This is a genomic window from Embleya sp. AB8 (genome assembly GCF_049739465.1).
In the GTDB taxonomy this organism is placed as follows: Bacteria; Actinomycetota; Actinomycetes; order Streptomycetales; family Streptomycetaceae; genus Embleya.
Map to the genome: position 1 here is coordinate 56,834 of NZ_JBMHHY010000035.1, position 57,319 is coordinate 114,152.

Sequence of the window (57,319 nt, forward strand, 5' to 3'; positions counted from 1 at the left end):
CAGGACCCGCACGTGCTCAACTACGGCCCGGGCGGCCGGGGTCCGCGCCTGGAGGTCGGGGTGTGCCTGGCGATCGAGCCGATGGTCACCCTCGGCAAGCCGGACACGTACACGCTGCCCGACGAGTGGACGGTCAAGACCACGGCGGGCGGCTTCGCGGCGCACTGGGAGCACTCGATCGCGATCACCGAGAACGGCCCCGTGGTGCTGACCCGGCCCTGAGGACAGACCCCCGCCAATGGTGGGGCTGGCCCCATGTACGCGGCGACCGGGCCTGCCTAGTGTCGAAGGCATGGTGAGGCACCCGACGATGCGGGCATCCGACGTGGACCGTGAGGCGGCGGTGACGCTGCTGCGTGACCACCACCTGGTCGGACGGCTGACGCTCGCAGAGTTCAACGAGCGCATGGGGGCCGCCTTCGGGGCGGTCACGCTGGGGGAGTTGGCCCGGCTGATCTCCGATCTGCCGCCGCCCGAACACCTCGAGGCGGACGTCGAGGTGATCCGCGCGCGGATGGCCTACGAGGAGGCGCGCACCCGGGCGGCGCTGGCGCGCGCGGGCGGCCGGGCCGGTCCGCTCGCGGAGGTCGAGCCGGAGCCGGCGGTGCCCGCGTGGCCGGTGCCGAGCGCGGCGCCGGGGCCGACCCCGGCGGAGGTGTACTGGGAGGCCGAGCCGGTGCGCCGCCGGGGCGACGGGTGGGCGGCGACCGCGCGGGGGCTGCGGGCGGCCTGGACGGTGTTGAACGCGGTCACCGCGCTCAACGTGGTGATCTGGCTGCTGGTCGCGGTGGCCGGCACCGGGGTGGTCTACTTCTGGCCGGTGTGGGTCTTCGGCCCGGCCGCCGCGGTGCTCGGGTCGATCCACATGGTCGTGTGGCGGCACGGGCGCTCGTCGCCCTGACCACACCCGGCGCGGCCCGCCAGGGCCTACGCTCGACACATGGACCGTGATCCGAACTCTCCCGCGACCCACGCGGACCGCGAACGTGTGACCGCCGGGCTGCGCGAGCACCTCGCCTCGGGCCGCTTGGCGCTGTCCGAATACCGGGCGTGCCTGGACGCGGTCCGGCGAGCGGGTACGGTGGGGGAGCTCGACGCGGTCTCGGCGAACCTGCCGGGCCGCGAGGATCGGGACGACGCGGCGGGTGCGACGCCGCCGCGGGATTACGCTCGACACGTCGACGCGCCTTCGCGAGCCGGTGCCTATGGCCCGGCGAAGGAGCGGCGTTCGCGGGTTTCCGACGCGACGTTGAACAAGGTCTGGTTGGTCGTGATGTCACTCGGCGTGCTGGTGTGGGCGCTGGTCTACTTCGTGAAGTAGGTCCGGATGGCCCGGCGGGCGCGGAACCTGTGGTTCCGGGCCCGGTTTCGCTTTCATCGGCCGAGTGCCTTAGACTGACTCGTCGGCTCACATGTAGCCAGGTTTGGCGCGCCCGTCGTCCGGGTGCCAAAAATTTGAGCTTCGTCATGTGCGCCGGGTAACGGTAGCTGATCCCGAGATACGAAGCGCGGAGGACATGCCCAAGAAGCAAGGGGCCATCGAAATCGAGGGCACCGTCATCGAGTCGCTCCCCAACGCCATGTTTCGCGTGGAGCTTCAGAACGGGCACAAAGTCCTCGCGCACATCAGTGGGAAGATGCGGATGCACTACATCCGGATCCTCCCGGACGACCGGGTCGTCGTCGAGCTGAGCCCGTACGACCTGACCCGCGGCCGGATCGTCTACCGCTACAAGTAGGCGAGCCCCAGCCCTGCCCACGCCGTGCGTGGTGTGCGGGGCTTGGACGCAAACCGATAACCGACTCGGCGACGGCGGCGTGCCCGCACGCCTTCGTCACACGTACCGGAGAAATCATGAAGGTCAAGCCGAGCGTCAAGAAGATCTGCGACAAGTGCAAGGTGATCCGCCGTCACGGCCGGGTCATGGTGATCTGCGAGAACCTGCGCCACAAGCAGCGCCAGGGCTGAGCAGCACCCCCTTCGCACAACGAGCGATCGACGCGCGACGCACCACGTAAGAGCCACAGCACCCGACCCCCGCCTCGTGCGGGACGCCACCCTCGGCCGGAGGCCGAGGACCGAGGACATCCCTGGTGGGTGTTCCGGACCGGTGCTGGGCCAGACCTCCGACTAAACCAGGAGCCACACATATGGCACGCCTCGTCGGCGTCGACCTCCCCCGTGAGAAGCGGGTCGAGGTCGCTCTGACCTACATCTTCGGCGTCGGGCGCACTCGTGCGCTGGACACGCTGAAGAACACCGGTGTCAACCCCGACACCCGCGTCCGCGATCTCGCCGAGGACGACCTGATCAAGCTTCGCGACTGGATCGAGGCGAACTACCGCGTCGAGGGTGACCTCCGACGCGAGGTTCAGGCCGACATCCGCCGCAAGGTCGAGATCGGTTGCTACGAAGGTCTGCGTCACCGTCGCGGTCTTCCCGTCCGCGGTCAGCGCACCCACACCAACGCGCGTACCCGCAAGGGCCCGCGTCGCGCGATCGCCGGCAAGAAGAAGCCGGGCAAGAAGTAGTCCGCGTACGACGGATCACGCGGTCCTCAATTCGTAGCGGACCGACGACCTCAGGAGTTTCCAGCAGATGCCTCCCAAGAGCCGCGCGGGCGCCAAGAAGGTGCGCCGCAAGGAAAAGAAGAACGTCGCTCACGGGCACGCCCACATCAAGAGCACGTTCAACAACACGATCGTTTCGATCACGGACCCCAGCGGCAATGTGATCTCGTGGGCCTCCGCCGGCCACGTCGGCTTCAAGGGCTCGCGCAAGTCGACCCCCTTCGCCGCGCAGATGGCCGCCGAGTCCGCCGCGCGCCGTGCCCAGGAGCACGGCATGCGCAAGGTCGACGTTTTCGTCAAGGGCCCGGGCTCCGGTCGTGAGACCGCCATTCGTTCGCTGCAGGCCACCGGCCTGGAGGTGGGCTCCATTCAGGACGTCACCCCCGTGCCGCACAACGGCTGCCGCCCCCCCAAGCGCCGCCGCGTCTGACCAGCAGCTGACTAGGAGTTAAAGAACAATGGCGCGTTACACCGGCGCGGACTGCAAGCGCTGCCGTCGCGAGAAGATGAAGCTGTTCCTCAAGGGCAGCAAGTGCGAGGGCCCGAAGTGCCCGATCGAGATTCGCCCCTACCCGCCGGGCGAGCACGGTCGTGGCCGGACCAAGGACAGCGAGTACCTGCTGCAGATGCGCGAGAAGCAGAAGTGCGCGCGCATCTACGGCGTTCTCGAGAAGCAGTTCAAGGGCTACTACGAGGAAGCGAACCGTCGCCAGGGCAAGACCGGCGAGAACCTGCTTCGCATCCTCGAGTCGCGCCTGGACAACGTGGTCTACCGCGCGGGCTTCGCCAAGTCGCGTGACCACGCCCGTCAGCTGGTGCGCCACGGCCACATCGTGGTCAACGGCGTCAAGACGGACATCCCGTCGTTCCGGGTCTCCGACAACGACATCATCGAGGTCCGCAAGGACTCGGTCGAGCTGACCCCGTTCGTGGTCGCCCGTGCCGAGGCCGGCGAGCGCACCGTCCCGGCCTGGCTCGAGGTCATCCCGGGCAAGATGCGCATCCTCGTGCACTCCCTCCCGGCGCGTCAGGTCATCGACACGCAGGTGCAGGAGCAGCTCATCGTCGAGCTCTACTCCAAGTAGTAGCGCTCTTCGGAACGGGCGGACCGGCCTTGTGCCGGTCCGCCCGTATCCTTGTTCTCACTGGCGTCATATAGCGGACGTCAATGACATGGAGGCATCCACATGCTTATCGCCCAGCGGCCGACCCTCACCGAGGACGTCGTCGACGAATACCGTTCGCGGTTCGTCATCGAGCCCCTCGAGCCCGGCTTCGGCTACACGCTCGGCAACTCGCTTCGTCGCACGCTCCTCTCCTCGATCCCGGGCGCGGCTGTCACCAGCATCCGGATCGACGGCGTCCTGCACGAGTTCACCACCGTGCCGGGGGTCAAGGAGGACGTCACCGACCTCATCCTCAACATCAAGCAGCTGGTCGTCTCCTCGGAGCACGACGAGCCGGTCGTGATGTACCTGCGCAAGCAGGGCCCGGGTGTGGTCACCGCCGGCGACATCGCGCCGCCGGCCGGCGTCGAGGTGCACAACCCCGACCTGGTCCTGGCCACGCTGAACGCCAAGGGCAAGCTGGAGATGGAGCTGACCGTCGAGCGCGGTCGCGGCTACGTCTCCGCGGTGCAGAACAAGCAGGCGGGCCAGGAGATCGGCCGGGTTCCGGTCGACTCGATCTACTCGCCGGTGCTCAAGGTCACGTACAAGGTCGAGGCCACCCGTGTCGAGCAGCGCACGGACTTCGACAAGCTGATCGTCGACGTCGAGACCAAGCAGTCCATGCGTCCGCGTGACGCGATGGCCTCCGCGGGCAAGACGCTGGTCGAGCTGTTCGGTCTCGCGCGCGAGCTGAACATCGACGCCGAGGGCATCGACATGGGCCCGTCGCCGACCGACGCCGCGCTCGCGGCCGATCTGGCGCTGCCGATCGAGGAGCTCGAGCTCACGGTCCGCTCCTACAACTGCCTCAAGCGCGAGGGCATCCACACCGTGGGTGAACTGGTCGCGCGCAGCGAGGCCGACCTGTTGGACATCCGCAACTTCGGTGCGAAGTCCATCGACGAGGTCAAGGCGAAGCTCAACGGGATGGGCCTGGCCCTCAAGGACAGCCCGCCCGGGTTCGACCCGACCGCCGCCGCGGACAGCTTCGGCGACGAGGACGACCACGGCTTCGCCGAGACCGAGCAGTACTGAGCGACTTCCCTCAGGGGGAGTTGCCACCACCCGGGTCGACCGGCCCGGGTGGACTGACGTCGGTACCTGATACGGCCGGCGCAGGAGATATCTAGGAGAGAACATGCCCAGGCCCACCAAGGGTCCGCGCCTCGGCGGCGGCCCGTCCCACGAGCGGCTGATCCTGGCCGGTCTCGCGACGGCGCTGTTCGAGCACGGTCGGATCACCACGACCGAGGCCAAGGCGCGTCGGCTGCGTCCCGTCGCCGAGCGACTGATCACCAAGGCGAAGAAGGGCGACCTGCACAACCGTCGCCAGGTGCTCACCATCGTTCGGGACAAGAGCGTCGTGCACACGCTCTTCGAGGAGCTCGGTCCGCGCTACGCGAACCGTCCCGGCGGCTACACGCGCATCACCAAGATCGGCAACCGCAAGGGCGACAACGCCCCGATGGCCGTGATCGAGCTGGTCGAGGCGCTGACCGTGGCGCAGACCGCGGTCGGTGAGGCCGAGGCCGCCACGAAGCGTTCGGTCAAGGAGCAGGAGACCGCCAAGGTCGAGACGGCGAAGGCCGCCCCGACCGAGGAGGCGCCCGCCGCCGAGGCCGAGTCGGCCGAGGAGAGCAAGGACGCCGACAAGGCCTGACGGTCTTCTCGGACGCTCATGCGTTCTGCATCACCGTGCGAGCCCGCCCTCCGTATTCGTACGGAGGGCGGGCTCGCGCCATGTCCGGAGGTGGTTGACGTGGTGCGCTTGCGCATCGATCTGTCGTACGACGGCACCGAGTTCGCGGGCTGGGCCCGCCAGCGCGAGCTGCGTACCGTGCAGGGGACGCTGGAGAGCGCCCTGACCACGGTGTTGCGCCTGGCCGAGCCCGCCCAGCTGACCGTGGCCGGCCGGACCGACGCGGGGGTGCACGCGCGGGGCCAGGTGGCCCACCTGGACGTGCCCGACGAGGTCTGGGCGGCGCTGGGCGACGTGGCCCTGCGGCGGGTCACCGGGGCGCTTCCGCGCGATCTGCGGGTGCGCGACATCACCGTGGCGCCGGCCGGGTTCGATGCCCGATTCGGCGCGATCTGGCGGCGCTACGCGTATCGGGTGTGCGACGCGCCGGGCGGGGTGGATCCGCTGCGCCGGGGCAGCGTGGTGTGGCACGACCGGCCGTTGAGCGAGAGCCGGATGCACGCGGCGGCGCAACTGGTGTTGGGCGAGCACGACTTCGCGTCGTTTTGTCGGCGGCGCGAGGGGGCCACGACGGTGCGCTGCCTGCAGGACTTCTCCTGGGCCCGGGAGACGCCGACCGGGGCCGATGTGGGGCCGGCGTTTCGGCCGGTGATCGTGGCCACCGTGCGGGCCGACGCGTTCTGCCACAACATGGTGCGCTCGCTGGTGGGCGCGATGCTCGCGGTGGGCACCGGGCGCAAGCCGGTGGACTGGCCTCGGGAGGTGCTCGGGCGCGCGGTGCGCGACTCGGGTGTGCATGTGGCGCCCGCGCACGGGCTCACCCTGGAGGAGGTGGCCTACCCGGCGGACGAGTTGCTCGCGGACCGGGTGACCGCCACCCGGCGGCGGCGCGACGGTAGTTGAGCCGGAGTCGGGGCGGGGCGGTGCGCCGGTGGTGCGGCCCGCACCGGCCCCGGCCCCGGCCGGGCTTCAGCCCTGGATCTGTTCCAGTGCCTTGCGCCTGTTCGTCTCGTCGATCTGCTTCGAGGTCGCCTCGCCGCGCGCGATCAGCGAGTTCCACAGGAACTTGTCCACGTCGTCCTGGGCCTGCGCCATGGTCTTGTCGTCGGCCGAGGGGTCCTTGCCGTTCGCGTACCAGTCCAGGGTGAACAGGCCGTAGCGGCCGACCGAGTTGCGCAGCTTGCCGTGCTTTTGCTTCTTGGCGTCCAGGACCTTGACCCCGGGGCCGGCCAGCGGGAGCAACTCGCCGCCGTCCTTGCCGTTCTTGACCGCGGTCGCCTGGTCCGGCGACGCGAACGCGGCGACCGCCGCAGTGGACAACGTGCCGTCGGGGCCGAGCACCGCGAGCCGGATCAGCTGGGTGCACTGCTGGTCGCGGGCGGCCGGACCGAGCTTGGCGTCCATGCCGTCCGAGCAGGTGTTGTCCAGCTTGCTCGCGAGCACCGAGTACTGCCGCCCGTTGACGGTGAACTTCTGACCGGGGAACAGCGCCTCGACGGTGAAGGGCGCGGTGTCCAGGGCCGGGTCGGCCAGCACGCTCTGCGCCGGGGGCGGCGGTGGCACGGTCGGCGCCGGCCGGAAGGTCGGCTTGGCCGGTGCGAAGGTCGCCGAGGCGGGGCCGGTCGCCGGACCGGCCTTCTTCTTGTCGTCACCGCCGGACATCGACATGACCGCCGCGACCACGCCGCCGACCAGGGCCAGGCCGAGCACGGTGCCGCCGACGGTGAACAACATCCGGCGGCGCCGGGCGGCCGAGTCGCGTTCCTCGGCCAGCCGGGTCCAGTCGGGACCGGCGGAGCCGGCGAACTGCTGTTGCTGGGTTGGCTGTTCGTGCGGGGAGGGGGGTTGCGCGAAGGGCTGCTGGGGCTGCTGGGGCGGTTGTTGTCCCGCGTCGTGCGCGTGCGAGGGGAACGGGTCCCATGGGTGTTGCGGCTGCCCCGGCGTGCCGGGCCCGCCCGGGCGTACGCTCCACGGCTGTTGCCCGTCGTCCCCCGGTGTACCGACCCCCGACATACCCGCCCCCTGCAAGGAATGACCGCCTCGGCTCCCCGGGTGCCGACGCGCCGACCGTTCGGCGCATCGTACCCATCCGCCGATGTGGTGACCGGCCGGCGTGGCACGGTAGGAGCACCTCCGGCGATGGCTTACGCTGGGGAGGGGCGTGAGACAGATCATCGCCCCATTGCTCGTTTTGACCGGCACCCCCTTGACCCGGTATTGTGCCGGTTCGTTGTGCGTATTGGCTTGCTTGAGTGGAGTCGGTACGCCGGGCCGCCGGCCACCGGAGTCCGCATTCGGTTCGGAATCATCTCCCGGACAGCCAGTCGGCATCCGTCAGCACACACTCACGAAGAAGCGAAGGCTATCGACCGTGCGCACGTACAGCCCCAAGCCCGGCGACGTCCAGCGTCAGTGGCACGTCATCGACGCGACCGATGTCGTGCTCGGCCGTCTGTCCACCCAGGCTGCTGCCCTGCTCCGGGGTAAGCACAAGCCGGTGTACGCGCCGCACGTCGACACCGGCGATTTCGTCATCATTGTGAACGCCGACAAGGTCCACCTGTCGGGCAACAAGCGCAGCCAGAAGATGGCCTACCGCCACTCCGGCTACCCGGGTGGCCTCCGCGCCGTCCGCTACGACGAGCTGCTGGAGAAGAACCCCGAGAAGGCCGTGGAGAAGGCCATCAAGGGCATGCTCCCGAAGAACACCCTGGGCCGGGCGATGTTGTCCAAGCTCAAGGTGTACCGCGGTTCCGAGCACCCGCACTCGGCGCAGCAGCCGGTTCCGTTCGAGATCACCCAGGTCGCGCAGTAGTCACGGCCACCGCCTGACGAACGAATAGTTTGAGGAGAACAGTGGCCGAGACCATTGCAGAAACCCCGATCGAGGAGACCGAGGGTCTTCCGCTCGAGAGCTACACGTCCGAGTCGCTCGCGTCGCGCTTCAGCGAGCCGCAGGCCGGCGCGGCCACCGGTCGCCGCAAGGAAGCCGTCGCGCGGGTGCGGATCGTGCCGGGCACCGGCAAGTGGAAGATCAACGGGCGCACGCTCGAGGAGTACTTCCCGAACAAGGTGCACCAGCAGCTGGTCAACGAGCCCTTCAAGGTGCTCGAGCTGGACGACCGCTACGACGTGCACGCCCGCATCCACGGCGGCGGTGTCTCCGGCCAGGCCGGCGCGCTGCGCCTGGGTGTCGCCCGTTCGCTGAACGAGGCGGACGTCGAGGCGAACCGCCCGGCGCTGAAGAAGGCCGGCTTCCTCACCCGTGACCCGCGGGCCACGGAGCGCAAGAAGTACGGTCTGAAGAAGGCGCGCAAGGCGCCGCAGTACAGCAAGCGCTAAACAGCCCGCAGCACCCTCTGCGGCTGTTCGCAGCGTCATCAGGCCCCGGGGGCACGGTTCGTGCCCCCGGGGCCTGATGCTTTTTTCGGCGCCACTCCTGGGGGAGTGACGCCGCGAGGTAGTGTCCGAGACATCCGGAATGTATGCGGGAGATCCAACTGTGGGACGACTCTTCGGTACGGACGGCGTGCGTGGCCTGGCGAATGGCCGGCTGACCGCGGAACTGGCGCTCGACCTGGCGGTTGCCGCCGCGCGGGTGCTCGGCTCGCGCGGCCGGGACGGTATTCCGCAATCAGGGCACGGCCGCAGGCCGTTCGCCGTGGTCGGTCGCGACCCGCGGGCCTCCGGAGAGTTCCTCGAAGCCGCCGTGGTCGCGGGTCTCGCGGGTGCGGGAGTGGATGTCTACCGCGCCGGTGTGTTGCCGACGCCGGCCATCGCCTACCTGACCGGGCTGCTCGGCGCGGACCTGGGCGTGATGCTCTCGGCGAGCCACAACGCGATGCCGGACAACGGGATCAAGTTCTTCGCGCGCGGCGGCCACAAGCTGCCCGACGACGTGGAGAACGAGATCGAGGGGCTGCTCGGCACCGAGTGGCAGCGGCCCACCGGGTCCGGTGTGGGCCGGGTGCAGGACCATCCCGAGGGGCACGAGCGTTACGTCGAGCACCTGCTGTCCGCGCTGCCGCACCGGCTGGACGGGCTCAAGGTGGTGGTGGACTGCGCGAACGGCGCCTCCTCGGCGGTGGCGCCGGACGCGCTGCGCCGGGCCGGCGCCGAGGTGATCGCGATCCACGCGGAGCCGGACGGCCTCAACATCAACGACGACTGCGGTTCCACGCACATGGACGCGCTCGCCGCGGCCGTGGTCGAGCACGGCGCGGACGCGGGGATCGCGCACGACGGCGACGCGGACCGGTGCCTGGCGGTGGACGCGCGCGGCGAACTGGTCGACGGCGACGCGATTTTGGCGGTGCTCGCGCTGGCCATGCGCGACGGCGGGCAGCTGGTGGAGAACACCCTGGTCGCCACCGTGATGTCCAACCTGGGGCTCAAGCTGGCCATGCAGGCCGCGGGCATCAAGATGGTGGAGACCGCGGTCGGGGACCGCTACGTGCTTGAGGCCATGCAGGCCGCCGGACTCTCGCTGGGCGGTGAGCAGTCCGGCCACGTGGTGCTGCTCGACCACGCGACCACGGGCGACGGCACGCTGACCGCGTTGCGCCTGCTCGCGCGCGTCGCGGAGACCGGCCGGCCGCTGCACGAGCTGGCCTCGGTGATGACCCGGCTGCCGCAGATGTTGATCAACGTCTCCGGCGTGGACCGCACCCGGGTGCACTCGACCCCCGAACTGGCCCGCGCGGTGGCGCTGGTGGAGGAGCGGCTCGGCGACACCGGCCGGGTGCTGCTGCGTCCCTCGGGCACCGAGCCGTTGGTCCGGGTGATGGTCGAGGCGCAGACCCACGACCAGGCCAACGACGAGGCCGAGCACCTGGCCGAGATCGTTCGTACGCTGCTCGCACTGGAGCAGTAGGGACCCGACGCCCGCCGGCTCACCGGGACTTCGCGGCTCCCGCCCCTTCGGGCGGGAGCCGTTGCCGTGCTGCGCCGGCGGCGGGAATCACAACTTGCGCAGCCGCAGTCGGCTCACCGCGTGGTCCGCGTCCTTTTGCAGCACCAGGGTGGCCCGGGCCCGGGTGGGGCGGATGTTCTGCACCAGGTTGGTCTCGTTGATCGTCGCCCAGGTGTTCTCCGCGTAGCGCAGCGCGTCGTCCGGGGTCAGCACCGCGTACTTGCGAAAGTACGAGGCCGGGTCGCGGAACGCGGTCTGGCGCAGCTTGAGGAAACGTTCCAGGTACCAGCGGCGGATGTCCTGGGTGCGGGCGTCCACGTAGACGCTGAAGTCGAAGAAGTCGGACAGCGCGAGTCGGGGTCGGCCGTCGGCGGTGGGCGAGGCGGGTTGCAGGACGTTGAGGCCCTCGACGATCAGGATGTCGGGGCGATGGATGGTCAGTCGCTCGTTCGGCACGATGTTGTAGGTCAGGTGCGAGTAGACCGGCGCGGTGACCTCGGGCTTGCCCGCCTTGACGTCCGCGACGAAGCGCACCAGGGCGCGGCGGTCGTAGGACTCGGGGAAGCCCTTGCGGTGCATGATGCCGCGGCGCTCCAGCTCCTCGTTGGGGTAGAGGAAGCCGTCGGTGGTCAGCAGTTCCACGTGCGGGTGGTCGGGCCAGCGGGCGAGCAGTTCGCGCAGGATGCGGGCGGTGGTGCTCTTGCCGACCGCGACGCTGCCCGCGACGCCGATCACGAACGGTATCCCCGGGTTCTCGCCGCTGCCCAGGAACGTGGTGAGCGCGCGGCCCAGGCCCCGGGTGGCGCCGACGTAGAGGTTGAGCAGTCGGGACAGCGGCAGGTAGACGTCGGAGACCTCGTCCAGGTCGACCACGTCACCCAGGCCGCGCAGACGTTCGAGTTCGTCGGCGGTCAGCGGCAACGGGGTGCCGGCCCGAAGCCGGGTCCAGGCGGCGCGGTCGAGTTCGACGAAGGGGGACAGATCACGAGCCGGTCCCTGAGCCGCGAAGGAATGCACGTGCTTATTGTCCCGAGTGCCCGCCCGCGCCCTGCCGCCGGGCCGTCGAACGTGTTTCCGCCGCCCGGATCAAGACCCCGTAGGCTGGCCCCCATGTGCGGGATTGTGGGATATGTGGGCGCTCAATCGGCGCTGGACGTGGTCATCGGCGGGCTCAAGCGGTTGGAGTACCGCGGCTACGACTCGGCCGGGGTGGCCGTGCTCTCGGCCGGGGCGCTGGTGAGCGATAAGCGGGCCGGGAAACTGGCCAACCTGGTCGGCGCGCTGGGCGAGTCGCCGCTGCCGGTGGGGACGTGTGGCCTGGGCCATACGCGGTGGGCCACGCACGGTGCGCCCAACGATGTGAACGCGCATCCGCACCTGGACAACGCGAGCCGGGTCGCCGTGGTGCACAACGGGATCATCGAGAACTTCGCGGCGCTGCGGGCCGAGTTGGCCGAGCGCGGGCACAAGCTGGTCTCGGACACCGACACCGAGGTGGTCGCCCACCTGCTCGCCGAGGAGTTCCCGGGCGCGGGCGAGGACCTGGCCGAGGCGATGCGCCGGGTCTGCCGCCGGCTCGAGGGCGCGTTCACCCTGGTCGCGGTGCACGCGGACGCCCCGGACGTGGTGGTCGGCGCGCGCCGCAACTCGCCGCTCGTGGTCGGTCGCGGCGTCGGCGAGAACTTCCTCGCCTCGGATGTGGCCGCGTTCATCGAGCACACGCGCGAGGCGATCGAGCTGGGCCAGGACCAGGTCGTGGAGTTGCGCCGGGACACGATCACGGTGACCGACTTCCACGGCGCGCCGGCGGACTACCGCGAGTACCACGTGGATTGGGACGTCTCGGCCGCCGAGAAGGACGGCTACGACTACTTCATGCTCAAGGAGATCGCCGAGCAGCCCAAGGCGGTCGCCGACACGCTGCTCGGCCGGATCGGCACCGACGGGCGCCTGGTGCTCGACGAGGTGCGGATCGCGGACGAGGTGCTGCGCGAGATCGACAAGGTGGTGATCATCGCCTGCGGTACGTCCTTCCACGCCGGGCTGATCGCCAAGTACGCGATCGAGCACTGGACCCGGGTGCCCTGCGAGGTCGAACTCGCCAGCGAGTTCCGCTACCGCGACCCGATCCTGGACCGGCAGACGCTGGTGGTCACCATCTCCCAGTCCGGCGAGACGATGGACACCCTGATGGCCCAGCGGCACGCCCGCGAGCAGGGCGCCAAGGTGCTGGTGATCTGCAACACCAACGGCTCGACCATGCCGCGTGAGGCGGATGCCGTGCTCTACACGCACGCCGGCCCCGAGGTCGCGGTCGCCTCCACCAAGGCGTTCCTGACCCAGCTGGTCGCGTGCTACCTGGTCGCGCTCTACCTGGGCCAGGTGCGCGGCACCAAGTGGGGCGACGAGATCACCGAGGTGATCGAGCAGCTCGCGGCGATGCCGGAGATGGTGGACAAGGTCCTGGACACGATGGAGCCGGTGCGCGAGCTGGCCCGCTCGCTCAAGGACGCCGGTTCGGTGTTGTTCCTGGGTCGGCATGTGGGCTACCCGGTCGCTCTCGAAGGCGCGCTCAAGCTCAAGGAACTGGCGTACATGCACGCCGAGGGCTTCGCCGCGGGCGAGCTCAAGCACGGCCCGATCGCGCTGATCGAGGAGGGGCTGCCGGTCGTGGTGGTGGTGCCCTCGCCGCGCGGGCGTTCGGTGCTGCACGACAAGATCGTGTCCAACATCCAGGAGATCCGGGCCCGCGGCGCGCGCACGATCGTGATCGCCGAGGAGGGCGACGAGGCGGTCGTGCCGTATGCCGACCACCTGGTGCGGATCCCGGCCACGCCGGTGCTGTTGCAGCCGCTGGTGTCCACGGTCCCGCTGCAGGTGTTCGCGTGCGAGCTGGCCACGGCCAAGGGCCACGAGGTGGACCAGCCGCGCAACCTGGCGAAGTCGGTCACCGTCGAGTAGCCCGACCCCGCTCACCGGCCGCCCCGCATCCCCTCGACCGAGGGGGCGCGGGGCGGCTTTCGTGGTGGGGGATCGGCCGGTTCGGCTCAGCCCAGGTGGGTGTCGCCCTGGGCGACCAGGAGTTTGCGCAGCAGGCCGTTGAGTTGGTCGCGCTCGGTGTCGTCCAGGACCGCGAGGAAGCGGGCCTCGTTCTCGATGTGGCCGAGCAGGATGGCGTCCACCAGGCGAGCGCCCTCCGGCGTCAGTTTGACCAGCACCGAGCGCCGGTCGTCCACACTGGTCGAACGCTCGACCAGGCCCTTTTGGGTGAGCTTGTCCACCCGGTTGGTGATCGCCCCCGAGGTCACCATCGCCGAACGCAGCAGGGTGCCCGCGCTGACCCCCTCGACGCCGCCGGCGCGGCGCAGCGTGGCCAGTACGTCGAACTCGGAGGAATCCAGCCCGTAGTCGGCGAAATAGCCGCGCAGTGTCTGGTCGATGTAGCGACGCAGTCGGTTCAGCCGCCCGACGGCGGCCATGACGTCGAGGTATTCGGGGCTGATCTCAGGGCGCTCGCGGTGCCATTGGTCCCATACGTCATCGATGGCGTCGCGGGTCTCACGTTCGGTCATGTCGCCAAGTTATCTCAACGCTCATCTACTTGACGCTCGCAGATCCTGGGTATTTACTTATCTCAACGTTCAGATAGTCAGTGCTCATAAAACCAACGTTGAGGTGAATGTCATGGCGGTTCAGGGTGGCGGCAAGGGACTCGGTCGGGTCGGGATGCTCCTGGCGACCGCCGTGGCCCCGGCCACGTGGGGGACCACCTACCTGGTGACCACCCAGCTGCTCCCGGCGGACCGGCCGCTTTTGGCCGCCGGCGTGCGGGCGTTGCCCGCCGGGCTGCTCCTGGTGGCGATGTCGAGACGGTTGCCCACCGGGATCTGGTGGTGGCGGTCGTTCGTGCTCGGGATGCTCAACGTCGGCCTGTTCTTCCCGCTGATCTTCGCCGGTGCCTACCGGCTGCCGGGCGGCGTCGCGGCCACGATCGGCTCGGTGACGCCGCTCCTGGTCGCGGGCCTGTCCCTGCTGATCCTCAAGGTGCGGACGTCGCCGCGCGTGTTGCTCGCCGGAGTCGGCGGGGTGATCGGGGTCGGTCTGCTCGTGCTCAGCTCGCAGGCGAGGATCGACCCGATCGGGGTCGGGCTGATGTTGCTCGCCACCGGCCTGATGGCGATGGGCGTGGTCATGTCGGCCCGCTGGGGTCGGCCCGAGGGTGTCTCGCTGCTCGCCACCACCGGCTGGCAGCTCACCGTCGGCGGTCTGGTGATCGTGCCGCTGATGTTCGCGATCGAGGGCCTGCCGCCGGTACCCACCGGCCGCAATCTGCTCGGGTTCGGCTACCTGGTGCTGATCGGCACCGCGCTGGCCTACGTGTTGTGGTTCCGCGGCATCGAGCGGCTCGGCGCCGGCGTCGCCTCCTTCCTCGGCCTGGTCAACCCGGTGGTGGCCACGCTGGGCGGGCTGCTCGTCCTGAGCCAGACGCTCACCCCGCTCCAGGTGCTCGGGCTGCTGATCGCGTTGGGCGCGATGTTGCTCGGCCAGCGGCAGCCCGGGCAGCCCGGACAGTCCGGGCGGCCCGGGCGGCCCGGGCGGCCCGGGCCCGGGCGGGGCACCGAGGTGCGTGTCGAGCCGCCGGTGACGGTGGTCGGCGAGCGCGGCCGGGCGCACGTCGTCGAGGTCTCGTGAACCGCCTTCCGCACCGCGAGTCGTCCGGGCCGCATCCCCTCGGGGGTGCGGCCCGGATCTCGTACGTGCGCGCGGACGGTCGCGGGTGGGGCGGGCGGGCCGTGGCCGTGGGCGGTGTCCGCAGGCGGTGTTCGCAGGCGGTGTTTATAGGCTCTGGGGGTGATCATCGGTGTGGGTATCGACGTCGCGGACATCGCGCGGTTCGGGCAATCCCTGGAGCGGACGCCGGGGTTGGCCGATCGGCTGTTCACCCCGGGCGAGCGCTTCGTCCGGCCCGGCCACGAGCGCGGGGTCGCCTCGCTGGCCGCCAGGTTCGCCGCGAAGGAGGCGCTGGCCAAGGCCCTCGGCGCACCCGGCGGGCTGCACTGGCTGGACGCCGAGGTGACCACCGAGGACTCGGGCCGGCCACTGCTCACGGTCTGCGGCACGGTCGCCGCGCGGGCCGCCGAACTGGGCGTACGGCACTGGCATGTGTCGCTCAGCCACGACGCGGGCATTGCCTCCGCTGTCGTGATCGCCGAGGGCTGAGGGGACGTCGGATGCGCGCCGCACACGAGGTCGAGCAGGTACGCGGCGCGGAGGCCGCGTTGTTGGCCGAGCTGCCCGAGGGCGCGCTGATGCGCCGTGCCGCGAACGGGCTCGCGGGTATCTGCGCGCGACTGCTCGGCCGGGTCTACGGCGCTCGGATCGCCCTCCTGGTCGGCAGCGGCGACAACGGCGGGGACGCGCTGTACGCGGGCGGCATGCTGGCTCGGCGCGGGGCCCGGGTGGATGCGCTGCTGCTCGCGCCGGACCGGGCCCACGCCGCCGCGCTCGGCTGGGCGAAGGCGGCGGGCGTGCGGGTGTGGGACGCGCGCGAGCCGGACCGGCCGGGCCTTGGGGAACTGCTCGGGCGGGCCGACCTGGTGCTCGACGGGATCGTGGGGATCGGCGGCCGAGGCGCGCTGCGCCCGCCTGCCATCGAACTGCTCGGCCGGGTGCGGGACGCGATCGTGGTCGCGGTCGACGTGCCCAGCGGGGTGGACGCGGACACCGGGCGGGTCGAGGGCGCGGCGGTCCGGGCCGATGTGACGGTGACCTTCGGTACGTACAAGCCGGGTCTGCTGGTCGATCCCGGCGCGGCGTACGCGGGGGTGCGGCACCTGGTGGACATCGGGCTCGCTCCGCAGCTGCCCGAGCCCGCCCTGACCGTGCTGCAACACGCCGATGTGGCCCGGCTGTTGCCCGCGCCGACGGGGGAGAGCGACAAGTATTCGCGCGGCGTGCTCGGGGTGGCCGCGGGCTCGCCGCGCTATCCCGGCGCCGCGGTCCTGGTGGTCGGCGCGGCGGTGCGCGGCGGGGTGGGCGCGGTGCGCTGTACCGGACCCGCCGACGTGCTGGGCCCCGTGCTCGCCGCCTGGCCGGAGACGCTGGCGAGCACGGCGGCCCCCGCCCGGGCCGGTCGGGTGCAGGCGTGGGTGGTCGGCCCGGGCCTGGACACCGACCCGGACGCCGAGGCGCGCTGGGCGAGCGCGCTGGGCGCGGGGGTGCCGGTGCTCGTGGACGCGGACGGGCTGACCCTGCTGGCTCGGGCCGGGCCGGGCACCTGGCCCGCCCCCGCGCTGCTGACCCCACACGCCGGGGAGGCGGTCCGGCTGTTCGCCGCCGCCGGCATCGAGGTCACCCGGGAGCGGATCGAGGCCGACCGGCTCACCCACGCCCGCCGACTCGCCGAGCTGTACGCGTGCGTGGTCCTGCTCAAGGGCGGCACCACGGTGATCGCCGCGCCCGACGGCCGGGCCCGGGTCAACCCCACCGGCACCCCGTGGCTGGCCACCGCGGGCAGCGGCGACGTGCTCTCCGGCCTGGCCGGCGCGTTGCTCGCGGCGGGCCTGAGTGCGCTCGACGCCGGTTCGGTGGCCGCCTACCTGCATGGCCTGGCCGCCCGCACCCGGCCCGGTCCGGTGACCGCGCCGGACCTGGTCAGGGCGCTGCCGCGGGTCTGGGCGGACGTCGCCGGCGGCTGACGGGGGACACCGGGCCGGCCCGGGCCTGCCACACTGGGAGTCTTGGAGTCGCGGATTCCGGAAGTCTCGAAGTCTCGAGTGGAAGTCGAGAAGTCTCGAGTGCCGGAAGTCTCGGAGTCTCGGATTCCGGGCCGATCCGGACCCGGATGCGTCCGGACCCGGGATCCGTTTCGGGGCCGAGGTCCGTTCGGGCCCGGGTCCGGGCTCTCGTCGATGACCGCCGTCGGAAGGACCACCAGCCACATGCGTGCCGAAGCGCGGGTCGATCTCGATGCGATTCGGGGCAACATCGCGGCCGTCCGGGCCCGGGTGGGCTCGGCCGCGGTGATGAGCGTGGTCAAGTCGGACGCCTACGGGCACGGCATGGTCCCCTGCGCGCGAGCGGCCCGCGAGGGCGGCGCGACCTGGCTGGGCACCGCGGTGGTCGAGGAGGCGCTCGCGCTGCGCGCGGCGGGCGACACCGGGCGGGTGCTCACCTGGCTGTGGGCCCCCGGGGACGCCTTCGAGGACGCGGTGCGCGCCGACGTGGACATCTCGGTGAGCGGGCTGTGGGCGCTGCGCGAGGTCGAGGCCGCCGCACTGGCGGCCGGGCGGCCGGCCCGCGTGCACCTCAAGGCGGACACCGGCCTGGGTCGCAACGGCTGCACGCCGGCGGACTGGCCGGCCCTGGTCGACGCCGCGCTCAAGGCCCAGATCGACGGCACGGTGGAGGTGGTCGGCCTGTGGTCGCACTTCGCCTGCGCGGACGAGCCCGGGCACCCCTCGGTGCCCGCCCAACTGGCCGAGTTCACCGCGATGCTGGACTTCGCCGAGGGCTGCGGGGCCACCCCCGAGGTGCGGCACATGGCCAACTCGCCGGCGACCCTGCTGCTGCCCGAGGCGTACTTCGACCTGGTCCGGGTGGGCCTGGCCGGCTACGGCCTCTCCCCGGTGCCGGAGGTCGGCGACCCGGCCCACTTCGGACTGCGCCCGGCGATGACGCTGGCGGCGCGCCTGGCCGGGGTCAAGCGGGTGCCGGCCGGACACGGCGTGTCCTATGGGCATGCCTGGATCGCGCCGCGCGAGACCACGCTGGCGCTCGTCCCCACCGGCTACGCGGACGGCATCCCGCGCCACGCGAGCAACGTCGGCCCGGTCCTGGTGGCCGGCCGCCGGCGCACCATCGTGGGCCGGGTGGCGATGGACCAGTTCGTGGTCGACCTCGGCGACGACGAGGCGAGCGCGGGCGACGAGGCGATCCTGTTCGGTCCCGGCGACCGGGGCGAGCCCACCGCCGAGGACTGGGCGGTGGCGATCGGCACGATCAGCTACGAGATCGTCACCCGGATCGGCGCCCGGGTACCGAGGGTGTACACCGGGACGGCGGCCGGCGCGTGAGCACTCCCGGGTCGGCGCCGTCCGCCGGCGGACGGGCGCTCGGCCGCCGGGCGGGCATCGTGGGCGCCGCGGTCGGCGTGCTCGCGGCCGGCGCGGCGGCGGGGGTGGCGATCGAGCGGATGACCGTCGGGCGCGCCTTCCGGCGGCGCACCGAGGCCCAGTTGGACGCGCTCGCCGAATTCGGCACGCTGCGCGGCGAACCGCGGTCGGTCAGCACCGAGGACGGCGTCGAACTGTACGCCGAATTGGACGGCAAGCGGGACGCGGCGGTGACCGTGGTGTTGTGTCACGGCTACTGCCTGGACATGGACTGCTGGCACTACCAGCGGGCCGAACTGCGCGACGAATACCGCCTGGTGCTCTACGACCAGCGCAGCCACGGCCGGTCCGGGCGCGGCGCGCCGGAGACCTCGACGATCGACCACCTCGGTGCGGACCTGTACACGGTGCTGAGCGAACTCGCGCCCGAGGGACCGCTCGTGCTGCTCGGCCACTCGATGGGTGGGATGACCATCATGGCGCTCGCCGACCGGCATCCCGAGCTGTTCGGGGACCGGGTGGTCGGCGTCGCGCTGATGAACACGTCGGCGGGCCGCTGGGCGACGGTGACGCTGGGCATCCCGGCGGCGGGTGCGCGGCTGGTGCACCGGATCGCGCCGGGCCTGCTGCGCACCCTCGGCCGGCGGGCCGCGCTGGTGGAGGCGGGGCGGCGGGCGGCGCGCGATCTGGTGTACCTGTTCACCGAGCGGTACGCGTTCGACTCCGAGGTGGACCCGACCCTGGTGCGGTTCACCGACCGGATGATCTCCGGCACGCCGATCGACGTGATCGCCGAGTTCTTCCCCGCCTTCGAGGCGCACGACAAGCTGGCCGCGCTCGGCGCGCTCACCGACGTCGAGACGCTGGTGGTGGGCGGCGAGGGCGACCTGATCGCGCCGGCTTCGCACAGCGAGGCGATCAAGGAGGCGTTGCCCGACGCCGAGTTGCTGATCGTGCCGCAGTCGGGACACCTGACTCCGCTGGAGCATCCGGAGGTGGTGAACGCGGCGCTGCGCGGACTGCTCGCGCGCGTCGCGGCGGTGTTGGCTGGGGCGGCGCGGGGCGAGTCGTCCGCGTAGGTTGCGTCGGGCGCGGGGTTTCGACGAATGGTGATCCCGATGTGGTGGGAGTGTTGAAGTGGTGCGAAGTGTGACCGTGACGGTCGCCGGCGGCGCGGACACGCGCGCGCTCGGCGCGCGGTTGGCGAAGCTGCTGCGGGCGGGCGATCTGATCGTGCTCTCCGGCGGGCTGGGCGCGGGCAAGACGACGCTGACCCAGGGCATCGGGGTCGGGTTGGGCGTGCGCGGCGCGGTGACCTCGCCGACGTTCGTGATCGCGCGGGTACATCCGTCCGAGGTCGGCGGGCCGGCCCTGGTGCACGTGGACGCGTATCGGCTCGGCGGCTCGGCGGACGTCACCGCGGAGATCGACGGCCTCGACCTGGACGCCTCGCTCGACGAGTCGGTGACGGTGGTCGAGTGGGGCGAGGGCATGGTCGAGGAACTCACCGAGGACCGGCTGGAGATCGCCATCGCGCGCGACCCGGCCGAGACCGAGGCGCTTACCGAGAGCGCGACCGACTTCGCCGGCGACGAGGTCCGGGCGATCCACGTGAGCGCGATCGGCGCGCGCTGGGCGGCGGTTGACCTGGGTGCGGTTGCGGGTTGACCTGCGGCCTGCTTGTCCTCAAGCGCCGGACGGGCTGAGTGGGGTGTCGGCCTGCCCGGTTGTGGTGGTGTCCGCGTTCTGCTGATCCGGCCTGCGGCCCGCTGTCCTCAAGCGCCGGACGGGCTGGGGGTGTCGGCCTGCCCGGTCGTGGTGGTGTCCGCGTCCCGCCCAGTCGTGGTGGCGTCCACGGTCCGCTGATCCGGCCTGCGGCCCGCTGTCCTCAAGCGCCGGACGGGCTGGGGGTGTCGGCCTGCCCAGTCGTGGTGGTGTCCAGGGCCCGTCCAGTTGTGATGGTGTCCACGGCCCGCTGATTTGGCCTGCGGCCTGCCGTCCTCAAACGCCGGACGGGCTGGGAGGGTCGGCTCGTCCATTTGTGGTGGTGTCCACGGTCCGCCGATCCGGCCTGCGGCCCGCTGTCCTCAAGCGCCGGACGGGCTGGCAGAGTCGGCCCGCCCAGTTGTTGTGGCGTCTTCGGCCGGCCCAGTTGTGGTGGTGCCCTCGGCCTGCCCAGTCGTTGCGCGCCCTCGGCTCGCCCAGTCGTGGTGGTGGCCGCGTTTTGCCGTGCCGGGCTGTGGCTCGCCGGGCTTGTGCGTCGGGTGGGCCGACACCCCCAGCCCGTCCGGCGTTTGAGGACGGTTCGGTTGGGCTCTGGGCTCAGGGCGCGGTTGTCGCCGGTGTGTTGGGGGTGCTTGGCGGGACCACGGAGGTTGAAGGGCGGGTGGGTGGGCGGGTTGTCTGGCCGCCGCCGATGGTGGCTGTGGGTGGGGCCGGGGTGGTCGGGCGGGTGCCGGTGGGTTGTGGGGTGGGCGTGGGGGGTGCGCCGGATGCGGGGGTGGTCGGCGGTGTGGTGCTCGGCGGGACCAGGCTGGTGTCCGGGCCGCCGAGGCCGCCGGTGGTGTCGTCCGGGAAGTCGGTGGCCTTTTGGCCGGCCAGCGCGGCGCGCATGTACGTGGTCCACATTCGGGTCGGCAGGTTGCCGCCGTCCACCCGGGGCAGTCCGGCGACCCCGGCCATGGACAGGAACGCGTGCGTCCTGGCGTCCTCCCGGAACATGCCCATCGAGGTGGCCAGGTCCGGGGTGTACCCGACGAACCAGGCCGAGCGGTTGTCGTCGGTGGTACCGGTCTTGCCCGCCGCCGGGCGGTTCAGCGCCTGCGCGCGGGCCCCGGTGCCGCCGTCCACGACGCCGCGCAGGACCTGGGTGACGGCGTCCGCCTGCTGGCTGTCGTACGCGTCCTTGGCGCCGTGTTCGGGCAGATCGATCGGGTCACCACCGCGGCTGAGCTTGTCCACCGGGTAGGCGTCACGGTGCTTGCCCGCGGCGGCGAACGTGGCGTAGGCCGAGGCCATGTCCAGCGCGCTCGGCGTCGAGGTGCCGAGGGAGACCGACGGGATCGGTTGCAGGCCCGGCGTGGTCGTGGCCAGCCCCGCGTCGACCGCGGCCCGGACCACCCGATCGGGGCCGACGTCCATGCCGAGCTGGGTGTAGACGGTGTTCACCGACTTGTCCATCGCCCGGGCCAGGGTGATCTGCCCGTAGCTGACGCCGTCCTCGTTGCCGGGCTGCCAGGGCGCGCCGTTCTGGAGCACCGGCTTGCCGTTCGGGTAGCGCATCACCACGTTGTCGTTGCCGTTGTAGACGGTGCGGGTGGTGATCCGGGTCCGTTTGCCGTCCGCGTCCTGTACCCCGTCGCGCAGCCCCGCGGCGAGTACGAACGGCTTGAACGTGGAGCCCACCTGCACATCCCGGCGAGTGGCGTCGTTGACGAACTGCTTGACGTAGTTCGGCCCGCCGTACACCGCCACGATCCGCCCGGTGCCCGGCTCCACCGACGCGGCGGCGACCCGCACGCCGGCGTCGGCGGCGCGGTTCGGGTCGAGCGACTGGGCGAGTTGGTCCTGCACGGTCTGGTAGAGCGCCTCGGTCTTCTGCTTGTCGAACGTCGTGGTGATCGCGTAGCCGCCCGCGTCGAGCCGGGCCTCGTCGACCACCTTACGATCGAGCAGGTAGCGCTTGGCCATCTCGACCAGATAGCCGTTGACCCCGGCCAGGTTGGCCGCCGGGCGCGGGTCGATCGGCTCGGGGAAGACCGTCCCGGCGCGCTGCTCGGGGGTCAGCCACTTCTCCTTGACCATGCCGTCCAGCACGTAGTTCCACCGACCGAGCACCCGACGTCGGGTCGCGTCGCCGGCGTTGCGCACGTCGTTGGCGCTCGGCGCGTTCAGCAACACCGCGAGATAGGCGCCCTGTTCGACGGTCAGCTGCCCGACGTCGATCCCGTAGTAGGCCTGCGCGGCGGCCTCGATCCCGTAGGCGCCGCGGCCGAAGTAGACGCTGTTCAGGTAGCCGGTGAGGATCTCGTCCTTGGAGACGGTGCGGTCGAGTTTGACCGAGATGATCGCCTCCTTGAACTTGCGCCCCAGCGTCTGCTCCTGGGTCAGATAGACGTTCTTGACGTATTGCTGGGTGATCGTCGAGCCGCCCTGGAGCCCGCCTCCGCCACCCGCGAGATTGCGCAGCAGGGCGCGGACGGTGCCGGTGATCGAGACGCCCGCGTTCGAGTAGAACGAGCGGTCCTCGGCGGCGAGTACGGCGTGCTGGACGTCGATCGGGATCGCGGACAGCGGTACGGCCTGCCGGTTGGTGGCGCCGGTGCGGGTGATCTCGGTGCCGTCGCTCCAGTACCAGACGTTGCTCTCCTGGCGGGCCTGCGCGTTGACCATGTGCGGGACCGGGGTGATCGCGTAGACCAGGCCGACCACCGCGAACCCGGCGGAGAGTGCCAGCAGGACGAGGGTGAGCAGGTGCTTGAACGAGGGCAACCAGCGGCGCAGTCCCCGACGGTTGCTCCGGGGATAGTCGAACACCCTGCGCCGGGGACTCGGCCCCTGGACGTCGCCGGGACCGCTCGGATCGGAGGAGTCGTCCGCCACGCCGCCACCATTTCCTCGGTGCCATTGCCCTGACGGGCCCGGCCGGCCGGACCCGTGTGTCGCGTGGGACGGGTGTGACCGGAGGGATCATCATGCCGATGATATGTGGGCAAAGCGCGGAAAAGGCCGCTGAATGGGGCAATGGTGGGCGTGGCGGATGAACTCGGACGCGGGTCGGGTCAGGGCACCACGATGACCGGCGTGCCGACCGGGGCGAAGGCCCACAGCGCGGCGCCGTCCTCCGTCTTGGAACGGATGCCGGCGCTCTGCTTGCTCGCCGGCGCGGAGGTGCGCGGGCGGCCGGTGCCACTGGGGGTGGGGCCGGGCTTGGCGCCGGTGTCGATCTGGTCCAACGGGGTGTCGGTGGCCGCGAAGCCGAGTGGGAGGCCCTGTACGGCGCCGAAGCGCACGGAGTAGGTGATCCGCAGGCCGTCGCTGCCGGTCTGCGCCTCCTCCTTCTTCTGGGTGACCTGGAAGGTGCCCGGCTGCGGCTTGATCGGCGCGGCGGCGACCGGGTATTCGCGCAACATTTGCTCGGCATCGTTGACCAGCCAGACGTGGCTGTCCTTGAGCGAGTAGACGACGCGCTTGCCGGAGCCGGAGTTGGCGGGCACGGGCGGCGGTACGTAGACCGGCGGCGCGGGTGCGCCGGAGGCGGCGGTGGGCGGCGGTGAGGACGTACGCGCTATCCCTCGGTTGTCCGGCGCCGAATTCGCGGCCTGCGCCGCGAGGAAGCCGACGCCGACCAGCGCGGCGATGGTGATGCCCGCGACGGCCACGCCCGGGTTGAGCCGCTTCGCCATTGCCTTGGGTCCCTCTTCCGCCGTGTGGTGGCCTCCATGGTGCCGGCAGCCGCGGTCCCCGCGTCGGAGCCGGGTCGGGTTTTGCCCGGGGGCGGGTGTCGTCGGGCGCCGGGCGGTGCCGTTGGGTCTCGTTCGGTGCCGGCGGGCGGGGGATGGGTTCGCGGTCGGTAGCCTGGTGCGGTGCTGCTGCTTGCGTTCGACACCGCCACGCCGGCCGTCACGGTCGCCCTCCACGACGATTCCGGCGTGCTCGCCGGTTCCACCCGGGTCGACGCGCGTCGGCAGGGCGAGTTGCTCGCGCCCGGCATCGTCGACGTACTGCGCGCGGCGGGGCGCACGCGGTTCGAGCTCACCGACATCGCGGTCGGGGTCGGGCCGGGGCCGTACACCGGGTTGCGGGTCGGGATCGTGACGGCGCTGGCGATGGGGGACGCGCTCGGGATTCCGGTCCACGGGGTGTGCACGCTGGACGCGCTCGCCTACGCGGCGCGGCGGGACGGGACGGTCGAGGGGCCGTTCGTGGCCGCGACCGACGCGCGCCGCAAGGAGGTCTACTGGGCGCGGTACGACGATGCGGGGGAGCGCGTCGAGGGGCCCGGAGTGGATCGGGCGGCCGAACTGGCGCTCGGTGCGGTGCGGGTGGCGGTGGGCGCCGGGGCGGCGCTGTATCCGGAGTGCTTCGCGGAGGTGCGGGGGCCGGAGCATCCCGACGCGGCGGCGTTGGCGGGGTTCGCGGCGTCGCGGTTGGCCGGTGGGCGGGAGTTGTTGCCGGCGGAGCCGTTGTACCTTCGGCGGCCCGACGCGCAGGTCCCTGCGGGATACAAGGCCGTCACACCGAGTGGGCCGAGGCCGTAGCGGGGTCGGCCGGTGGCCGGTGGTGGGCGGCGGGCCCGCCTTGGCCTCAAACGCCGGCCGGGCTGCTTCGCCTCAAGCGCCGGCGGGGCTGATGGGGTTCGGCGGGTTGGTTTGCCTTGGTGGTGGGTCGGCTTGGTTCGCCTCAAGTGCCGGCGGGGCTGAGTGGCCTCAAACGCCGGCCGGGCTGATTCGGGTTCCCCGGGCGTTGACAGCCCTGCCGGCGTTTGCGGCCGACGCGCCTCCCGACGCCGGCCGGCCTGTCGACAGCCCGGCCGGCGTTTGCGGCCAAAGGTGGCGGCCGGGTGCTGTGGAGTGTGCGGACTAGACTTCCGGCATGGAATTGGGGTCTCGGCTGCGGCGGATGCGGTGGTGGGACATCGAGGCCGTGTTGCGGCTCGAGCATGAGCTTTTTGCCGAGGATGCCTGGTCCGCCGGGATGTTCTGGTCCGAGTTGGCCGAGCCGGGGTTGCGGCACTACGTCGTCGTCGAGGACGAGGCCGGTGGGCTGGCCGGGTATGCCGGGCTGGCGGTGATCGGTGACGAAGGTGATGTGCAGACCATCGGGGTGCGGCGGGATCGGTGGGGGACCGGGCTCGGGGCGGCGTTGTTGACCGAGTTGTTGGAACTCGCCGTGGAGCGTGGGTGTCGGGACGTGCTGCTCGAGGTGCGCGTGGACAATGCTCGGGCGCAGGCGCTCTACGAGCGGTTCGGGTTCAAGGGGATCGGGGTGCGGCGGGGCTACTACCAGCCCGCCAACGTGGACGCGTTGGTGATGCGTTGCGATCTGCAGGAACGTCGGGAAGGAACGGCCGCCGGTGGCTGACGAACCACTCGTCCTGGGCATCGAGACCTCGTGTGACGAGACCGGAATCGGCATCGTGCGCGGCACCACGCTGCTCGCCGACGCGGTCGCCTCCAGCGTGGACGAGCACGCCCGGTTCGGCGGCGTGGTGCCGGAGGTGGCCAGTCGCGCGCACCTGGAGGCGATGGTGCCGACCGTGCGGCGCGCGCTCGCCGACGCCGGGGTCACCATGGCCGACATCGACGCGATCGCGGTGACCTCGGGCCCCGGCCTGGCGGGTGCGCTGCTGGTCGGCGTCGCCGCGGCCAAGGGCTACGCGGTCGCGCTGGACAAGCCGCTCTACGGCGTCAACCATCTGGCCTCGCACGTGTGCGTGGACCAGCTCGAACACGGCAAACTGCCCGAGCCGTGCATGGCGTTGCTGGTCTCCGGCGGGCACTCCTCGCTGCTCCTGGTGCCGGACATCACCGCCGACGTACGACCGCTGGGATCGACCATCGACGACGCGGCGGGCGAGGCGTTCGACAAGGTCGCGCGCGTACTCGGACTCGGCTTCCCCGGCGGGCCGGTGATCGACCGGTGGGCGCGCGAGGGCGACCGCCGGGCGATCGCCTTCCCGCGTGGGCTGACCGGTCCGCGCGACGCGCCCTTCGACTTTTCCTTCTCCGGCCTCAAGACCTCGGTCGCGCGCTGGGTCGAGGCCCGGCAGCGGGCCGGCGAGACGGTGCCCGTGGCCGACGTCGCGGCCTCCTTCCAGGAGGCGGTGGTGGACGTACTGACCCGCAAGGCGATCCGCGCCTGCAAGGAGAACGGCGTCGAACACCTGATGATGGGCGGCGGCGTCTCGGCCAACACCCGGCTGCGCGCGCTGGCGCAGGAGCGCTGCGACGCGGCCGGGATCGTGCTGCGGGTGCCGCGCCCGGGGTTGTGCACCGACAACGGCGCGATGGTCGCCGCGCTCGGCGCCGAGATGGTCGCCCGCGATCGTGCCCCCTCCACGCTGTCCATCCCCGCCGACTCGTCGATGCCGGTCACGGTGTCGCAGGCGGTGGAGTAGTACCGACAGTCCGAAGGAAGGGACGTCATGGCGATCGCGGCGATGTGGGAGGCCCGGACCGAGTCCGGAGGCGGGGCGGCGCTGGCCGAGTGGGTGCACGCGTCGGCGCTGCCGACCATCGTCGGTGCGCCCGACCTGGAACGGGTCGAGGTGTTCGCCGCCCCGGACGGGCCCGACGGCGACCGGGTCGTGGTGATCGCGCTGTGGACCGGTTTGCCGGTCGCGCTGCCCGACCCGCCGGCCGCGCTGGTCGCCCGCCCGCCGCACGCGTGGAGCTTCGAGCGGCTCAGCGTCGGCCCCTGAAGCGGTCGGCACCGCACCGGCGACGCACCGCGCGCAACACTCGACCCGCATCCGACGAGGAGGCCATTCGCAAGCCGGACGCGGGTCGAGTGCCTTGGCTGATGGCTGCGTGCCGCCGCACGTGCCATTGGCCTTGCCGGGAGTGTGCCCAGCTCATCCGCCGCTCAACAGTCCTTCGACAGTCCCTTGAACAGCCCTTGTCCGGACCGTGACAGGCCGCCGTGCCGCGTAGCGTGGGCGCGAGCGGACGCGGCGAACGAAGGGGCCCGGCGACAGTGGCGGATGGAACGGTACAAAAGCGGCGGGGTGCGGCCGTCGCCTCGGCCTGCGTCGGCTTGGCCGGCATATTGTTGGTCACGCTGACCGGTTGTGGCGGCGGTGGATCGGACGACAAGGTCTCGGACAAGAAGGCGAGTTCGCCCCCCTCCGCAGGCGCGTCGACCGCTCCCGGCAAGGCCGCTCCGGCGGCGAAGCCGGACACCCCGGGCGCGGACGCGGCCACGCCGGCCGCCAAGTGGAACCTCAAGCCGTTCGCACCGCCGCCCGCACCGCCCGCGGTCAAGCCGATCAAGGCGGGCGGGCCCAAGCCGCCGGTGGTGGAGAAGATCCCCACCGAGGAGAAGATCGTGTTCATCACGATCGACGACGGCGCGGAGAAGGACCCCAAGTTCCTGGACATGATGGCGGACCTGCGGATCCCGGTGTCGATGTTCCTCAACGACACCTACGTCCGGCAGGACCCGGAATACTTCCGCAAGCTCCAGGCGCTCGGCGCCACGGTGCAGAACCACACGCTGTCCCACCCGGACCTGAAGACGCTGGCCGCCGACGCGCAGAAGCACCAGATCTGCGGCCAGCAGGACCGGCTCGCCGAGGTCTACGGCAAACGCCCGACCCTGTTCCGCCCGCCCTACGGCAACTGGAACGCCACCACGCAGACCGTGGCCGGCGGCTGCGGCGGGATCGGCGCGATCGTCAAGTGGCAGGAATCGATGCAGATCAACGACATGCAGTACGTCGGTGAGAAGAAGCTGCACCCGGGCGACATCATCCTGTCCCACTTCCGCGGCCCGAGTGATCTCAAGGGCACCACGATGACCGAGATGTTCGGCAACATGCTGCGCAAGATCCAGGCCCAGGGCTTCACCATCGCGCGCCTGGAGGACTACATCGGTTGACCCCGGTCACCCCCGCTACGCCGCCGACACCGGTTGTCCGATCAGCATCGTGGGCGCGCCCGCGACCCGGGTCAGCAGCACCGTGGCGGCGTTCGGGCCGGTGGGGCGGACCCGGCGGCGGACCTCCTCCGGTTCGACCGCCGAGCCGCGCTTCTTGACCGTGAGGTTGCCGACGCCGCGCTCGCGCAGCAGCGCCTTGAGCCGCTTCAGGTTGAACGGCAGTACGTCGGTGATCTCGTACGCACTGGCGAACGCGGTGGCCACCAACGTGTCCGAGGCGAGGTAGGCGATCGTCTCGTCGACCAGGTTGCCGGCCACCAACTCGCCGACCTCGGACACCAGATGGGCCCGGATCACCGCGCCGTCCGGCTCGTAGAGGTAGCGCCGCACCGGACCCACCGGCGCCTGCCGGGCCCGGCCCGAGGTCAGCGCCGCGCCCCCGGGCAGCACGGTGGCGCGCAGGCCGGTCCCGGCGAGCCGGCCCCACCACAACACCGCCTCCTTGACGTCGCCGCGGTCGGAGACCCACTCCGCCTCCATGCCCGGCGGCACGATCTCGTGCGGGATGCCGGGGGCCACCTTGGCCGCGCCGCACGGTACTTCGGCGGCGAGCGCGGTCAGGAACGAGAACGGCGGCGAGTACGCCTCGGGGTCGAACGTGCGGCCCCGGGCGGTGCGCCGGGCCGGGTCGATCAACGCCGCGTCGTAGCCGGACAGGTCCACCTCGGTCACGTCCGCGCACTCGACGGTGAGCAACCCCGCGACGCCCAGCGCCTTTGCGTTGGCCCGGGCCACCGCGCAGGTCAGCGGATCCAGGTCGACCGCGTGTACCGCGATCCCGGCCCGGGCCAACGCGAGTGCGTCGCCGCCGATGCCGCAACACAGGTCCACGGCACGGGCGATGCCGCCGGCCGCGACCAGCCGGGCGGCCCGGTGCTCGGCCACCGACGTGCGGGTGGACTGCTCGAGTCCGTTGGGGGTGAAGTACATCCGCGCCGCGTCCGCGCCGAACTTGGCCCGGCCGCGCTGGCGCAATCGGGACTGGGTGAGCGCGGCGGCGATCAGCTCCGGCGGGTGCTCCCGGCGCAGCCGGGTGGCCAGCGACAGCTCGTCCGCGACGTCGTGCTCGGCGAGCAGGTCGAGCAGCGAACAGCCCTCGTCGGTCAGCAGCGCGGTGAAAGCTTCGATGTGCACGGGCCCATTCTTGCCGAGCGCGCGTGTCCCACCGGTATGAAGAACTCCGTCCGACGCGCTGAATCTGGCACTCTGGTTGACGGAGTGCTAACCGCCACCTAGTGTCTGTGCTGGCACTCTCCCCATGAGTGTGCCAGTGCGAGACGAGCAGGTCCGGCACCCGCGACGACGGATCTGTCCCATCGCCGACAGACATTTTTCCGTGAGATCTCCGAAGGGGGAGGTCGCATCGTGACGACCGCCAACACCAAGGTTGCCATCAAGCCGCTCGAGGACCGCATCGTGGTCCAGACGCTTGAGGCCGAGCAGACCACCGCGTCGGGTCTCGTGATCCCGGACACCGCCAAGGAGAAGCCCCAGGAGGGCGTCGTCCTGGCCGTGGGCCCGGGTCGTTTCGAGGACGGTCAGCGTCTGCCGCTCGACGTGAGCGTCGGTGACACCGTGCTGTACAGCAAGTACGGCGGCACCGAGGTGAAGTACAACGGCGAGGAATACCTCGTTCTCTCGGCTCGCGACGTGCTCGCGATCATCGAGAAGTGACATCGCGCTGACGCGCCGGAACCGGTGACGGTTCGACGACCCCGCCCCGGATCGCCCTGCCCTCGTCGGCCGGTGGACCCGGGGCGGAGTCGGTTGTACGACGTCGACTAGCAACCTTTAAGGACGAAGACCCTCATGGCGAAGATCCTCCAGTTCGACGAGAAGGCCCGACGGTCGCTGGAGCGCGGCGTCAACGCGCTGGCCGACACCGTCAAGGTCACGCTCGGCCCCAAGGGCCGCAACGTGGTGATCGACAAGAAGTTCGGTGCCCCGACCATCACCAACGACGGCGTGACGATCGCCCGTGAGGTGGAGCTCGAGGACCCGTACGAGAACCTCGGCGCGCAGCTGGCCAAGGAAGTCGCGACCAAGACCAACGACATCGCGGGTGACGGCACCACCACCGCCACCGTGCTCGCCCAGGCGCTGGTGCGCGAGGGTCTGCGCAACGTGGCCGCCGGCGCGGCCCCGATGGACCTGAAGAAGGGCATCGACCTCGCCGTCGCCGCGGTGTCCGCGCAGCTGCTCGAGACCGCCCGCGCGATCGACGGCAAGGAGGACATCGCCGCCGTCGCCGCGCTCTCCGCGCAGGACAAGCAGATCGGCGAGCTGATCGCCGAGGCCATGGACAAGGTCGGCAAGGACGGTGTGATCACCGTCGAGGAGTCCCAGACCATGGGTCTGGAGCTGGAGTTCGCCGAGGGCCTCCAGTTCGACAAGGGCTACCTGTCGCCGTACATGGTCACCGACCAGGAGCGGATGGAAGCGGTCCTCGAGGACCCGTACATCCTGATCCACCAGGGCAAGATCTCGGCCATCGCCGAACTGCTCCCGCTGCTCGAGAAGATCATCCAGGCCGGCGCGTCCAAGCCGCTGCTTATCGTCGCCGAGGACGTGGACGGCGAGGCGCTGTCCACCCTGGTGGTGAACAAGATCCGCGGCACGTTCAACGCCGTCGCGGTCAAGGCCCCGGGCTTCGGCGACCGCCGCAAGGCGATGCTGGAGGACATGGCGATCCTGACCGGCGGTCAGGTCATCGCCCCCGAGGTCGGCCTCAAGCTCGACCAGGTCGGCCTGGAGGTGCTCGGCAGCGCCCGGCGCATCACCATCACCAAGGACGCGACCACCCTGGTCGACGGCGCCGGCGACGGCTCCGCGATCCAGGACCGGGTCAAGCAGATCAAGCGCGAGATCGACGCCACCGACTCCGACTGGGACCGCGAGAAGCTCCAGGAGCGCCTCGCGAAGCTGGCCGGCGGCGTGTGCGTGATCCGCGTGGGCGCGGCCACCGAGGTCGAGCTCAAGGAGAAGAAGCACCGGCTCGAGGACGCGGTCTCGGCGACCCGCGCGGCCATCGAGGAGGGCATCGTCGCCGGCGGCGGCACCGCCCTGGTGCACGCGGTCTCCGTGCTCGCCGACAACCTCGGCCAGACCGGCGACATCGCGACCGGCGTCTCGGTCGTGCGTCGCGCCGCGGTCGAGCCGCTGCGCTGGATTGCCGAGAACGCGGGCCTCGAGGGCTACGTGATCGTCAACAAGGTGCAGGAGCTCGGCATCGGGCACGGCTTCAACGCCGCGACCGGCGAGTACGGCAACCTGGTCGACTCGGGTGTCATCGACCCGGTCAAGGTGACCCGTTCCGCGCTGCAGAACGCCGCGTCGATCGCGTCGCTCCTGCTCACCACGGAGACCCTGGTCGTCGAGAAGCCGGCCGAGGAAGAGCCCGCCGCGCACGGCGGCCACGGCCACTCGCACTAGTTCCGGTAGTTACATCCCGTTCCACCCGCTGCACCCTCGACGGGCCCGACCGCTTCCCGCGGTCGGGCCCGTCGGCCTTTCTCGTCCCGGCCGGATCTGCGAGAGTGCCCGCAGCCGGATTCCTGACGGACCGTCAGGAATCCGGCTGCGGGCGACTGCCGTCGAGCACCACCGAAGGAGAGACATGGGTACCTACGCGATCACCGGCGCGGCCTCGGGTCTGGGCGCCGCGACCAAGGCCCGCCTGGAGGCGGACGGTCACCGGGTCGTCGGCGTCGACCTGCGCGACGCCGACGTCACCGCGAACCTGGGCACCGCCGAGGGGCGCGCCGAGGCGATCGCGAGGATCACCGAGCTGTCCGACGGCGTCCTGGACGGCTTCGTACCGTTCGCCGGCCTCGCGGCGGCCACCGGGCGGCCGGGCGGGCTGCTGGTGTCGGTGAACTACTTCGGCGCGATCGTGCTCCTGGAGGGGCTGCGTCCGCTGCTCGCGGCCGGTACGAACGCCTCCGTCGTGCTGATCGGCTCCAACTCCTCGACCGCCCAGCCGAACTGGCCGGTGGAGGTGGCCGAGCTGTGTCTGGCGGGCGACGAGGCGGGCGCGAGCAGGGCCACCGAGGCGTTCGGGGAGTTCGCCGCCGTGCAGGCCTACCCGGCGACCAAGGCGGCGCTGGCCTGGTACGCCCGGACCAAGAGCGCCGAGTACATCGCCGACGGCATCCGGCTCAACGCGATCGCGCCCGGCCTGATCGAGACGCCGATGACGGTCGAGGGCGGCAAGGACCCGCTGACCGCCGAGGGCATGGCGATGTTCCGGAACACCATCCCGGCCGGTCGCGGCGGGCGCCCGGAGGAGATCGCCGCGCTGGTGGCGTTCCTGCTCGGCGGCGAGTCGACCTTCTTCGTCGGCTCGGTGGTCTTCTGCGACGGCGGCACCGACGCGGCGTTCCGCGGCCGGGACTGGCCGAGGATGTGGGAGCTGGACATGTCCGCGCTCGGCTAGGCCCTGTCCGGGGCGTGTTTTCAAGCCTGGGCGACACGTGCAGCCCGTGCTCGTGGCGAAGCTCGGCGGCCCGCCCCGATCGGGGCGGGCCGCCGAGCTTCCTGGTGGGTGTGTCGGGCCTCAGTGCGTCACGGACGCGGCGCCGGCCGCCGCCGCCCGTTCCGCGGCGACCCCGTGTCGGCGGTCGCTGTCGAGTTCGACCCGTTCGTCCTCGGTGAGTCCGCCCCATACGCCATACGGCTCGCGCACCTTCAGGGCGTGCGTGGCGCACTGGCGACGGACCGGGCACCGCATGCAGACTTCCTTGGCCGAGGCCTCCCGGGCGACCCTGGCGGCGCCTCGTTCGCCTTCGGGATGGAAGAACAGTGCGCTGTCGACTCCGCGACAGGCTGCCGAGAGCTGCCAGTCCCACAGATCGGCGTTGGGGCCGGGGAGTCGCGAGAAATCAGCCATGACTCGTCCCTCTGCTTATCGCGTACGAGTTGTCGGTGAGCAGGGATGCCACCTCGTGGTGCAGACCGTGCAGAACAGTCGTGATCAAGCGATCAGAAGTAGGTGCGACTGTGTCACGAAATGATCAGTTCCAATCCTAATTCCCACTTATGCATTGAAAGCAGAAAAAATTACCCACTCTGGTGGCGTATGCGGCCACCCGGGCGGTGTGGCTCCGTGCGGCGCGGTGGGAGTGGGGGAAGGATGCGATGAATAGTGACGGTGTGTGCTTGAAGCGTCACTCTTGCGTGTCCTTCCGTGTGGTCGCCTCGTTGTCGTACCGGCGGAGCGGAACTCCCCCCGTAACCCTTTCGAGTGATGCTCGTTGGGGTGGGTGAAGCGGATGGCGACGAAGGCGGTCGGGGTCAGGCCCCGATGCAGCGTCCTTCGGGACCGCCGCAAAGGAAACGGTACGTACAGGCGTGGAGGCTCAACGTGACGCGGATCCACTGCGGAGGCCGGCGATGACGACCGTCCTGGTCTGCGACGATTCCCCGCTGGTTCGGGAGACCCTGCGGCGGGCGGTGGCCACGGTCCCCGGCGTCGAGAGGGTGACGACGGCCACGAGTGGCGAGGAGGTACTGCGGCGCTGGGGCGCGGAGCGGTCCGATCTCGTCCTCATGGACGTGCGGATGCCCGGGCTCGGCGGCGTCGAGGCGGTGCGCCGCCTCCTGGCCGGCGACCCCGGCGCACGGGTGATCATGCTGACGATGGCCGAGGACCTGGACGGCGTGGCCCTCGCGGTCGCCGCCGGGGCTCGGGGATATCTGCACAAGGACGCGTCGCGCGCGGAGTTGCGCGCGACCGTCTCCCAGGCGCTCGCCGACCCCACCTGGCGGCTCGCGCCCAGGCGCCTTCGCTCGCCCGACATGGGCGTGGCGCCGACCTTGACGGCACGTGAGATCCAGGTGCTCGAGGGCATGAGCCACGGGCGCAGCAACGCCGAGATCGGGCGCGAACTGTTCCTGTCGGAGGACACGGTCAAGACCCACGCCCGCCGGCTGTTCAAGAAGCTGGGCGCGTCCGACCGGGCCCACGCGGTCGCGCTCGGCTTCCGGTGGGGACTCGTGCGATGACGCACGACAGCGAGGACCGCGCCGACCGTCGGGGCCCGGGGGCCGGCCCCCCGGGTGGGCACGGTCGGTGGGGACTTGTGCGATGAGGCGCGTGCCGACGGCCCCCGATGGGCGAGGGCCCGTGCGGTGAATGCCGTTGCCCGGGGGGCCGGATGAGTCCCCCGGGTCGGCATGGCCGCGATTCGGTCGCCGATCCCTGCATACTGAATGGCATGGGTGGGACCCCCGAGCGAATGCCGGACGAGTCGTACGAAGCACACGCGCAGGCCGACGACGGCATGCGCGCCGTCGTGGTTCGCGCGGTTCGAGGGGATGTGCAGGCCACCGACGAACTCCTCGCCTACGTGCGGCCACTGGTGCTGCGCTACTGCCGGGCCCGGCTCGGTCGGGTCTCCGGCGCCGAGCACGCGGCGGACGACGCGGCGCAGGAGGTCTGCCTGGCCGTGTTGTCCGCGCTGCCGCGCTATCGGGACGAGGGCCGGCCGTTCGAGGCGTTCGTGTTCGGCATCGCCGCGCACAAGGTGGTCGACGTGCAACGGGCCGCGATGCGCGGCGCGGTGCCCACGTGCGATCTGCCCGAGGCGGTGGACGATCACCCCGGACCCGAGGACCAGGTGGTGCGGCGCAGCGACGCCGCGCACGCGCGGGCGCTGCTCGGCCGACTCCCCGACAACCTGCGCGAACTGCTGGTGTTGCGGGTCGCGGTGGGGCTCTCCGCCGAGGAGACCGGGCGGGCGATGGGCATGTCGCCCGGCGCGGTGCGCGTCGCGCAACACCGTGCGCTGACTCGGCTGAGGGCGTTGGCGGGCGAGGAGAAGACCGCGTGAGCGGCGGCGGTGTGCGGCTCGGCGGCCGATCCGGCACCGCCGATCTGGGCCTGCTGCGCCAGGACGACGAACTTGTCGAGCAACTGCGCCGGCGCCGCCCGACCCCCGCCCAGGATCGGGTGGTCCGGCTGTTCGACGCGCTGCTCGCCGAGGTCGACGGGACCGCGGCGAACCGCCGCCGGGTGGTGCCCGACCGCTGCTGAGCCGGACCGGGAATGACCGGCGCCCGGTGCGCGGTTGTGCTCACCATCGACAAGCGGGCTCGAAGCACCGCGCGGGCCCAGTAGCATGAACCCTCAATCCACCCATCCGCTTGCCGAGCGCGCGTTTCCGCCATACCCGGGACCGCCCGGTCACCGGAGCGGCGGAGCGGTCCATCGGAATACCTTCGGAAGGTGTCATGAGTCTCACGGCCGACGGCGTACCCGAGAAGTTCGCGATGCTCGGGCTGACGTACGACGATGTCCTGCTGCTGCCGGGCGCGTCCGACGTCGTGCCGAGCGAGGTGGACACCTCCGCGCGGGTCACCCGCAACATTCGCGTCCGGATCCCGCTGTTGTCCTCCGCGATGGACACCGTGACCGAGGCCCGGATGGCGATCGCGATGGCCCGCCAGGGCGGCGTCGGCGTGCTGCACCGCAACCTCTCGGTCGAGGACCAGGCCGCGCAGGCGGACACGGTCAAGCGGTCCGAGGCGGGCATGGTGCTCGACCCGATCACCATCGGCGCCGACGCCACGCTGCGGGAAGTCGACGCGCTGTGCGCGCGGTTCCGGATCAGCGGCGTCCCGGTCACCGACGACGCCGGCCGGTTGCTCGGCATCGTGACCAACCGCGACCTGCGCTTCGAGGTCGACCACTCGCTGCGGGTGCGCGACATCATGACCCCGATGCCGCTGGTCACCGGCAAGGTCGGGACCACCGGCGACCAGGCGATGGAACTGCTGCGCCGGCACAAGGTGGAGAAGCTGCCGCTGATCGACGACGCGGGCAAGCTGCGCGGGCTGATCACGGTCAAGGACTTCGTCAAGAGCGAGCAGTACCCCAACGCGACCAAGGACGCGGACGGACGCCTGGTGGTCGGTGCCGCGATCGGCACCGGCGACGACAGCTACCGCCGGGCCCAGGCGCTGGTCGAGGCCGGCGTCGACTTCATCGTGGTGGACAGCGCGCACGGCCACTCGCGCAACGTCCTGGAGATGATCGCCAAGGTCAAGGCGAACACCAAGGTCGAGGTGATCGGCGGCAACATCGCCACCCGCGACGGCGCCCAGGCACTGATCGACGCGGGCGTGGACGGCGTCAAGGTCGGTGTCGGCCCCGGCTCGATCTGCACCACCCGGGTGATCGCCGGCGTCGGCGCACCGCAGGTCACCGCGATCTACGAGGCCGCGCTCGCGGCCCGCGCCGCGGGTGTCCCGGTGATCGGCGACGGCGGCCTGCAGTACTCCGGCGACATCGCCAAGGCGATCGCGGCCGGTGCCGACACGGTGATGCTCGGCAGTCTGCTCGCGGGCTGCGAGGAGAGCCCCGGCGACCTGATCTTCATCAACGGCAAGCAGTTCAAGTCCTACCGGGGGATGGGCTCGCTGGGCGCGATGCAGTCGCGCGGCCAGGCCAAGTCCTTCTCCAAGGACCGCTACTTCCAGGACGACGTGCTCTCCGAGGACAAGCTGGTCCCCGAGGGCATCGAGGGCCAGGTGCCCTACCGCGGGCCGCTGGCCGCGGTCGCGCACCAGCTGATCGGCGGGCTGCGCGCGTCGATGGGCTACGCGGGCGCCGCCACCGTCGCCGAGCTCCAGGACAAGGGCCGCTTCGTGCGGATCACCTCGGCCGGGCTCAAGGAGTCGCACCCGCACGACATCCACATGACGCAGGAAGCGCCGAACTACCACTCGCGCTGACCCTGGCCGTACTACACCGAGGGGTCTCGTCCGTACCGCGGGCGGGGCCCCTCGCCCGTGTGGGTGCCCCGTACCCTTGGATACGGGGATTTTCCCAGCCACCGATTCCAGCAGGAGAGGCGCAACGTGACTGAGGTCGAAATCGGCCGGGGCAAGCGTGGCCGGCGTGCCTATCACTTCGACGACGTCGCCATCGTCCCCAGCCGGCGGACCCGGGACCCCGAAGAGGTCTCGATCGCGTGGCAGATCGACGCGTACCGGTTCGAGCTGCCGTTTCTGACCGCGCCGATGGACAGTGTGGTGTCGCCGCAGACCGCGATCGAGGTCGGCCGCATGGGCGGCCTGGGCGTGCTCAACCTCGAGGGCCTGTGGACGCGCTACGAGGACCCGACGCCGCTGATCGAGGAGATCGGCTCGCTCGGCGAGGACGCGGCGACCCGGCGGATGCAGGAGATCTACGCCGAGCCGATCAAGGAGGAGCTGATCGGCGCGCGGATCAAGCAGATCCGCGACTCGGGCGTGGTCACCGCCGCGGCGCTCTCGCCGCAGCGCACCGCGCAGTACCACAAGGCCGTGATCGACGCCGGCGTGGACGTGTTCGTCATCCGCGGCACCACGGTCTCCGCCGAGCATGTGTCCGGGCGGGCCGAGCCGCTCAACCTCAAGCAGTTCATCTACGACCTCGACGTGCCGGTGATCGTCGGTGGTTGTGCCACCTACCAGGGCGCCCTGCACCTGATGCGGGCCGGCGCGGCGGGCGTTTTGGTCGGCTTCGGCGGCGGCGCGGCGCACACCACCCGCAGTGTGCTCGGCGTCGCGGTACCGATGGCCACGGCGGTGGCGGACGTGGCCGAGGCCCGGCGCGACTACCTCGACGAGTCGGGCGGTCGGTACGTACACGTGGTCGCGGACGGCAGCGTGGGCCGCAGCGGCGACATCGCCAAGGCGGTCGCGTGCGGCGCCGACGCGGTGATGATCGGCTCGGCCCTGGCCCGGGCCAGTGACGCGCCCGGCGCCGGACACCACTGGGGCTCGGAGGCGCACCACCCCGAGCTGCCCCGCGGCCGGCGGATGAACCTGGGCGCGGTGGGCACCCTGGAGGAGATCCTGCTCGGCCCCTCGCACGTGTCCGACGGTTCGATGAACCTGTTCGGCGCACTGCGCCGGGCGATGGCCACCACCGGCTACTCGGAGCTGAAGAAGTTCCAGCAGGTCGAGGTCACCGTCTCGCCCGCACACTGAGTCACCCGCGAACGGCCCCGAACACCACCGGTGTTCGGGGCCGTTCGGCGTTTCGGCCGGCTCGGCGGCCGGGTCGGGGCCCGCGGTGGGGTCGCCGCGGTCCGGCTTTGGGTATGCGGGGAGGGGCGCGTCGGCCCCACCCGAGCGGTCCCGCGGGTGATGATCGGTTTCGGAGGTGGCTGATGCGGACCACGGCGATGGGGCCGGGGGAGCGTGCGCGGGCGCTGCGCCGGATGACCGCACACGAGCTGGACGTGGTCGTGGTGGGCGGCGGCGTGGTCGGCGCGGGCACCGCGCTCGACGCGGTCACGCGCGGCCTGTCGGTGGGCCTGCTCGAGGCGCGCGACTGGGCCTCGGGCACCTCCAGCAGGTCCAGCAAGCTGATTCACGGCGGGCTGCGCTACCTGGAGATGCTCGACTTCGCCCTGGTGCGCGAGGCGTTGCGCGAGCGCGGGCTGCTGCTGCGCACGCTGGCGCCGCACCTGGTCAAGCCGGTGCCGTTCCTGTACCCGCTGCGCCATCGGGGGTGGGAGCGGCCGTACGTGACGGCCGGGGTGACCCTCTACGACACGATGGCGCTGTCCGCCGGGCGCGATCCCGGGCTGCCTCGGCATCGGCAGCTGACGCGGCGTCAGGCACTGCGGCTGGCCCCGGCGTTGCGCAAGGACGCGCTGGTGGGCGCGGTGCAGTACTACGACGCGCAGGTGGACGACGCGCGCTACGCGCTGACCCTGGTGCGCACCGCCGCTGGCTACGGGGCGCAGGTCGCCTCGCGGGCGAGCGTGATCGGCTTCCTGCGCGAGGGGGAGCGGGTGGTGGGGGTGCGCGTCCGGGACATGGAGACCGGCGAGACCTTCGATGTGCGGGCCGGCCAGGTGGTCAACGCGACCGGGGTGTGGACCGACGAGACCCAGGCCATGGTCGGCGAGCGCGGCCAGTTCCACGTACGCGCGTCCAAGGGCATCCACCTGGTGGTGCCCCGGGACCGGATCCACTCCTCGACCGGCCTGATCCTGCGGACCGAGAAGAGCGTGTTGTTCGTCATCCCGTGGGGCCGGCACTGGATCGTGGGCACCACGGACACCCGCTGGGAGCTGGACAAGGTGCATCCGGCGGCCAGCCGGGCGGACATCGAGTACCTGCTCGACCACGTCAATCGGGTGCTCGCGGTGCCGCTGACCCGCGAGGACGTCGAGGGCGTGTACGCGGGCCTGCGGCCGCTGCTCGCGGGCGAGTCGGACGCCACCTCGCAACTCTCCCGCGAACACACCGTCGCCCACCCGGTGCCCGGCCTGGTGGTGGTCGCGGGCGGCAAGTACACGACGTATCGGGTGATGGCCGCAGACGCCGTGGACGCGGCCGTACACGGCCTGGACCGCAAGGTGCCGCCGAGTTGTACCGCGTCGGTGCCGCTGGCGGGCGCGGAGGGATATCCCGCGTGGTGGAACGCGCGGGCCTCGATCGCGGCCCGGACCGGGCTGCACGTGGCGCGGGTGGAGCATCTGCTCAACCGGTACGGGTCGCTGATCGAGGAGCCGCTCGCGCTGATCGCCGAGGACCCGGAGCTGGCGTATCCGCTGGACGGCGCGGACGACTATCTGGCCGCCGAGGTGGTGTACGCGTGCACCCACGAAGGTGCCCTGCATCTGGGCGACGTGCTGGATCGGCGGACCCGGGTGTCGATCGAGACGTTCGACCGGGGCGCCCGGGCCGCGCGCGCGTGTGCCGCGCTGATGGCCCGGGTGCTGGGCTGGGCGGAGGAGCAGTCGCGCCGGGAGGTGGACTACTACCTCAAGCGGATCGAGGCCGAGCGGTCCTCGCAGGAACAACTCGACGATCACACGGCGGACGCGGTGCGCCTGGGGGCGGAGGACATCGTGCCGGGGTGAGGCCCGGGCGGCCGGTGCGCGCGGCCGGTTGATCGGGCGGCCTCGTGGGCACCTTCCCGGGCGTCGTCACGTTCCACCGATGGGCCGCCCGGCGGCTTTCGGCGAGGTTCGTCCGCGAACCGGTGGACCGCGCGAGCCGCCGGACTGGAGTATGGGAAGGGCAACCACCCGATCGCGCGGCGGGGCCGCGGCTGCATGGGGAGCGAGAGACTTGACCGACCCGGAAGCACCCGAGCGTTTGCTGGTGGGGCGATACCGCCTGGGTGATCAACTGGGCCGGGGCGGCATGGGCACGGTATGGCGGGCCGTCGACACCATGCTGGACCGCGATGTCGCGGTCAAGGAGTTGCGGCTGCCCCGCTACGTGGACGACGACGAGCGCGGCACGTTGAGTGCGCGGATGTTGCGCGAGGCCCGCGCGGCGGCCCGGATCGACCATCCGAACGTGGTGACCATCTTCGACGTGGCCGAGGAGGACGGGCGGCCGTGGATCGTGATGGAGCTGGTGCGCGGCCTGTCGCTGGCCCAGGAGCTGGACAAGGAGGGGCCGATCCCGCCCGAGCAGGTGGCCGAGCTGGGGCTGCGGCTGCTCGCCGCGCTCGAGGCCGCGCACGAGGCGGGGGTGCTGCACCGGGACGTCAAGCCCGCCAATGTGCTGCTCGCCCGCAACGGGCGGGTGGTGCTCAGCGATTTCGGGGTCGCCACGGTCGAGGACAGCGCCACGCTCACCCAGTCCGGCGCGATGGTCGGCTCACCGGAATACCTGGCACCGGAGCAGATCGCGGGCGAGCCGCCGGGGCCGCCGGCCGACCTGTGGTCGCTGGGCGCGACGTTGTTCGAGGCGGTCGAGGGCCGACCGGCGTTCCGGCGCAACACGCACGCGGCCACGCTGGCGGCGGTGGCCGCGGGCCGCTTCCCGGAGATCTTCCTGGCCGGGCCGCTGACCCCGGTGCTCAAGGCGCTGATGGTCAAGGACCCGGTCAAGCGCGGCTCGCCGGACCGGGTGCGCGAGCTGCTCCTGGAGATCGTCGAGGGCATGCCGGCGCCGGCCGGCGGCCCGACCTCGGAGCGCTTCGTGCCGGACCGGACCCGGCCGGGCGCGGTCCGCCGACACGGCGTGCGGGTCTCCGGCCATCCGCAGGTCCCGGCCGCGACGCGTCCGCGCACCCCGAGGCCGCCGGGCAAGGCCGGCGGGAGCGGCTACCGGGGCAGCCGGGACGAGACGCTGACCAATGTGCGGCTGCCGCGCGAGGGCGGCGCCTTCCGGGCCCGCTACCGGCGCTGGCCGCGCTGGTGGTTCCGGCACTGGACGACCATCCTGACGTCGGTCGGCATCGCCACCGCCGCCGGCGCCCGCTGGCTGGCCGCGTTCGGCAGCTGGACCGGGATGTACACGATCGTGCTGCTCGCGCTGGCGCTGAGTGTCTGGCTGGTGCTGCCGCATCGGCGGATCTCCCGGTCGGTGCCGATCGCGATGTTGCTCGGGGTGATCGCCGGTGGGGCGTTGGAGGCGGCGAAGATCAATCCTGATCCGATCATCGTCGGCGCGCTGATCGGCGGCTGTCTGGTGGTCGGCCCGTTCGTGGACAACAAGGTGATACCGCGACTGCGCCGGCGGCGGCGGACCGATCTGGGCTTCGCGCTGCCGGTACCGGAGGGCTGGACGTGTACGGACAGCCAGAGCGGCCTCACCGTGACCGATCCGGACCGGCTGATCTCGGTCACGGTCACCGTCGACCGCGGCATCGTGATGGCCCCGGAGGAATCGGTCGCGCATCGCGAACACGGCAGCATCGGCGGTCGCGAGCGGCTGGACGGCGAGGACTACGAGCGCCTGCTCCTGCAGGCCATCGACTACCGGGGCCACGAGGCCGCCGAGTGGGAGTACGCCTGGCGGGGCCAGGACCTGACCACCTACCACGGCAAGGACCTGGTGGTGCGTACCACGTCGGGCGTGCGCTACTGGCTGACCGTACGTGGGCGTGACGACCTGTGGGGCACGGCCGGGGCGTACTACGCACACGCCCGCGAACACCTGTCGATCGCAGGCTGAGCGGCGCCGGCGGAGCTGCGGCGCGCCCGGCGCCGGCGCCGCGCGCCGGCCGGACTCGGCCGATTCCCACGGGTGTTCGGGGAACCTTCGGCGCGGGTCGGACGTCCTATACGTGACGCCAATGACGCGCCGCACGGGCGGATCGAGTGGTGTCCACGGTCTTGGGGAGGACCTCGTGGCACACGACAGCGGCTCGCACGGCCGCCTGGTGGATGGGCGCTATCGATTGGGCGAGCCGCTCGGTCGCGGTGGCATGGGCACGGTGTGGCTCGCCTTCGACGAGTTGTTGCGCCGCGACGTCGCGGTCAAGGAGGTCCGGATCCCGGACGACCTCGACGAGACGGAGAGCCGGGGACGCTGCGAACGCGCGTTGCGCGAGGCCCGCGCCGCGGCCCGGATCACCCACCCCAACGTGGTCACCATCTTCGACGTCGCCGAGGACGACGGGCGCCCGTGGATCGTGATGGAACTGGTCCGTGCCCCCTCGCTGACCGACGTACTGGCCGAGGGCCCGATGGCCCCGCACGAGGCGGCCGAGGTCGGCCTGGCGGTGCTCGCCGCACTGCGGGCCGCGCGCGCGGCGGACGTACTGCACCGGGACGTCAAGCCCAGCAACATCCTGATGGCGCCCGGCGGTCGGATCGTATTGACCGACTTCGGCATCGCCACCGTGGCCGGCTCCGTGACGCTCACCGCGACCGGGATGCTGGTCGGTTCGCCGGAATACCTGGCGCCGGAGCGAGTGCTCGGGCGGCGGCCCGGTCCGGCCTCGGACCTGTGGTCCCTCGGGGTGACCCTGTACCAGGCGGTGGAGGGGTTCTCGCCGTTCCGGCGCAGCGGCGCGATGGACACGCTCAGCGCGGTGCTCACCGACGAACCCGCGCCGCCGAGCCGGTCGGACGCGTTGTGGCCGGCGATCGAGGCCCTGCTGCGCAAGGACCCGCTGGAGCGGGCCGACGAGGACGGCGCGGAACGCCTCCTGATGGCCGCCATGGTCGCCGCGGGCGCCCCCGAGCCCGAGCCGGCGGTGGACGCGCCGCTGCCGCCGGGCACCGCGACCGTCGAGGATCCGGGCGGCGTGCGCGGGGTGACCCGCTCGTCCTGGCAGCCCCCGCCGCCGTCGAGCGCCGAACCCCGGCCGGCGCAGGCGCCCGCGTGGCAGCAGGCGCCGCCGGCGACCCCGGAACCGCCGTTCGGCGCGGTGAGTGGGGCCGATCCGGCCGGCCCGTCCGGCGGCTACCCGATGACCGGGTCGCCCGCCTGGTCGCCCGCCGACGCGGTGCCCGGCTCGGCCACCGCCGACGACCGGCCCAACCCGGTACGGATCGGCGCGCGCACCGGCGCCCCGGCCGCCGACGCCGCCGCGGCGGCCAAGAAGCGGCGCAAGACCTTCGTGTTCGGCGGCATGGTCGCCGCGGTCGTGGCCGCGCTGGCGATCTGGGTGCCGACCGCGATGGGCGGCCAGGGCGGCGGCGGTGGCGACGGCTCGGACTCCGGCGGCAAGCCCGCCGCGTCGCCGGGCGCTCCGCTCGCCCCGAACCCGCAGGGCACCGGCACCCGCAGGGACGTCGCGCATACCACCGGCCCGTCCGGCGGGGCCGGGCACAAGGACACCGGCACGTCCGGCAACACGAGCCAGGGCTCCGGCTCGACCCGCGGCCCGAGGCAGACCTCTTCGGAGACCACCCGGCCGCCCACCTCGCAGTCGCCGACCACCCGGCCGCCGAGCACGACCCGGCCGCCCACGTCGGCGGCGCCGACCGGCAAGACGCCGGTCGAGCCGTCGAAGGGTGGCGGCGGGGCCACCGGCGCGGCGCCGAACCAGGGCGGCGCGAGCACGACGGACTGACCGGGGCCGGTCGCGCGTGTGTTCGGTGTCCGCAACCCCCGGCGCGGACCCGGCGCGGGCGGGCCGCCGCCTTCGGCGCCGGGCATCGGCGCGATGGGTGTGCAACCTGGGCGTGGCGGGCCGCGTTCCCTCGGTGAGGCGGGTGCGCCCGGCGCCCGGCGGCCGACCCGAACCCGCCGGCGGTGCGAGATCTCGCCCCGGGATGCCGATCCGCCCGCCGAACCCGGGGCCGCCGCCTCTAATGTGACGGGTTCTAGTCTGGAGAGACCGGCGGGACCGCCGGTCGAAGCGGGGAGGATACGTGGCACAGACCGGGGGCACGCGCGGCCGGATCGTCGGCGGGCGCTACCGGTTGGGCACCATGCTCGGCCGAGGTGGCATGGGCACGGTGTGGCGTGCCGTGGACGAGATGTTGCACCGCGATGTCGCGATCAAGGAATTGCGGCTGCCCGACCACCTCGACGACGAGGAGAAGGACCTCGCGCGCGAGCGCACGTTGCGCGAGGCCCGCTCCGCCGCCCGGATCGGCCATCCCAATGTGGTCACCATCCACGACGTGGTCGAGGACGGCGGCATCCCGTGGATCGTGATGGAACTGGTCGAGGCCCAGTCGCTCGCCGAGATCCTGGAGACGCAGGGCACGCTGACCCCGGCGGACGCCGCCGAACTGGGCCTGAAGGTGCTCGACGCGCTGCTCGCCGCCGATGCGAAGGGCGTGCTGCACCGCGACGTCAAGCCCGCGAACATCCTGGTCACCTCGCATGGCCGGGTGGTGCTGACCGACTTCGGGATCGCCACCGCGACCGGCACCGCGACGCTCACCACGACCGGCATGCTGGTCGGCTCGCCCGACTTCCTGGCGCCGGAGCGGGCCGAGGGCAAACGCCCGCTGCTGGCCGCCGATCTGTGGTCGTTGGCGGTGGTGTTGTACATGGCGGTCGAGGGCCGCAACCCGTTCCGCCGGGGCACGATGATCAGCACGCTGAACGCGATCCTGACCGACGAGGCGGATCCGCCCCGGCACGCGGGCGGCCTGGCACCGGTGATCGCGGGCTGGTTGATCAAGGACGCCGAGCTGCGGATGGACGCCGACGAGGGTGCCCGGATCCTGCACGAGGTGGCGAACTCGACGCCGTCCCGGCAGTTCGACGCGGTGCCTCCGCCGCCGACCCCGGCGGTCGCCCCGGGCATGCCGACCACGCCGGCCAAGGCGTACGACCCGCACCAGCACGCGCAGCCGGGCCACGACACCGGCGCGGCCCAGCACCCGGGCGGCAACACCCCGCCGAACTCGTGGTCGCAGCCGGGGTATCCGCCCGCCGAACCGACGCCGACGCACAGCGCGCCCCCGGCGGGCGGCCCACCGACCCACCCGCCGATACCGCCCCACCACTCGGCCCCGGCGCCCCGGCGCGGCCGTACCGGACCGATCGTCGCGGTCGTGGCCCTGGTGGTCGCGCTGATCGTCGGCGGGGTGGTGGTGGGGATTTTGGTCACGAAGGACAAGGGGAAGGACGACAAGGCGACGCCTGATCCGGCCTCGTCGGGGCCGGCCTCATCGGTCACTCAGGTACCTCCGGGCGGGTCGTCCGCCCCGGTCACCTCGTCCCCCACCACGTCCACCGCGTCGGGGCTGCCGCCGGCCAAGCCGCCGCCGCAGGGCACCGCCGCGCCGGCCACGGTGCCCGGTTACACGTGGACCAGAGACCCGGCGGGGTTCAGCCTGTTCGTGCCGATCGGGGCCAAACGTGAGGTCACCGGGCAGCAGAAGGACCAGATCGACTACCGCTTGGGCGACAAGGTGCTGATCCGGATCGGCCTGACCAAGGTCGGCAGGAATCCACTCGCCAACTTCCGCGCCAACGAGGTTGATTTCAAGGTCGCCCACCCGGACTACCGCCAGGTCCAGCTCCAGGACTATGCCGGTTACCGGGCGAACTGGCAGGCAGCGGTGTGGGAGTTCACCTGGAACGGCGACCCGCTCGCGACAGGCACCAAGAACTCCGCGCACGCGATGGACCTGGGCATCGTCACCGACAAGGGCACGGACTACGCGATCTACGTCGCGTCGTACGAGTCGGATTGGGCCAAGGCGCACGAGGCGTTCGAGAAGGCCGCCACGTACTTCCAACAGAGCTAGTCCGGCCGAATCATCGGGACCTCGCGGGGTACCGTGCCAACGACCCGACCCACCCCGGAGGTACCCGTGAGCCCGCAGCCCGCCGAGCACATCGACGTCGACGTGATCGTCCTCGGTCTCGGCGTCGGCGGTGAGGCGGTCGCCGGCAATCTGGCCTCGGCCGGGCTGACCGTCGTCGGCATCGAGGACGGCCTGGTCGGCGGCGAATGTCCGTACTGGGGCTGCATTCCGTCCAAGGCGATGGTGTACGCGGCGGCCAAGGCCCGCGACCAGGAGCGTCCCGACTGGTCGGGGCTCGCCGCGCGGGTCCGCGAACTGACCGCCGACTGGGACGATCGGGCCGCCGTGGACCGGCTCGTCGACAAGGGGATGACCTTCGTCCGGGGCAGCGGCCGGATCACCGGCGTGGACACCGTCGAGGCGACCGGCGCGGATGGGGTGCGGCGCTTCCGGGCCCGGCACGCGATCGTGGTCGGCACCGGCACCAAGGCGTTCGTACCGCCGATCGAGGGCCTCGCGGACACCCCGCTGTGGACCAACCGCGAGGCGATCGAGGCGACCGAGGCGCCGCGCTCGCTCGCGGTGCTCGGCGGCGGCGCGATCGGCCTCGAACTCGCCCAGGTGTTCGCCCGGTTCGGCACGCAGGTGACCATCGTGGAGAGCGGCGAGCGGGTGTTGGCCGTCGAGGATCCCGAGTCCTCGGACCTGGCCGCGTGGGCGCTGCGCGAGGACGGGGTGGAGATCCACCTCGGTGCGCACGCCGAGCGGGTCGCGCACGACGGCAAGCTGTTCACCCTGTCCCTGTCGGACGGCCGCGCGATCGAGGCGGAGCGGCTCCTGGTGGCCACCGGCCGCCGGGTGGACCTGGTCGCGCTCGGTGCCGAGGCGCTCGGCGTGGACCCGCACGCGCACGCCCTGCCGGTGGACGGGCAGTTGCGCGTCGACCCCGGCGGCGCACCGCCGGCGGTCTGGGCGGTCGGCGACATCACCGGGCAGGGCGCGTTCACCCACGTGGCGATGTACCAGTCGGCGATCGTGACCAAGGCCGTGCGGCACGCGGCCGGCCTGGGCAACGCGGGCCCCGACGCGGACCACAGCGCGCTGCCGCGCGTGACGTTCGTCGATCCGGAGATCGGCGCGGTCGGCCTGACGGAGCATCAGGCCCGGGCCGCCGGGCTGAACGTCCGGATCGGTCTCGCGGACCTGGCCGCCTCCTCGCGCGGCCACATCACCGGCGCCCGGGGCTTCGTGAAGGTGATCGAGGACGCCGACCGCGGTGTCCTGGTCGGCGCGACCACCGCCGGTCCGGCCGGCGGCGAGATCCTGGGCGCGCTGGTGGTGGCGATCCGCGCGGCGGTGCCGGTGGCCACGCTGCGGGACATGATGTACGCGTACCCGACCTATCACCGCGCCATCGAGTCGGCGCTGGCCGATCTCGACACCGCGTGAGTGGGCCCGCAATCGCGGCGCCACTTCTTGTTACCGGCAAGTAGTGCTGTCTAGGCTGGTGGCATGACGGACATCGCAGCGCCCGCGCCCGCAGCAGCCTCGATCGTCGTGCCCGATCTGCCCGGCCCGCGGCTGGCCCGGCGGGTGGTGACCGGCACCGTGCCGACGATGGTGACCACCCGCAGTCCGTTCGACGGGTCGCCGGTTGCCGAACTCCCCGAGTCCACCCCGGAGAACGTCACCTCCGCGTTCGCCCGCGCGCGGCTCGCGCAGACCGCGTGGGCCAAGCGCTCGGTGCGCGAGCGTTGCGCGGTGTTCCTGCGCTTCCACGACAAGGTCCTGGAGCGGCAGTCGGAGATTCTGGACATCATCCAGACCGAGACCGGCAAGGCGCGCAAGCACGCCTTCGAGGAGGTGCTGGACGTCGCGCTGTGCTCGCGGCACTACGGTCGGCGGGCCGCGGGGTATCTGCGCGAGCGGCGGCGGGCCGGTGCGCTGCCGGTGTTGACGAAGGCGATCGAGGTACGTCACCCCAAAGGTGTGGTCGGCCTGGTCACGCCGTGGAACTACCCGCTGGCGCTGTCCATCGGCGACGCGATCCCGGCCTTCATCGCGGGCAACGCGGTGGTGATGAAGCCGGATACGCAGACGGCGCTGACCGCGCTGTGGGCGCAGGACGTGCTGATCGAGTGCGGGCTGCCCGAGGACCTGTGGCAGATCGTGCTCGGCGACGGGCCGGTGGTCGGCACCGCCGTGGTCGAGGCGGCGGACTACGTCGGCTTCACCGGCTCCACGCGCACCGGCCGCGAGGTGGCGCAGCGGGCGGCGGCGCGGCTGGTCGGCGCGTCGCTGGAGTTGGGCGGGAAGAACGCGATGATCGTGCTGCCGGACGCGGACCTGGACCGGGCCGCGGAGGGTGCGGTGCGCGCGTGCTTCTCCTCCGCCGGGCAGTTGTGCATAGCGATAGAGCGGATGTACGTGCACGCCGACGTCCACGACGCGTTCGTGGACCGTTTCCTGGCCCGGATCCAGACCATGAAGCTGGCGGCGGGCTATGCGTGGGACACCGACATGGGCTCGCTGGTCTCGCGCCGCCAACTGGACACGGTCACCCGGCATGTGGACGAGGCCCGGTCGGCGGGCGCCCGGGTGCTGATCGGCGGCAAGGCGCGTCCGGACCTCGGCCCGTTGTTCTACGAGCCGACGGTGCTGGCCAGCGTGACCGCCGAGATGGCGGTCTGTGCCGAGGAGACCTTCGGCCCGGTGGTGTCGGTGTATCGCTACACCGAGGAGGAAGAGGTGGTCACTCGGGCCAATGCGACCGCCTACGGCCTCAACGCGAGCGTGTGGACCCGTGACACCCGGCACGGCGGTGCGCTGGGCCGGCGACTGCACGCGGGCACCGTCAACGTCAACGAGGGCTACGCGGCGGCCTACGGCAGCGTGGGGGCGCCGATGGGGGGCATGGGCGACTCGGGCCTGGGCCGGCGGCACGGCATGGAGGGGATCACCAAGTTCACCGAGGCCCAGACGGTGGCCACCGAACGCCTGCTCCCGATCACCGCCCCGTTCGGCATGACCGACGAACGATGGGCCCGCACCCTGACCGTGTCCCTGCGGATCCTGAAGACCCTACGAGTCCGCTGAACGCTGCACTCCGCTGCGCTTGGCCGCGCGGGTCGAGCCGGGTCGGGTCGGGTCGCGTGCGGCGCGCCGCGCTGCCCCGCCCCGCTCCTGCCGCCTGCCCTCGCCCCCACCCGACCGACCCATGTCGCGCGCCGTCGACCCTTTTGGGGAGGTGCGTGGTGTGGCTCGCGGGCGTGGCGATGCGGAAGGGTGAATTCCCGGTGGTTGGGGAGCGGTGAAGTGGGAGTCTCAAGTCGGGGCAAAGTGACATCTATCGACCGGTTAATGATCATCAATTGCGCTAACCGGACGCCCACGAGCCGGTTTCGAGGTTCCCCGGAACCACCGATGGCACCGGGGAATCCCGCTACTCTTGGCGCTGCCGGCAGTTATGGCGGGAAACATCCGCGTTGCACGGATTTCGCGGTGCGCAGATTTCGTGGTGAGTGGGACCCGCCGAGACCCGGCGCGTCCGGGGCGATCCGCGGATCGGCCCAAGGCGCGGCGACCGATGTCGGGCGTCCCCGACACCGGCCGCCGGCGGGGTTGTGACCGGTTGCTGTCCCCTGCGTCCCGGTCACGGCACCAACGCGAGGTCCCACGGCGCACTGTCGAGCGCGCCTCATCGCGTCGGCGGCCTTGCGTTGCCCGGCCCGCGCATCAAGCGGGCCGGCCATCAGTCACAACGACGGCCGGCGCGGTGAGGTTACGCCTGCGACCCGACCCGGCCTCGGCACAGTTCGAGCAGGGTCAGCGCCACGGTGGTGCCCGGCTTGCCCAATCCCTCGCGGTAGCGGGCGATGACCTCCATCTCGCGGGACAACTGCACCCGCGCGCCGCCCGCCTCGACGCGGACTCGCTGGATCTGCACGGACGTGTCCACCCGCTCGGTGATCAGCGCGATGATCCGGCGATCGAGGTCGTCGATGCGGGCCCGCCCCGCGGCGATCACGTCGTCGGGGGAGGGGGTGTTCGTGGTGGTCTCGGTCTCTTCCAGCTCTTCCATGGGCCTGCCTTCCGGAGGGGGTCCGCACTCCGGGGCCCGAGCAGGAAAACGCGAAGACGCCCCGGGTACCGGACCCGGGGCGTCTTCGTCTGCCTGTGGTTGTACTCGTTCAGGCGGTGACGGCGGCGCCGGGGATCCCGGTGCCATAGCTAAAGCGCTGTGCGTGCGTCACGCCGAACGAGGACATGGCGGCAGTATGCCGGGCCCGCCGGCGCGGACACCAGCCGGGGTCACCCGGGCGACGCCGGTAGAATCGGCATCCACCCCTTTTTTCGCTTCGCCGGAAGGCCCCTCGTGACCTTTGCCAGCCCGGACGGGGGCGGCACCGAGACCGTCCTCGTCGTCGACTTCGGCGCCCAGTACGCCCAGCTCATCGCCCGCCGGGTGCGCGAGGCGCGCGTGTACAGCGAGATCGTGCCGCACGACATGCCCGTCGCGGAGATGCTCGCGAAGCGACCCGCCGCGATCATCCTCTCCGGCGGCCCCTCCTCGGTATACGCGGACGAGGCGCCCAGCATCGACCCGGCGCTGTTCGAGGCCGGCGTCCCGGTGCTCGGCATCTGCTACGGCTTCCAGGCCATGGCGCAGTCCCTGGGCGGGGTGGTCGAGAAGACCGGGCTCGCCGAGTTCGGCGCGACGCCGCTGACCGTGACCGAGCCGGCGAGCACGCTGTTCGACGGGCTGCCCGCCGAGTTGTCGGTGTGGATGTCGCACGGCGACTCGGTCTCCGGTGCCCCGGCCGGCTTCGCGGTCACCGCGACCAGCGCGGGTGCCCCCGTCGCCGCGATCGAGAACGACCAGGCCCGGCTCTACGGCGTGCAGTACCACCCCGAGGTGCTGCACAGCGAGCACGGCCAGGCGATCCTGGAGCGCTTCCTGAAGGTGGGCGCGGGGCTCGCGGCGAGCTGGACGATGGTCAACATCGTCGAGGAGCAGGTCGAGCTGATCCGCGAGCGGGTCGGCGCCAAGCACGTGATCTGCGGCCTGTCCGGCGGCGTCGACTCCGCGGTCGCCGCCGCGCTGGTCCAGCGCGCCGTGGGCGACAAGCTCACCTGTGTGTTCGTCGACCACGGGCTGCTGCGCAAGGACGAGCCGGAGCAGGTCGAGCGCGACTACGTGGCGGCCACCGGCGTCTCGCTCAAGGTGGTGAACGCGCAGGAGCGGTTTTTGACCGCGCTCGCCGGGGTCACCGACCCCGAGGCGAAGCGAAAGATCATCGGTCGCGAGTTCATCCGGGTCTTCGAGCAGGCCGCGGCCGAGGTGGTCGCCGAGGCGGGCGCGCACGGCGAGGAGGTCGAGTTCCTGGTCCAGGGCACGCTCTACCCGGACGTGGTCGAGTCCGGCGGCGGCACCGGCACCGCGAACATCAAGTCGCACCACAACGTCGGCGGGCTGCCCGAGGACCTCCAGTTCAAGCTGATCGAGCCGCTGCGCAAGCTGTTCAAGGACGAGGTGCGCGCGGTCGGCGAACAGCTCGGCCTGCCGGCCGAGATCGTCTGGCGCCAGCCGTTCCCGGGCCCGGGCCTGGGCATTCGGATCATCGGCGAAGTCACCGCCGACCGGCTGGAGATTCTGCGCGAGGCGGACGCGATCGCGCGCGAGGAACTGTCCCGGGCCGGTCTGGACCGGGAGATCTGGCAGTGCCCGGTCGTGCTGCTCGCGGACGTGCGCTCGGTCGGCGTCCAGGGCGACGGCCGCACCTACGGTCACCCGATCGTGTTGCGTCCGGTCTCCTCCGAGGACGCCATGACGGCCGACTGGTCCCGCCTGCCCTACGACGTACTGGCCCGGATCTCCAACCGGATCACCAACGAGGTACGCGAGATCAACCGGGTCACGCTGGACGTCACCAGCAAGCCCCCGGGCACCATCGAGTGGGAGTAGCCCCCACCCGTTCGCCCCTGTTCGTCCCGGCCCCCGCGCGATTTTCGGCGGGGGCCGGCGGCGTTCTCGGCGGGGCGCCGGGAGTTCGCCGCGCGGTCGGCGGGAGCCCTTGTGGGGCACGGGGGTTGACGTTGCATCAGATGTTCGTTCGACAAACCGTCGGCTCCCGTGACCGGGGCGATCCGAGCACCTCCGGATGCGGCACAATGTGCCGCTGAACGAGCACGTTCGTATGTGGTGGTGGGGAGGGCGTGGCGAAGTGGCGCACGGTGTCGGTGTGCACGGACCGGACTGTCATTGCGTGGTCCGGGAGGAATACCGCAGGACCGTCGCCGATTTCGAGACGCTGCGGCGGGCCCTGGCCCGCAAGGAGGGTGTGCCCTCGGCGGTCGCCCACTCCGACGGCGGCGCGCGCCAGTGGATCTCCGACGAACTTCGGGGCCGCGCCCAGGACTTGGCCACCGTGCGGCGGGCCCAGGGCAAGGCCTGGCTGCGCGTGCTCGGCGGCCGGGCACTGATCGTGGTGTGGTTCCTGGTCGCCGTCCTGGTGTTGGTCCAGGCGCTCACCGCGATCGGCGCGGGGTGGACCGGCGCGCGTACCGCCGGGATCGTGGCGGCCGTGGTGGTCGCGGGGGCGCTCAGCGTGGTCGGCTGGGCCGCCAGGGACGGCGGCGGGGTGTTCGCGCCGGTACGGGGCCTGGACGGGCGCCTGTCCACCTCCAAGGCGGTCGCCGCGCTGTGGATGGTGACGCTGATGTACTGCTTCGCGTTCCTGGGCATGCGGCTCGCCTCGGCCTCCGGCGGCGGTGCGCGGGACCGGCTCCTGGAGCGGCTGGGCGATGTCGCGGGGGACCAGCTGACCATGGTGGCCGCGCCGCTGCTGGCCGCGGTCGCGGTTCGGCGCATCGTCGGCGACAAGGTCGGCCGCCGGGTCCTGCAGAAGTTGCGCGCCGACCAGGCCGCGCTGCGCGACCTGGTGACCGACGACGCGGGCCGGGCCTCGTTCGTGGACGCGCAGTACATGCTGGTCAACCTGGCCGCGGTGGGCTTCGTCGTGGTCGGCCTGGCCCGCGACCCGGACCGGCTCCCGGACATCCCGGCCACCCTGGTCGCGCTCGCCGTGATCTCCGTGGTCACCTATCTGGCCGCCAAGCTGGCCGAGAACGACCGGCCGGTGATCCTGTCCGTGGTCCGCGTACGCACCCGCGGCGACCTGGACTCGGCGGTGTGCCAGGGCGACGACATCGAGGTGCGCGGGATCAACCTGGCGGCGGGCGGCTCGCACGAGGCGGACGTGCTGGCGCGCGTGGTGGTCAAGTTCGGCCCGGTACACGTGCACGCCCCGCTGATCCCGGCCGAGTCCGGCTTCGCCAACCCCTCCGACGCGTGCGTGGTCGTCCCGGTCCCGGTCGACGTGGAGCCGGGTCGGGTCGAGCTGTGTGTGGTGTCCGCGTCGGGCGTGGAGTCGGCGCCGTACGAGATCCAGATCGCGGGTCAGATGTAGCCCCGAACGACACCGTGGGCCGGGCCGAATTCCTCGGCCCGGCCCACGATTTCGTGCCCGTACCGGCGCTACAACTTCTGTACCGGCGCGTAGCGCAGCAGCAGGGTCTTCTCGCCGCCCGCGCCGAAGTCGATCGTCGCCTTGGCCTTGTCGCCGGTCTCCGCGGTCGCCACGACCGTACCCAGGCCGAACTTGTCGTGGGTGACCCGATCGCCCGGGGACAGCGCGATGATCGGGCGTTCCTTGATCTGTGCCCCCTTGCCGAAGCCGCCGCGCGAGCCGACCGTCGACTTGGTCGCGGACAGCGCCTTGGCCGCGGACGGGGAGGTGCCGCGCCAGTCGACCAGCTTCTCCGGCAACTCGCCCAGGAAACGAGATGGCGGGTTGTACGACGGCGCGCCCCACGCGCTGCGCATCTTCGCCAGCGTGACGTAGAGCCGCTCGCGGGCGCGGGTGATGCCGACGTAGGCCAGCCGGCGCTCCTCCTCCAACTCCTTCGCGTCGCCGAGCGAGCGCATGTGCGGGAAGACGCCGTCCTCCAGGCCGGTCAGGAACACCGTGGGGAATTCCAGGCCCTTGGCGGTGTGCAGGGTCATCAGGGTGACCACGCCGCCGTCCTCGCCGTCGGTGGGGATCTGGTCGGAGTCGGCCACCAGGGAGACCCGCTCCAGGAAGTCGGCGAGCGTGCCGGCGCCGCCCGCCTGGGCCTGCGCCTGCTCGAACTCCAGCGCCACCGCCGCGAGTTCCTGGAGGTTCTCGATCCGGGTCTCGTCCTGCGGATCGCTGGAGGCCTGCAACTCGGCCAGATAGCCGGTCTGTTCCAGGATCGCCTCGAGCACCGTGGCCGGACCCGCGCCGCCGTCCACGACCGCGGTGAGGTCGTCCAGGAGCTGAACGAAACCCTTGACCGCGTTGGCCGAGCGCTTGGCCAGGCCCGGCGCGTCCTCCGCGCGGCGCAGCGCCTGCCCGAACGGGATCCGGTCCCGGGCGGCGAGCACGTCCAGGCACGCCTCGGCCCGGTCGCCGATGCCGCGCTTGGGCACGTTGAGGATCCGGCGCAGCGAGACGGTGTCGTCCGGGTTGGCCAGGAGCCGCAGGTAGGCCAGCACGTCGCGGACCTCGCGGCGCTCGTAGAAGCGCACGCCGCCGACCACCTTGTAGGGCAGCCCGACCCGGATGAAGACCTCCTCGAACACCCGGGACTGCGCGTTGGTCCGGTAGAACACCGCGACCTGGCCGGGCTTGGTCTGGCCCGCGTCGGTGAGTCGGTCCACCTCGTCGGCGACGAACTGGGCCTCGTCGTGCTCGTCGTCGGCGACGTAGCCGACGATCGGGGTGCCCGCGCCGGCGTCCGTCCACAGGTTCTTCGCGCGCCGGTTGCTGTTGCGCTCGATCACCGCGTTGGCCGCGCTGAGGATGGTCTGCGTGGAGCGGTAGTTCTGTTCGAGCAGGATCGTGGTGGCGTTGGGGTAGTCGGCCTCGAAGTCGAGGATGTTGCGGATGGTCGCGCCGCGGAAGGCGTAGATCGACTGGTCCGCGTCACCCACCACGCACAACTCGGCCGGTTCGAGCTCGGCGAGGCCGGCCGCGGCCGGGTTGACCAGGTCGCCGTCCACCGTGCGCTTGGGCGCAGAGCCGGCCGCGCCGCCGACCAGTTCGCGAACCAGCGTGTACTGCGCGTGGTTGGTGTCCTGGTACTCGTCGACCAGCACGTGCCGAAAGCGCCGCCGGTAGTGCTCGGCGACGTCCGGGAACGCCTGGAGCAGATGCACCGTGGTCATGATCAGGTCGTCGAAGTCCAGTGCGTTGGCCTGGCGCAACCGCTCCTGATACATCGTGTACGCCTGCGCGAGGATACGTTCGGTCTCGTTGATCGCCTTCGCCGCGAAGTCCTCGTGATCGATCAGCTCGTTCTTGAGGTTGGACACCTGCGCGTTGAACTTGCGCGGCGGGAACTTCTTCGGATCCAGGTCCAGATCGCGGCAGACCATCGCCATCAGCCGCTGCTGGTCGGCCGAGTCGTAGATGGAGAACGACGAGCTCATGCCGAGCTTCTTGTACTGCTGCCGCAGGATGCGCACGCAGGCCGAGTGGAAGGTGGACACCCACATGGCCTTGGTACGGGGTCCGACCAGCGCCTCGACCCGCTCGCGCATCTCGGCGGCGGCCTTGTTGGTGAAGGTGATCGCCAGGATCTCGCCGGGATGCACCCCGCGGGCGGCCAGCAGGTGGGCGATCCGGTGGGTCAGCACCCGGGTCTTCCCGGAGCCCGCGCCGGCCACGATGAGCAGCGGGGACCCCTCGTGTACTACCGCGGCGCGCTGCTGGGGGTTCATCCCGTCCAGGAGCCGCGCCGGGTCCACCACCGGGCGCGGGGCGCCGTTGCGGTAGTAGGCGTCGCGCGGCTCGGGCGGCGGTGCGTACTGCCCTTCGTACAGGTCGTCCGGATAGTCCTCCGGGAGGCCGTATACGTGGTTCTCGTCCGGCTCGGGCGGCAGCGGGATCTCGTCCGCCGGGCCGGGGATGGAGTGCTTGGCCGCGGTGTCGAAACCGGGCAGGGGGATGTCGTCGAAGAGGCTGCTCATCGTTCCCCGAGTCTAGGTGGGTGGTGGGCGAGTCGTGGTCGGGCCTCGATGTGGGGGCAGGGATCATGGCGCCGACGAGGATCCATCGAGGGAGTACGTACATGGTGCTGGACGATCGCGACGTGGAGCGGGTGCTCGTGCTGGCCGCGCACCCGGACGACATCGACTACGGGGCGGCGGGCACGGTCGCCGGGTGGACCGACGCGGGCATCGAGGTGAGCTACTGCCTGGTCACCGACGGGGACGCGGGCGGCTTCGATCCGGCGGTGCCGCGGTCGGCGATCGGCGGGATCCGGCGGGCCGAGCAGACCGCGGCGGCGGCGCACGTGGGGGTGCGGGAGCTGTACTGGCTGGGTCATCCGGACGGGCGTGTGGCGGCCACGTTCGAGCTGCGCCGGGACATCACCCGGGTGATCCGGCGGGTGCGCCCGCAGCGGATGGTGATCCCGAGTCCGGAGCGGGACTGGGCCCGGCTCGCGCCCAGTCACCCGGATCACCTGGAGGCGGGCGAGGCGGCGCTGCGGGCGATCTATCCCGATGCCCGGAACCCGTTCGCGCACCCGGAGTTGCTGGCGTCGGAGGGGCTCGCGGAGTGGACGGTGGCGGAGACGTGGTTGTCGCCGACGCCGGCGCCGGACCACGCGGTCGACGTGACGGCGGCATTCGAGCGGAAGATGGCCGCGCTGTTGTCGCACGCCAGCCAGACGAGTCATCTGCCGGAGCTGCGCGCGCAGGTGACGGCGATGGTCGAGGGCAACGCCCGGCGGTTCGGTCTGGCCGCCGGGCGGATGGCCGAGGTGTTCCGGGTGGTCGACACCCGGTAGGGCGCGCCGGGTGCTCAGGTCCACATCACCGCGACGGCGATGTTGGCCACGGTCAGCAGGCCGATCGTGCCGAGCACCCGCCCGGACACCCGGGCGGCGGCGCGGTTGCCCCAGACCAGGACCAGGATCACCAGGAGCACGACCAACTTGGTGGCGATCTTGGCGGTGTCCAGGTCCTTGTCCAGCCCCTGCCGATCCACGCCGACCAGGGCCAGGCCGGTGACCAGCATGGTCAGCGCGCCGTGGGTCATCGCCGGCACGATCCGCACCTCGCCGGTGCGCAGCGCGGACAACTGGGTCAGGACGCCGCCGAGCAGGGCGGCGATGCCCACGATGTGCAGGACCACCAGGATCTGGCGCAGCACGTCCACGTCGTCACAACTCCTCGTCGACCATCGCCTCGGCGCCGG

The 57,319-nt window shown here is 71.7% G+C and carries 53 protein-coding genes (1 of these 53 only partly in view); 43 read left to right on the forward strand and 10 right to left on the reverse strand.

Annotation, left to right across the window (positions count from 1 at the left end):
* The 11 genes from map to truA form a co-directional block, all read left to right on the forward strand.
* Positions 1-222: the 3' portion of a type I methionyl aminopeptidase gene (gene map / locus ABIA38_RS38560; RefSeq protein WP_424643625.1), read on the forward strand. It extends 546 nt beyond the left edge of the window; the window shows 222 of its 768 coding nt (coding positions 547-768); its start codon lies off the left edge, out of view; its stop codon occupies positions 220-222.
* A 70-nt stretch (positions 223-292) separates the two neighbouring features.
* On the forward strand, positions 293-901 hold the full coding sequence (locus ABIA38_RS38565) for a DUF1707 SHOCT-like domain-containing protein (RefSeq protein ID WP_424643626.1): 609 nt from the start codon (positions 293-295) through the stop codon (positions 899-901).
* Between the two features lie 39 nt (positions 902-940).
* Positions 941-1,321 carry a DUF1707 SHOCT-like domain-containing protein gene (locus ABIA38_RS38570; RefSeq protein ID WP_424643627.1) on the forward strand — a complete coding sequence of 127 codons (381 nt, stop codon included), beginning with the start codon at positions 941-943 and terminating at the stop codon, positions 1,319-1,321.
* 196 nt (positions 1,322-1,517) lie between these two features.
* On the forward strand, positions 1,518-1,739 hold the full coding sequence (gene infA / locus ABIA38_RS38575) for a translation initiation factor IF-1 (protein ID WP_018382544.1): 222 nt from the start codon (positions 1,518-1,520) through the stop codon (positions 1,737-1,739).
* A gap of 116 nt (positions 1,740-1,855) precedes the next feature.
* Positions 1,856-1,969 carry a 50S ribosomal protein L36 gene (gene rpmJ / locus ABIA38_RS38580; protein ID WP_009740505.1) on the forward strand — a complete coding sequence of 38 codons (114 nt, stop codon included), beginning with the start codon at positions 1,856-1,858 and terminating at the stop codon, positions 1,967-1,969.
* Between the two features lie 182 nt (positions 1,970-2,151).
* On the forward strand, positions 2,152-2,532 hold the full coding sequence (rpsM, locus tag ABIA38_RS38585; RefSeq protein WP_424643628.1) for a 30S ribosomal protein S13: 381 nt from the start codon (positions 2,152-2,154) through the stop codon (positions 2,530-2,532).
* 67 nt (positions 2,533-2,599) lie between these two features.
* A complete protein-coding gene (gene rpsK, locus ABIA38_RS38590) occupies positions 2,600-3,001 on the forward strand; it encodes a 30S ribosomal protein S11 (protein WP_020549211.1) in 402 nt (133 codons plus the stop codon).
* Between the two features lie 28 nt (positions 3,002-3,029).
* Positions 3,030-3,656 (forward strand): 30S ribosomal protein S4, encoded by a 627-nt coding sequence (gene rpsD / locus ABIA38_RS38595; protein ID WP_020549210.1) that lies wholly within the window; start codon positions 3,030-3,032, stop codon positions 3,654-3,656.
* Between the two features lie 102 nt (positions 3,657-3,758).
* Positions 3,759-4,775, forward strand: a complete 1,017-nt coding sequence (locus ABIA38_RS38600) for a DNA-directed RNA polymerase subunit alpha (protein ID WP_020549209.1) — start codon at positions 3,759-3,761, stop codon at positions 4,773-4,775.
* Between the two features lie 103 nt (positions 4,776-4,878).
* Positions 4,879-5,400 carry a 50S ribosomal protein L17 gene (gene rplQ, locus ABIA38_RS38605; protein WP_424643629.1) on the forward strand — a complete coding sequence of 174 codons (522 nt, stop codon included), beginning with the start codon at positions 4,879-4,881 and terminating at the stop codon, positions 5,398-5,400.
* Positions 5,401-5,499: 99 nt separating this feature from the next.
* Positions 5,500-6,342: a tRNA pseudouridine(38-40) synthase TruA gene (gene truA, locus ABIA38_RS38610; RefSeq protein ID WP_424643630.1), complete on the forward strand. Its 843-nt coding sequence runs from the start codon at positions 5,500-5,502 to the stop codon at positions 6,340-6,342.
* A 66-nt stretch (positions 6,343-6,408) separates the two neighbouring features.
* Here the strand turns inward: truA and ABIA38_RS38615 are convergent, their stop codons facing one another.
* Positions 6,409-7,452, reverse strand: a complete 1,044-nt coding sequence (locus ABIA38_RS38615) for a hypothetical protein (RefSeq protein WP_424643631.1) — start codon at positions 7,450-7,452, stop codon at positions 6,409-6,411.
* Between the two features lie 358 nt (positions 7,453-7,810).
* On the opposite strand from ABIA38_RS38615, the gene rplM reads away from it, so the two are divergent.
* The 3 genes from rplM (at position 7,811) to glmM (ending at position 10,312) form a co-directional block, all read left to right on the forward strand.
* Complete coding sequence (rplM, locus tag ABIA38_RS38620; protein WP_424643632.1) at positions 7,811-8,254, forward strand: 50S ribosomal protein L13; 444 nt, start codon at positions 7,811-7,813, stop codon at positions 8,252-8,254.
* Between the two features lie 41 nt (positions 8,255-8,295).
* Positions 8,296-8,781 (forward strand): 30S ribosomal protein S9, encoded by a 486-nt coding sequence (gene rpsI, locus ABIA38_RS38625; RefSeq protein WP_424643633.1) that lies wholly within the window; start codon positions 8,296-8,298, stop codon positions 8,779-8,781.
* Positions 8,782-8,941: 160 nt separating this feature from the next.
* Positions 8,942-10,312: a phosphoglucosamine mutase gene (glmM, locus tag ABIA38_RS38630; protein ID WP_424643634.1), complete on the forward strand. Its 1,371-nt coding sequence runs from the start codon at positions 8,942-8,944 to the stop codon at positions 10,310-10,312.
* Positions 10,313-10,399: 87 nt separating this feature from the next.
* Here glmM and coaA read toward each other — a convergent pair whose 3' ends face one another.
* Positions 10,400-11,368 carry a type I pantothenate kinase gene (coaA, locus tag ABIA38_RS38635; RefSeq protein ID WP_424643635.1) on the reverse strand — a complete coding sequence of 323 codons (969 nt, stop codon included), beginning with the start codon at positions 11,366-11,368 and terminating at the stop codon, positions 10,400-10,402.
* Between the two features lie 93 nt (positions 11,369-11,461).
* Between coaA and glmS the strand changes: the two genes are divergently transcribed.
* Positions 11,462-13,312, forward strand: coding sequence for a glutamine--fructose-6-phosphate transaminase (isomerizing) (glmS, locus tag ABIA38_RS38640; RefSeq protein ID WP_424643636.1), 1,851 nt, complete (start codon positions 11,462-11,464; stop codon positions 13,310-13,312).
* A gap of 86 nt (positions 13,313-13,398) precedes the next feature.
* On the opposite strand, the gene ABIA38_RS38645 is transcribed toward glmS, so the two are convergent.
* The gene (locus ABIA38_RS38645; RefSeq protein ID WP_424643637.1) at positions 13,399-13,923 is read right to left on the reverse strand and encodes a MarR family winged helix-turn-helix transcriptional regulator; all 525 of its coding nucleotides are present in this window, start codon (positions 13,921-13,923) and stop codon (positions 13,399-13,401) included.
* Between the two features lie 112 nt (positions 13,924-14,035).
* Here ABIA38_RS38645 and ABIA38_RS38650 point away from each other — a divergent pair, with 112 nt between their 5' ends.
* From ABIA38_RS38650 to tsaE, 6 genes are all read left to right on the forward strand, one after another.
* Positions 14,036-15,043, forward strand: a complete 1,008-nt coding sequence (locus ABIA38_RS38650; protein ID WP_424643638.1) for an EamA family transporter — start codon at positions 14,036-14,038, stop codon at positions 15,041-15,043.
* 159 nt (positions 15,044-15,202) lie between these two features.
* A complete protein-coding gene (locus ABIA38_RS38655; RefSeq protein ID WP_424643639.1) occupies positions 15,203-15,571 on the forward strand; it encodes a holo-ACP synthase in 369 nt (122 codons plus the stop codon).
* Positions 15,572-15,582: 11 nt separating this feature from the next.
* A complete protein-coding gene (locus tag ABIA38_RS38660) occupies positions 15,583-17,049 on the forward strand; it encodes an NAD(P)H-hydrate dehydratase (RefSeq protein ID WP_424643640.1) in 1,467 nt (488 codons plus the stop codon).
* A 243-nt stretch (positions 17,050-17,292) separates the two neighbouring features.
* Positions 17,293-18,426: an alanine racemase gene (gene alr, locus ABIA38_RS38665; protein WP_424643641.1), complete on the forward strand. Its 1,134-nt coding sequence runs from the start codon at positions 17,293-17,295 to the stop codon at positions 18,424-18,426.
* The gene (locus ABIA38_RS38670; protein ID WP_424643642.1) at positions 18,423-19,544 is read left to right on the forward strand and encodes an alpha/beta fold hydrolase; all 1,122 of its coding nucleotides are present in this window, start codon (positions 18,423-18,425) and stop codon (positions 19,542-19,544) included. Before alr ends, ABIA38_RS38670 begins: the two co-directional genes overlap by 4 nt.
* Before the next feature lie 70 nt (positions 19,545-19,614).
* Entirely contained in the window at positions 19,615-20,133 is a 519-nt protein-coding gene (tsaE, locus tag ABIA38_RS38675) for a tRNA (adenosine(37)-N6)-threonylcarbamoyltransferase complex ATPase subunit type 1 TsaE (protein WP_424643643.1), read from the forward strand.
* Positions 20,134-20,787: 654 nt separating this feature from the next.
* Here tsaE and ABIA38_RS38680 read toward each other — a convergent pair.
* Positions 20,788-23,067, reverse strand: a complete 2,280-nt coding sequence (locus ABIA38_RS38680; protein ID WP_424643644.1) for a transglycosylase domain-containing protein — start codon at positions 23,065-23,067, stop codon at positions 20,788-20,790.
* 179 nt (positions 23,068-23,246) lie between these two features.
* The gene (locus ABIA38_RS38685) at positions 23,247-23,870 is read right to left on the reverse strand and encodes a L,D-transpeptidase (protein ID WP_424643645.1); all 624 of its coding nucleotides are present in this window, start codon (positions 23,868-23,870) and stop codon (positions 23,247-23,249) included.
* Positions 23,871-24,050: 180 nt separating this feature from the next.
* On the opposite strand from ABIA38_RS38685, the gene tsaB reads away from it, so the two are divergent.
* From tsaB to ABIA38_RS38710, 5 genes are all read left to right on the forward strand, one after another.
* The gene (gene tsaB, locus ABIA38_RS38690) at positions 24,051-24,725 is read left to right on the forward strand and encodes a tRNA (adenosine(37)-N6)-threonylcarbamoyltransferase complex dimerization subunit type 1 TsaB (protein WP_424643646.1); all 675 of its coding nucleotides are present in this window, start codon (positions 24,051-24,053) and stop codon (positions 24,723-24,725) included.
* Positions 24,726-25,059: 334 nt separating this feature from the next.
* Positions 25,060-25,548: a ribosomal protein S18-alanine N-acetyltransferase gene (gene rimI / locus ABIA38_RS38695; protein WP_424643647.1), complete on the forward strand. Its 489-nt coding sequence runs from the start codon at positions 25,060-25,062 to the stop codon at positions 25,546-25,548.
* Entirely contained in the window at positions 25,541-26,584 is a 1,044-nt protein-coding gene (gene tsaD, locus ABIA38_RS38700; RefSeq protein WP_424643648.1) for a tRNA (adenosine(37)-N6)-threonylcarbamoyltransferase complex transferase subunit TsaD, read from the forward strand. Before rimI ends, tsaD begins: the two co-directional genes overlap by 8 nt.
* 27 nt (positions 26,585-26,611) lie before the next feature.
* Positions 26,612-26,887, forward strand: a complete 276-nt coding sequence (locus ABIA38_RS38705; RefSeq protein WP_424643649.1) for a hypothetical protein — start codon at positions 26,612-26,614, stop codon at positions 26,885-26,887.
* Positions 26,888-27,162: 275 nt separating this feature from the next.
* Positions 27,163-28,065 (forward strand): polysaccharide deacetylase family protein, encoded by a 903-nt coding sequence (locus tag ABIA38_RS38710; RefSeq protein ID WP_424643650.1) that lies wholly within the window; start codon positions 27,163-27,165, stop codon positions 28,063-28,065.
* A 15-nt stretch (positions 28,066-28,080) separates the two neighbouring features.
* Here ABIA38_RS38710 and ABIA38_RS38715 read toward each other — a convergent pair whose 3' ends face one another.
* On the reverse strand, positions 28,081-29,259 hold the full coding sequence (locus ABIA38_RS38715) for a THUMP-like domain-containing protein (RefSeq protein ID WP_424643651.1): 1,179 nt from the start codon (positions 29,257-29,259) through the stop codon (positions 28,081-28,083).
* Positions 29,260-29,490: 231 nt separating this feature from the next.
* On the opposite strand from ABIA38_RS38715, the gene groES reads away from it, so the two are divergent.
* From groES to ABIA38_RS38730, 3 genes are all read left to right on the forward strand, one after another.
* On the forward strand, positions 29,491-29,799 hold the full coding sequence (groES, locus tag ABIA38_RS38720) for a co-chaperone GroES (RefSeq protein ID WP_161359282.1): 309 nt from the start codon (positions 29,491-29,493) through the stop codon (positions 29,797-29,799).
* A 135-nt stretch (positions 29,800-29,934) separates the two neighbouring features.
* On the forward strand, positions 29,935-31,557 hold the full coding sequence (gene groL / locus ABIA38_RS38725) for a chaperonin GroEL (protein WP_424643652.1): 1,623 nt from the start codon (positions 29,935-29,937) through the stop codon (positions 31,555-31,557).
* A gap of 184 nt (positions 31,558-31,741) precedes the next feature.
* Positions 31,742-32,560, forward strand: a complete 819-nt coding sequence (locus tag ABIA38_RS38730; RefSeq protein ID WP_424643653.1) for an SDR family oxidoreductase — start codon at positions 31,742-31,744, stop codon at positions 32,558-32,560.
* A gap of 120 nt (positions 32,561-32,680) precedes the next feature.
* Here ABIA38_RS38730 and ABIA38_RS38735 read toward each other — a convergent pair whose 3' ends face one another.
* Positions 32,681-33,013: a WhiB family transcriptional regulator gene (locus ABIA38_RS38735; protein WP_424643654.1), complete on the reverse strand. Its 333-nt coding sequence runs from the start codon at positions 33,011-33,013 to the stop codon at positions 32,681-32,683.
* 503 nt (positions 33,014-33,516) lie between these two features.
* Between ABIA38_RS38735 and ABIA38_RS38740 the strand changes: the two genes are divergently transcribed.
* The 11 genes from ABIA38_RS38740 to ABIA38_RS38790 all read left to right on the forward strand — a co-directional run bounded on the left by ABIA38_RS38740 (position 33,517) and on the right by ABIA38_RS38790 (position 49,127).
* Positions 33,517-34,128 carry a response regulator transcription factor gene (locus tag ABIA38_RS38740; protein WP_020549179.1) on the forward strand — a complete coding sequence of 204 codons (612 nt, stop codon included), beginning with the start codon at positions 33,517-33,519 and terminating at the stop codon, positions 34,126-34,128.
* Between the two features lie 233 nt (positions 34,129-34,361).
* Positions 34,362-34,955, forward strand: a complete 594-nt coding sequence (gene shbA, locus ABIA38_RS38745; RefSeq protein WP_424643675.1) for an RNA polymerase sigma factor ShbA — start codon at positions 34,362-34,364, stop codon at positions 34,953-34,955.
* Positions 34,952-35,158 carry a hypothetical protein gene (locus tag ABIA38_RS38750; RefSeq protein ID WP_424643655.1) on the forward strand — a complete coding sequence of 69 codons (207 nt, stop codon included), beginning with the start codon at positions 34,952-34,954 and terminating at the stop codon, positions 35,156-35,158. Before shbA ends, ABIA38_RS38750 begins: the two co-directional genes overlap by 4 nt.
* 197 nt (positions 35,159-35,355) lie before the next feature.
* Positions 35,356-36,858 (forward strand): IMP dehydrogenase, encoded by a 1,503-nt coding sequence (gene guaB, locus ABIA38_RS38755; RefSeq protein WP_424643656.1) that lies wholly within the window; start codon positions 35,356-35,358, stop codon positions 36,856-36,858.
* Positions 36,859-36,984: 126 nt separating this feature from the next.
* On the forward strand, positions 36,985-38,100 hold the full coding sequence (locus ABIA38_RS38760) for a GuaB3 family IMP dehydrogenase-related protein (protein ID WP_424643657.1): 1,116 nt from the start codon (positions 36,985-36,987) through the stop codon (positions 38,098-38,100).
* Positions 38,101-38,282: 182 nt separating this feature from the next.
* Entirely contained in the window at positions 38,283-39,989 is a 1,707-nt protein-coding gene (locus ABIA38_RS38765) for a glycerol-3-phosphate dehydrogenase/oxidase (RefSeq protein WP_424643658.1), read from the forward strand.
* Positions 39,990-40,200: 211 nt separating this feature from the next.
* Positions 40,201-42,042 (forward strand): serine/threonine-protein kinase, encoded by a 1,842-nt coding sequence (locus ABIA38_RS38770; protein WP_424643659.1) that lies wholly within the window; start codon positions 40,201-40,203, stop codon positions 42,040-42,042.
* Positions 42,043-42,217: 175 nt separating this feature from the next.
* Positions 42,218-43,891, forward strand: coding sequence for a protein kinase domain-containing protein (locus ABIA38_RS38775; RefSeq protein ID WP_424643660.1), 1,674 nt, complete (start codon positions 42,218-42,220; stop codon positions 43,889-43,891).
* 301 nt (positions 43,892-44,192) lie between these two features.
* A complete protein-coding gene (locus ABIA38_RS38780) occupies positions 44,193-46,031 on the forward strand; it encodes a serine/threonine-protein kinase (protein ID WP_424643661.1) in 1,839 nt (612 codons plus the stop codon).
* A 66-nt stretch (positions 46,032-46,097) separates the two neighbouring features.
* Positions 46,098-47,480, forward strand: coding sequence for a dihydrolipoyl dehydrogenase family protein (locus ABIA38_RS38785; protein ID WP_424643662.1), 1,383 nt, complete (start codon positions 46,098-46,100; stop codon positions 47,478-47,480).
* Between the two features lie 63 nt (positions 47,481-47,543).
* Entirely contained in the window at positions 47,544-49,127 is a 1,584-nt protein-coding gene (locus ABIA38_RS38790) for a succinic semialdehyde dehydrogenase (protein WP_424643663.1), read from the forward strand.
* A 685-nt stretch (positions 49,128-49,812) separates the two neighbouring features.
* On the opposite strand, the gene ABIA38_RS38795 is transcribed toward ABIA38_RS38790, so the two are convergent.
* Positions 49,813-50,112 (reverse strand): chorismate mutase, encoded by a 300-nt coding sequence (locus ABIA38_RS38795; RefSeq protein WP_424643664.1) that lies wholly within the window; start codon positions 50,110-50,112, stop codon positions 49,813-49,815.
* 294 nt (positions 50,113-50,406) lie between these two features.
* Between ABIA38_RS38795 and guaA the strand changes: the two genes are divergently transcribed.
* Both guaA and ABIA38_RS38805 read left to right on the forward strand, forming a co-directional pair.
* On the forward strand, positions 50,407-51,996 hold the full coding sequence (guaA, locus tag ABIA38_RS38800) for a glutamine-hydrolyzing GMP synthase (protein ID WP_424643665.1): 1,590 nt from the start codon (positions 50,407-50,409) through the stop codon (positions 51,994-51,996).
* A 277-nt stretch (positions 51,997-52,273) separates the two neighbouring features.
* A complete protein-coding gene (locus ABIA38_RS38805) occupies positions 52,274-53,500 on the forward strand; it encodes a hypothetical protein (protein WP_424643666.1) in 1,227 nt (408 codons plus the stop codon).
* A gap of 68 nt (positions 53,501-53,568) precedes the next feature.
* Here the strand turns inward: ABIA38_RS38805 and pcrA are convergent, their stop codons facing one another.
* Positions 53,569-56,085 (reverse strand): DNA helicase PcrA, encoded by a 2,517-nt coding sequence (pcrA, locus tag ABIA38_RS38810; RefSeq protein ID WP_424643667.1) that lies wholly within the window; start codon positions 56,083-56,085, stop codon positions 53,569-53,571.
* A 101-nt stretch (positions 56,086-56,186) separates the two neighbouring features.
* Here pcrA and ABIA38_RS38815 point away from each other — a divergent pair, with 101 nt between their 5' ends.
* Complete coding sequence (locus ABIA38_RS38815) at positions 56,187-56,909, forward strand: PIG-L deacetylase family protein (protein ID WP_424643668.1); 723 nt, start codon at positions 56,187-56,189, stop codon at positions 56,907-56,909.
* 14 nt (positions 56,910-56,923) lie between these two features.
* Here the strand turns inward: ABIA38_RS38815 and ABIA38_RS38820 are convergent, their stop codons facing one another.
* On the reverse strand, positions 56,924-57,280 hold the full coding sequence (locus ABIA38_RS38820; protein WP_424643669.1) for a hypothetical protein: 357 nt from the start codon (positions 57,278-57,280) through the stop codon (positions 56,924-56,926).
* Positions 57,281-57,319 lie beyond the last annotated feature (39 nt).

Bases quoted from the DNA above. Each gene is read 5' to 3' on its own strand.
- ABIA38_RS38795 (WP_424643664.1), bottom strand. From the start codon at position 50,112: ATGGAAGAGCTGGAAGAGACCGAGACCACCACGAACACCCCCTCCCCC.
- ABIA38_RS38645 (WP_424643637.1), bottom strand. From the start codon at position 13,923: ATGACCGAACGTGAGACCCGCGACGCCATCGATGACGTATGGGACCAA.
- alr (WP_424643641.1), top strand. From the start codon at position 17,293: ATGCGTGCCGAAGCGCGGGTCGATCTCGATGCGATTCGGGGCAACATC.
- ABIA38_RS38790 (WP_424643663.1), top strand. From the start codon at position 47,544: ATGACGGACATCGCAGCGCCCGCGCCCGCAGCAGCCTCGATCGTCGTG.
- ABIA38_RS38615 (WP_424643631.1), bottom strand. From the start codon at position 7,452: ATGTCGGGGGTCGGTACACCGGGGGACGACGGGCAACAGCCGTGGAGC.
- groL (WP_424643652.1), top strand. From the start codon at position 29,935: ATGGCGAAGATCCTCCAGTTCGACGAGAAGGCCCGACGGTCGCTGGAG.
- shbA (WP_424643675.1), top strand. From the start codon at position 34,362: ATGCCGGACGAGTCGTACGAAGCACACGCGCAGGCCGACGACGGCATG.
- ABIA38_RS38730 (WP_424643653.1), top strand. From the start codon at position 31,742: ATGGGTACCTACGCGATCACCGGCGCGGCCTCGGGTCTGGGCGCCGCG.
- ABIA38_RS38685 (WP_424643645.1), bottom strand. From the start codon at position 23,870: ATGGCGAAGCGGCTCAACCCGGGCGTGGCCGTCGCGGGCATCACCATC.
- rplQ (WP_424643629.1), top strand. From the start codon at position 4,879: ATGCCCAGGCCCACCAAGGGTCCGCGCCTCGGCGGCGGCCCGTCCCAC.
- ABIA38_RS38740 (WP_020549179.1), top strand. From the start codon at position 33,517: ATGACGACCGTCCTGGTCTGCGACGATTCCCCGCTGGTTCGGGAGACC.
- rimI (WP_424643647.1), top strand. From the start codon at position 25,060: ATGGAATTGGGGTCTCGGCTGCGGCGGATGCGGTGGTGGGACATCGAG.
- rpsD (WP_020549210.1), top strand. From the start codon at position 3,030: ATGGCGCGTTACACCGGCGCGGACTGCAAGCGCTGCCGTCGCGAGAAG.
- ABIA38_RS38660 (WP_424643640.1), top strand. From the start codon at position 15,583: ATGCGCGCCGCACACGAGGTCGAGCAGGTACGCGGCGCGGAGGCCGCG.
- ABIA38_RS38600 (WP_020549209.1), top strand. From the start codon at position 3,759: ATGCTTATCGCCCAGCGGCCGACCCTCACCGAGGACGTCGTCGACGAA.
- rpmJ (WP_009740505.1), top strand. From the start codon at position 1,856: ATGAAGGTCAAGCCGAGCGTCAAGAAGATCTGCGACAAGTGCAAGGTG.
- ABIA38_RS38650 (WP_424643638.1), top strand. From the start codon at position 14,036: ATGGCGGTTCAGGGTGGCGGCAAGGGACTCGGTCGGGTCGGGATGCTC.
- rpsK (WP_020549211.1), top strand. From the start codon at position 2,600: ATGCCTCCCAAGAGCCGCGCGGGCGCCAAGAAGGTGCGCCGCAAGGAA.
- ABIA38_RS38570 (WP_424643627.1), top strand. From the start codon at position 941: ATGGACCGTGATCCGAACTCTCCCGCGACCCACGCGGACCGCGAACGT.
- ABIA38_RS38765 (WP_424643658.1), top strand. From the start codon at position 38,283: ATGCGGACCACGGCGATGGGGCCGGGGGAGCGTGCGCGGGCGCTGCGC.
- rpsM (WP_424643628.1), top strand. From the start codon at position 2,152: ATGGCACGCCTCGTCGGCGTCGACCTCCCCCGTGAGAAGCGGGTCGAG.
- ABIA38_RS38735 (WP_424643654.1), bottom strand. From the start codon at position 33,013: ATGGCTGATTTCTCGCGACTCCCCGGCCCCAACGCCGATCTGTGGGAC.
- guaB (WP_424643656.1), top strand. From the start codon at position 35,356: ATGAGTCTCACGGCCGACGGCGTACCCGAGAAGTTCGCGATGCTCGGG.
- pcrA (WP_424643667.1), bottom strand. From the start codon at position 56,085: ATGAGCAGCCTCTTCGACGACATCCCCCTGCCCGGTTTCGACACCGCG.
- infA (WP_018382544.1), top strand. From the start codon at position 1,518: ATGCCCAAGAAGCAAGGGGCCATCGAAATCGAGGGCACCGTCATCGAG.
- ABIA38_RS38705 (WP_424643649.1), top strand. From the start codon at position 26,612: ATGGCGATCGCGGCGATGTGGGAGGCCCGGACCGAGTCCGGAGGCGGG.
- glmS (WP_424643636.1), top strand. From the start codon at position 11,462: ATGTGCGGGATTGTGGGATATGTGGGCGCTCAATCGGCGCTGGACGTG.
- ABIA38_RS38815 (WP_424643668.1), top strand. From the start codon at position 56,187: ATGGTGCTGGACGATCGCGACGTGGAGCGGGTGCTCGTGCTGGCCGCG.
- ABIA38_RS38565 (WP_424643626.1), top strand. From the start codon at position 293: ATGGTGAGGCACCCGACGATGCGGGCATCCGACGTGGACCGTGAGGCG.